Annotated in this window: 44 protein-coding genes; 43 read left to right on the plus strand and 1 reads right to left on the minus strand. The window is 67.3% G+C overall.

What is annotated here, in order from left to right; all coding sequences use genetic code 11:
- Positions 1-3: 3 nt before the first annotated feature.
- From Q7W02_03035 to Q7W02_03235, 41 genes are all read left to right on the plus strand, one after another.
- Positions 4-1,449, plus strand: coding sequence for a sigma-54 dependent transcriptional regulator (locus Q7W02_03035; protein MDO8475165.1), 1,446 nt, complete (start codon positions 4-6; stop codon positions 1,447-1,449).
- A 367-nt stretch (positions 1,450-1,816) separates the two neighbouring features.
- On the plus strand, positions 1,817-2,350 hold the full coding sequence (locus Q7W02_03040; GenBank protein ID MDO8475166.1) for a diguanylate cyclase: 534 nt from the start codon (positions 1,817-1,819) through the stop codon (positions 2,348-2,350).
- Complete coding sequence (locus Q7W02_03045) at positions 2,347-3,759, plus strand: sigma-54 dependent transcriptional regulator (protein MDO8475167.1); 1,413 nt, start codon at positions 2,347-2,349, stop codon at positions 3,757-3,759. The genes Q7W02_03040 and Q7W02_03045 overlap by 4 nt, the downstream gene beginning before the upstream one ends.
- The gene (locus Q7W02_03050; protein MDO8475168.1) at positions 3,756-4,583 is read left to right on the plus strand and encodes a polysaccharide biosynthesis/export family protein; all 828 of its coding nucleotides are present in this window, start codon (positions 3,756-3,758) and stop codon (positions 4,581-4,583) included. The genes Q7W02_03045 and Q7W02_03050 overlap by 4 nt, the downstream gene beginning before the upstream one ends.
- A gap of 628 nt (positions 4,584-5,211) precedes the next feature.
- Positions 5,212-6,111: a hypothetical protein gene (locus Q7W02_03055; protein ID MDO8475169.1), complete on the plus strand. Its 900-nt coding sequence runs from the start codon at positions 5,212-5,214 to the stop codon at positions 6,109-6,111.
- A 258-nt stretch (positions 6,112-6,369) separates the two neighbouring features.
- Positions 6,370-7,740 carry a TIGR03013 family PEP-CTERM/XrtA system glycosyltransferase gene (locus Q7W02_03060; protein MDO8475170.1) on the plus strand — a complete coding sequence of 457 codons (1,371 nt, stop codon included), beginning with the start codon at positions 6,370-6,372 and terminating at the stop codon, positions 7,738-7,740.
- Positions 7,741-7,784: 44 nt separating this feature from the next.
- Positions 7,785-9,992 carry a P-loop NTPase gene (locus Q7W02_03065; GenBank protein MDO8475171.1) on the plus strand — a complete coding sequence of 736 codons (2,208 nt, stop codon included), beginning with the start codon at positions 7,785-7,787 and terminating at the stop codon, positions 9,990-9,992.
- A gap of 36 nt (positions 9,993-10,028) precedes the next feature.
- Positions 10,029-11,345 carry a nucleotide sugar dehydrogenase gene (locus Q7W02_03070; GenBank protein MDO8475172.1) on the plus strand — a complete coding sequence of 439 codons (1,317 nt, stop codon included), beginning with the start codon at positions 10,029-10,031 and terminating at the stop codon, positions 11,343-11,345.
- 9 nt (positions 11,346-11,354) lie between these two features.
- Positions 11,355-12,368, plus strand: coding sequence for an NAD-dependent epimerase/dehydratase family protein (locus Q7W02_03075; protein ID MDO8475173.1), 1,014 nt, complete (start codon positions 11,355-11,357; stop codon positions 12,366-12,368).
- Positions 12,361-13,245 (plus strand): DUF3473 domain-containing protein, encoded by an 885-nt coding sequence (locus tag Q7W02_03080; protein ID MDO8475174.1) that lies wholly within the window; start codon positions 12,361-12,363, stop codon positions 13,243-13,245. The genes Q7W02_03075 and Q7W02_03080 overlap by 8 nt, the downstream gene beginning before the upstream one ends.
- The gene (gene wecB, locus Q7W02_03085) at positions 13,242-14,327 is read left to right on the plus strand and encodes a UDP-N-acetylglucosamine 2-epimerase (non-hydrolyzing) (protein MDO8475175.1); all 1,086 of its coding nucleotides are present in this window, start codon (positions 13,242-13,244) and stop codon (positions 14,325-14,327) included. Before Q7W02_03080 ends, wecB begins: the two co-directional genes overlap by 4 nt.
- A 9-nt stretch (positions 14,328-14,336) precedes the next feature.
- Complete coding sequence (locus Q7W02_03090) at positions 14,337-15,356, plus strand: FemAB family PEP-CTERM system-associated protein (GenBank protein ID MDO8475176.1); 1,020 nt, start codon at positions 14,337-14,339, stop codon at positions 15,354-15,356.
- 34 nt (positions 15,357-15,390) lie between these two features.
- Complete coding sequence (locus Q7W02_03095; GenBank protein ID MDO8475177.1) at positions 15,391-16,617, plus strand: glycosyltransferase; 1,227 nt, start codon at positions 15,391-15,393, stop codon at positions 16,615-16,617.
- Positions 16,614-17,717, plus strand: coding sequence for a GNAT family N-acetyltransferase (locus tag Q7W02_03100; GenBank protein MDO8475178.1), 1,104 nt, complete (start codon positions 16,614-16,616; stop codon positions 17,715-17,717). The genes Q7W02_03095 and Q7W02_03100 overlap by 4 nt, the downstream gene beginning before the upstream one ends.
- On the plus strand, positions 17,714-19,558 hold the full coding sequence (locus Q7W02_03105) for an asparagine synthase-related protein (protein MDO8475179.1): 1,845 nt from the start codon (positions 17,714-17,716) through the stop codon (positions 19,556-19,558). The genes Q7W02_03100 and Q7W02_03105 overlap by 4 nt, the downstream gene beginning before the upstream one ends.
- Entirely contained in the window at positions 19,555-20,559 is a 1,005-nt protein-coding gene (locus Q7W02_03110) for a polysaccharide deacetylase family protein (GenBank protein MDO8475180.1), read from the plus strand. Before Q7W02_03105 ends, Q7W02_03110 begins: the two co-directional genes overlap by 4 nt.
- A 15-nt stretch (positions 20,560-20,574) precedes the next feature.
- Positions 20,575-22,413, plus strand: coding sequence for a glutamine--fructose-6-phosphate transaminase (isomerizing) (gene glmS / locus Q7W02_03115; protein MDO8475181.1), 1,839 nt, complete (start codon positions 20,575-20,577; stop codon positions 22,411-22,413).
- A 43-nt stretch (positions 22,414-22,456) separates the two neighbouring features.
- Positions 22,457-23,854 (plus strand): putative O-glycosylation ligase, exosortase A system-associated, encoded by a 1,398-nt coding sequence (locus Q7W02_03120; protein MDO8475182.1) that lies wholly within the window; start codon positions 22,457-22,459, stop codon positions 23,852-23,854.
- Positions 23,847-24,629: an ABC transporter permease gene (locus tag Q7W02_03125; GenBank protein ID MDO8475183.1), complete on the plus strand. Its 783-nt coding sequence runs from the start codon at positions 23,847-23,849 to the stop codon at positions 24,627-24,629. The genes Q7W02_03120 and Q7W02_03125 overlap by 8 nt, the downstream gene beginning before the upstream one ends.
- Positions 24,630-24,645: 16 nt before the next feature.
- A complete protein-coding gene (locus tag Q7W02_03130; GenBank protein MDO8475184.1) occupies positions 24,646-25,878 on the plus strand; it encodes an ABC transporter ATP-binding protein in 1,233 nt (410 codons plus the stop codon).
- Positions 25,879-25,891: 13 nt separating this feature from the next.
- Positions 25,892-27,790, plus strand: coding sequence for an asparagine synthase (glutamine-hydrolyzing) (asnB, locus tag Q7W02_03135; GenBank protein MDO8475185.1), 1,899 nt, complete (start codon positions 25,892-25,894; stop codon positions 27,788-27,790).
- 2 nt (positions 27,791-27,792) lie between these two features.
- Positions 27,793-29,685: an asparagine synthase (glutamine-hydrolyzing) gene (gene asnB, locus Q7W02_03140; protein ID MDO8475186.1), complete on the plus strand. Its 1,893-nt coding sequence runs from the start codon at positions 27,793-27,795 to the stop codon at positions 29,683-29,685.
- The gene (locus Q7W02_03145) at positions 29,682-30,416 is read left to right on the plus strand and encodes a class I SAM-dependent methyltransferase (GenBank protein MDO8475187.1); all 735 of its coding nucleotides are present in this window, start codon (positions 29,682-29,684) and stop codon (positions 30,414-30,416) included. Before asnB (Q7W02_03140) ends, Q7W02_03145 begins: the two co-directional genes overlap by 4 nt.
- Complete coding sequence (gene prsK / locus Q7W02_03150) at positions 30,413-32,476, plus strand: PEP-CTERM system histidine kinase PrsK (protein ID MDO8475188.1); 2,064 nt, start codon at positions 30,413-30,415, stop codon at positions 32,474-32,476. The genes Q7W02_03145 and prsK overlap by 4 nt, the downstream gene beginning before the upstream one ends.
- Positions 32,473-33,390 carry an exosortase/archaeosortase family protein gene (locus Q7W02_03155; GenBank protein MDO8475189.1) on the plus strand — a complete coding sequence of 306 codons (918 nt, stop codon included), beginning with the start codon at positions 32,473-32,475 and terminating at the stop codon, positions 33,388-33,390. Before prsK ends, Q7W02_03155 begins: the two co-directional genes overlap by 4 nt.
- A complete protein-coding gene (locus tag Q7W02_03160; GenBank protein ID MDO8475190.1) occupies positions 33,387-34,031 on the plus strand; it encodes an EpsI family protein in 645 nt (214 codons plus the stop codon). The genes Q7W02_03155 and Q7W02_03160 overlap by 4 nt, the downstream gene beginning before the upstream one ends.
- Entirely contained in the window at positions 34,028-35,194 is a 1,167-nt protein-coding gene (locus Q7W02_03165; GenBank protein ID MDO8475191.1) for a glycosyltransferase, read from the plus strand. Before Q7W02_03160 ends, Q7W02_03165 begins: the two co-directional genes overlap by 4 nt.
- Complete coding sequence (locus Q7W02_03170) at positions 35,191-36,933, plus strand: polysaccharide deacetylase family protein (GenBank protein ID MDO8475192.1); 1,743 nt, start codon at positions 35,191-35,193, stop codon at positions 36,931-36,933. The genes Q7W02_03165 and Q7W02_03170 overlap by 4 nt, the downstream gene beginning before the upstream one ends.
- On the plus strand, positions 36,930-38,111 hold the full coding sequence (locus Q7W02_03175; GenBank protein MDO8475193.1) for a glycosyltransferase, exosortase A system-associated: 1,182 nt from the start codon (positions 36,930-36,932) through the stop codon (positions 38,109-38,111). The genes Q7W02_03170 and Q7W02_03175 overlap by 4 nt, the downstream gene beginning before the upstream one ends.
- Complete coding sequence (locus tag Q7W02_03180; protein MDO8475194.1) at positions 38,111-39,295, plus strand: glycosyltransferase family 4 protein; 1,185 nt, start codon at positions 38,111-38,113, stop codon at positions 39,293-39,295. The genes Q7W02_03175 and Q7W02_03180 overlap by 1 nt, the downstream gene beginning before the upstream one ends.
- Positions 39,292-40,680, plus strand: coding sequence for a phenylacetate--CoA ligase family protein (locus Q7W02_03185; protein MDO8475195.1), 1,389 nt, complete (start codon positions 39,292-39,294; stop codon positions 40,678-40,680). The genes Q7W02_03180 and Q7W02_03185 overlap by 4 nt, the downstream gene beginning before the upstream one ends.
- Positions 40,670-41,986 (plus strand): nucleotide sugar dehydrogenase, encoded by a 1,317-nt coding sequence (locus Q7W02_03190; protein MDO8475196.1) that lies wholly within the window; start codon positions 40,670-40,672, stop codon positions 41,984-41,986. Before Q7W02_03185 ends, Q7W02_03190 begins: the two co-directional genes overlap by 11 nt.
- On the plus strand, positions 41,983-43,203 hold the full coding sequence (locus Q7W02_03195) for a TIGR03087 family PEP-CTERM/XrtA system glycosyltransferase (protein MDO8475197.1): 1,221 nt from the start codon (positions 41,983-41,985) through the stop codon (positions 43,201-43,203). Before Q7W02_03190 ends, Q7W02_03195 begins: the two co-directional genes overlap by 4 nt.
- Positions 43,204-43,220: 17 nt before the next feature.
- On the plus strand, positions 43,221-44,585 hold the full coding sequence (prsR, locus tag Q7W02_03200) for a PEP-CTERM-box response regulator transcription factor (GenBank protein ID MDO8475198.1): 1,365 nt from the start codon (positions 43,221-43,223) through the stop codon (positions 44,583-44,585).
- Between the two features lie 10 nt (positions 44,586-44,595).
- Positions 44,596-45,603: a glycosyltransferase family 2 protein gene (locus Q7W02_03205; GenBank protein MDO8475199.1), complete on the plus strand. Its 1,008-nt coding sequence runs from the start codon at positions 44,596-44,598 to the stop codon at positions 45,601-45,603.
- Positions 45,600-46,802: a glycosyltransferase gene (locus tag Q7W02_03210; GenBank protein ID MDO8475200.1), complete on the plus strand. Its 1,203-nt coding sequence runs from the start codon at positions 45,600-45,602 to the stop codon at positions 46,800-46,802. Before Q7W02_03205 ends, Q7W02_03210 begins: the two co-directional genes overlap by 4 nt.
- The gene (locus Q7W02_03215) at positions 46,799-48,028 is read left to right on the plus strand and encodes a glycosyltransferase (GenBank protein ID MDO8475201.1); all 1,230 of its coding nucleotides are present in this window, start codon (positions 46,799-46,801) and stop codon (positions 48,026-48,028) included. The genes Q7W02_03210 and Q7W02_03215 overlap by 4 nt, the downstream gene beginning before the upstream one ends.
- Positions 48,025-48,525, plus strand: a complete 501-nt coding sequence (locus Q7W02_03220; protein ID MDO8475202.1) for a hypothetical protein — start codon at positions 48,025-48,027, stop codon at positions 48,523-48,525. The genes Q7W02_03215 and Q7W02_03220 overlap by 4 nt, the downstream gene beginning before the upstream one ends.
- A gap of 32 nt (positions 48,526-48,557) precedes the next feature.
- The gene (locus tag Q7W02_03225) at positions 48,558-49,745 is read left to right on the plus strand and encodes a hypothetical protein (GenBank protein MDO8475203.1); all 1,188 of its coding nucleotides are present in this window, start codon (positions 48,558-48,560) and stop codon (positions 49,743-49,745) included.
- Positions 49,742-50,980 carry a hypothetical protein gene (locus Q7W02_03230; protein MDO8475204.1) on the plus strand — a complete coding sequence of 413 codons (1,239 nt, stop codon included), beginning with the start codon at positions 49,742-49,744 and terminating at the stop codon, positions 50,978-50,980. The genes Q7W02_03225 and Q7W02_03230 overlap by 4 nt, the downstream gene beginning before the upstream one ends.
- 13 nt (positions 50,981-50,993) lie before the next feature.
- Positions 50,994-51,446 (plus strand): hypothetical protein, encoded by a 453-nt coding sequence (locus tag Q7W02_03235; GenBank protein ID MDO8475205.1) that lies wholly within the window; start codon positions 50,994-50,996, stop codon positions 51,444-51,446.
- Positions 51,447-51,498: 52 nt separating this feature from the next.
- Here Q7W02_03235 and Q7W02_03240 read toward each other — a convergent pair whose 3' ends face one another.
- Positions 51,499-52,383: a methyltransferase domain-containing protein gene (locus Q7W02_03240; GenBank protein ID MDO8475206.1), complete on the minus strand. Its 885-nt coding sequence runs from the start codon at positions 52,381-52,383 to the stop codon at positions 51,499-51,501.
- A gap of 792 nt (positions 52,384-53,175) precedes the next feature.
- Here Q7W02_03240 and Q7W02_03245 point away from each other — a divergent pair.
- Both Q7W02_03245 and Q7W02_03250 read left to right on the plus strand, forming a co-directional pair.
- Positions 53,176-53,475: a hypothetical protein gene (locus Q7W02_03245; GenBank protein MDO8475207.1), complete on the plus strand. Its 300-nt coding sequence runs from the start codon at positions 53,176-53,178 to the stop codon at positions 53,473-53,475.
- A gap of 167 nt (positions 53,476-53,642) precedes the next feature.
- The coding region (locus Q7W02_03250; protein ID MDO8475208.1) for a kelch repeat-containing protein at positions 53,643-55,714 on the plus strand (2,072 nt) is incomplete at its 3' end.

The raw sequence follows: 55,714 nt of genomic DNA on the forward strand, positions 1-55,714 counted from the left end.
GTCATGAAAGGCGCCTCCGTCCTCATCCTGGACGGCAATCCCGAGAGTCGGGAGACCCTGGAGCGGGCCATCGAGCATGCGGGCCATACGGCCTTGGTGGCCCGAACGGGGCCCGAGGCATTGGCGCTCCTATCCAATCTCCGCCCCCCGCTGGCCCTGGTGGACGTGGACGAGTTGGGCGATGAAGCGTTCAGCGTGCTCCGGGAGATAACCCTGGGCACCTCGGACACGGTCGCCCTCGCCGTGTCCAGGGCGAGCAACACGGGGCTGGTGGTCCGCGCCATCCGGGCGGGTGCCGCGGACTTTCTCGTGAAGCCCCTTTCAGCCCAGGCGCTCGTGGGCGCGCTCAAACGGGCACTGATCCAGAACGGGGCGGCCCCGGTCGAGCCGACCCACCGGAACGTCGAGGCAGTCGAGCCGTCGGCCCCGGACCTCGAGCTCCTTTTTGGGAAAAGCCGGCACATGCGCGCGGTCGAGGACATCGTGAGGCGGGCCGCGGACACCAACACCACGATCCTCCTCCAGGGCGAGAGCGGCACCGGCAAGGAGATGGTGGCCAACGCCATTCACCACATCTCCGACCGGCGCGACAAGCCCTTCCTCAAGATCAACTGCGCGTCCCTGCCGGGCGAGCTCCTCGAATCGGAGCTGTTCGGCCACGAGAAGGGAGCCTTCACGGGCGCCCATCGGAGGAAACCGGGCAAGTTCGAGCTGGCCTCCCGGGGCACCTTCCTCCTCGACGAGATCGGGGAGATGGTGCTGGGTCTGCAGGCGAAATTGCTCCACGTGCTCCAGGACGGCGCCTTCTTCCGGTTGGGCGGCAGCGAGCTGATCAAGACCGACGCACGAGTCATCGCCGCGACCAACCGCGACCTCGCCTCGGTCATGGCCAAGGGGGCGTTCCGGGAGGACCTCTACTACCGGCTCAACGTCGTGGCGATTTCGATCCCGCCGCTCCGGGAGCGGCGCGAGGAGATTCCGTTCCTCGTCGAGCACTTCGTGGAGAAGTCCTGCCAGCAGTACAACCGCGCCGCCCCGAACATTTCCCTCGAGACCATGCGTCTCCTCAAAGAATACAATTGGCCGGGCAACGTTCGGGAATTGGAGAACATGATTAAGCGGGCGGTGGTGCTGCAGAGCGAGGCTCTGATCCCCGAGGAGATCGCAGTCCGACGCCAGCAACCGTTGCCCTCGCGGCTGGTTCGGGGGCAGAGCGAGTCGGCCCCGCCGCTCGCGTCCTCTTCGGTGCCGGAGATGGGGCTCAAGGATGTGGCGAAGCAAGCCGCCCTCGCCGCTGAGAAAATCGTTATCAAGGAGGTTCTCGAACAGGTGCGCTGGAATCGGGCGGAGGCCGCACGGCTACTCAAGATCAGCTATAAGGCGATGCTCTATAAGATCCGGGCGGCCGGCCTTGACGAGTCCAAGCACCAGAAGCCTGATGGGAAATAGTTTCCCTGTTCCTGACCTGTTTTTCCCTAACTCCTCCTTCGGAGTTCTCTCTGGATATCTGAACAATCGGTCGAGATTTGCGGCTCGGCTCAGCTCTTCCTCCGGCTACTTCGCCACCTAAGTAGCTGGAAACAGGAGAACCTGTCTCCCGCAGGCCTGAGACCGCGACTCGGCCCCAGGGCGGATGGCGCAAACTTTGCATTGTGGAATGGCTTTTACGGCCATCGGGCCCGGCGCACCAAGATGTCTCGCGCCTGAGGCGCATGTCGTGGGATTGTGATTTGACCCGGAGCCGTTCGGGGTCGAGGCTCAGGGTGCGATGCAACCAGATGTTTCTACGGACCCCCTTAGGATGGGAGAGCTCTTCGTGACCGATTTTGTGGACGCCGCTACGGGCGTCTTTTCCGAGTACGCATTTCAGCACATGTTGACCCGTGAAACGGGACGGGCCGCGCGCTATCAGGACTTCTTCTCGCTCTGCCTCGTCAAGCCTGATGTTGATGAGGGTAGTGAGGAGAGCGAGGAGGAGATCGAAGCCGCGATCTTGAAGAAGATCCTCGAGTTCGTCCGCTCGACGGATATGGTGGGCCGTCTGGCACCCGGCATCGGCATCGTGTTGCTCTACACCTCGGGCGAGGACGCGATCGGCGTTGCCAACCGGATCCGGACCGGCATCGAGCAGGTGACGTTCACGGACCGCCCGGCCGGGCGGTCGCACCGGCTGACCTTGAGCATCGGCGAGGTCTCCTTCCCCCACCACGGACACGACCGCCTGACCCTGCTCGTCATGGCGGCCCAGTGCCTCGGCCACGCCGCCGAGCGCGGAGGCAACCGGGTGGTGTATGCGTCGGAACTCGAGCCTCGCGGGGGATCCGCTGCCGCCGAGGGTGCGGGCTCATGAGGCTCCTGGTTCTCGACGAGCCGCTGGAGGTGGTACCCCGGCTACAGGGCCTGCTCGCCGGGAGCGAATGGGAGACCCGCTTCGTCGGCTCCCTCGACGAGTTCCACCTTGCGCTCAAGAGCTGGGGTCAACCGGACATGGTCATCGTGAACCTCACGCTCCCGCTCACGGCATGGCAGCTGGCCCAGCACCTGAAGCGGTTGGGCGGCTCGCAGACGGGGCTGATCCTGGTCGACGAGCCGGCAGCGCCCGGGCTCGAGCATCTCAAGTCTCTGACGGGCATCGAGTGTCTGGCTCGGCCCGCCACCCCTGCGAGCCTGGATGGCGCATTAAGAGCTGCGCTCAAGCAGCGCTGCGCGCCGAGGCGGCCAGGCGGGTCGGCGGGCCCCAGGAGGGAGGCGGCCTACTGCGGGATCATCGGACACTCCAAGGAGCTCCGGCATGTGATCGCCAAGATCAAGAAGGTCGCCCCGGGCGACGCCAACGTCTGCATCATGGGGGAGAGCGGCACCGGCAAGGAGCTCGTCGCCCGCGCCGTCCACCAGAACGGCCCGCGCCGCAACCGTCCGCTGGTCACCCTGGACTGCACCGCGGTCCCCGAGGGGCTCATGGAAAGCCAGCTCTTCGGCCACGTGCGGGGCTCCTTCACCGGAGCGGTCGAGAACCGCGACGGAGTCTTCTCCCTGGCCCACACCGGCACGCTTTTCATCGACGAGATCAGCGAGCTGCCGCTCTCGCTTCAGGCTAAGCTCCTGCGCGTGATCCAGACGCGGGAGTTCGTCAAGGTGGGCGGGACCAAGCCCGTGCGCATCGACATCCGGCTGGTCACCGCAAGCAACAAGGACCTGCGCACCGCCGTCGAGGAGGGCACCTTCCGGGAGGATCTTTACTACCGGATCGCGGTAGTCATGCTCGAGGTCCCGCCGCTGCGGAACCGGCGGGAGGATATCCCCGCGCTGGCCGAGCACTTCCTGCAAAAGTTCAGCGCGGCGCACCGCAAGCCGATGCCCAAACTGACCGCACAGGCCGTCGAGCTGTTGACCTCCTACGACTGGCCCGGCAACGTGCGCCAACTGGAGAACTGCATCGAGCAGGCGGTGGTCCTGTGCGACGGCGACGCCGTGGACGTGGATGCGCTGCCGCTTGCGGAGACGACGCCCAAGCGGAGCGGCCCGCCGGGCGTGCGGGAGCCCGTGGGGTTCACGCTGCGCGAAGTGGAGCAGGAGTATATCCTGCGAACCCTCAAGGCCGTGGGAGGCAACCGCACCCGTGCCACGCGCCTGCTCGGCATCAGCCTGCGCTGTCTTCAGTACCGGCTGAAGGCCTACGGCCAGGCCGGCACCGAGCCTCAGGCGCGCATCTCCGAAGCGCCCGAAACCCAATACCCACTTAGGAGTGTGACGTCATGAGCCGTTTGCGCTGGCTGTTGCTGGTTCTCTCAGCTGCCGTGCTGATCCTGCCGCTGTCCGCGCCCCGCGCGCAGGTGTCCGACAAGGCTTATATCATCGGACCCGAGGACGTACTCGAGGTCCAGGTGTGGGAACGGAAGGATCTCAATCAGACGGTGTTCGTCCGTCCGGACGGCCGGACCTCGCTGCCGCTGGTGGGCGAGATCATGGTGGCCGGCAAGACCATACAGGAGCTCCAGGACCACCTGGCCAAGGTCTACGAGAAGACCGTCCAAAGCGCCGTCGTCACCGTCATCGTCAAGGAGATCAAGAGTCGCCCGGTGTACTTCGTCGGGGGCTTCGGCCGGCCCGGGCCGATGCAGCTCACCCGCGAGATGACGCTGATGCAGGCCATCTCCGTGGTCGGCGGAGTTGTGCCCGGCGGCGACGCGGAGAACGGCTACGTGCTGAGGGGCGACAAGCGCATCGCGGTGGACTTCTACAAGATGCTCCAGAGGGGCGACCTCAGCCAGAACACCCGGCTCGAGCCCGGAGACACTGTGGTCGTCCCGATCGCCGACTTGGTCTATGTCCAGGGCGAGGTGAGGACGCCCTCCCCCCTCAAGTACACCACTGACCTGACCCTGCTCAAGGCAATCACCCTGGCGGGTGGGCTCACGCCCCTGGCGGCCTCCGGCCGCGTCGATCTGCTCCGCGGAAGGACTGGTGAGAAAAAGGAACGAATCCGCGTGGACGTTGATAAGATCATGCGAGCGCCTGATGAGAACCCTGACGTGAGCCTCAAACCCGACGATATAATCTATGTCCCGCAGAGGCTTTTCTAGACGAGTTGATGTCAAGTGCGGGGAGGGGCGGCTGCTCCTCCCCGCACTGCTGTTCGCCGTTTTTCTCGGATTCGCTCCCGCCGGCCTAAGTCCCCTCGGACACCCTCTGGCCTGGGCCCAGACGCCGTCGGCCCCATCGCCAAGCGAGGCACCCCAGTCGCAGGACAGCACGCCGTCCTCACCCCAGCAGCCCAGCCCTCCCCCGGGTCCCCAGCAGCAGCCGGCGGCGACGCTCCCGTGGACCCCTCCCGTCGCGCCGCCGCCCTCTCAGAGCCATGTCCCCGGCCTCTTCGTGCCGCCCATACATATTGCCCCGGGGGCGACCTTTGAGTACCACCCGACGCTTACGCTGTCAGAGCAATACACAGACAACTTCAACCTGAGCACGAGCGCGCAGGGCAAGCAGAGCAACTTCCGCACGACCCTGTCCCCCGGCTCCACTATCCTTATAAACACCGCCAAGACTCAAGGAAGCGTGTCGGCAACCTCCGGACTCACCCACGACAGCTCGACGGGCGAAATCGACTTCAACGCCTTCCCGAGTCTGTCGGCCTCCATTCGGCACTCATTCAACCCCAGGCTCAGCCTCACGCTCACTGATTCGTTCAACCGCAACGATAACCCTAGCGTGGCAGACTCCTCCGGGCTCCGACGAGAGCGCCAGACGTTCACCTCCAATACCTTCGGGGCCTCCGTGGACTGGCTCATCGACCTGCTCCAGACCCAGTACTACTACCGGAACTCGTTCTTCAGCAACAGCGATACGAACAGCACCAGCCAGAACAATACGAACAGCACCAGCCAGATCTTCGGCTTGAGCGCTTCGACGCGGGTTGGGGCGCTCAATACCGTCCAGGTCGGCTACGAGTACTCGATCAGCGAGATGCAGCAGGACGTGACCTCCTTTGGCAACCTGTTTTCTGCCTCCGTCTCTCACCAGCTCGGCACGTACGCCTCGGCGGGAGTCCAGGGCTCCTACTCCATGCAGACGCTCAACGACCTGAAGATCTGGAACGGCTCGGTCTTCGGTACCTACGGGCTGCCCACCGGGTTCTCATTCTCCGGCAGCCTCGGCTACAGCCTCCTCAGCAGCGACGTTGCCTCCAATCAAGGCGGGTTCACCGGAAACATCAACGCGAGCTATGCCCATGCCCGTGGCGTGATCAGCCTTGGAATCTTCCAGGACTACCGCACGACCTACCAGGGTGGCCAAATCGGTCAGAGCGGCGTGGATCAGAGCGGCCAGAACTTCGGCGTGGTCCAAACGCTGGGCCTCACGGGGAACTTCACCTACCAGCTCACGCCGTTCATCGGCAGCTTTATCCAGGCAGCCTATACTCAGAACGAAAACACGGGCATCGGCAACACCAAGTCGAACACGAGTCAGGATTACTTCACAGCGAACGCGGGGGTCAACTGGTCTCTCCTCCGCTGGCTCAACCTGAGCCTCCAGTACACCCGCAACCAATACAATCAGCCCGATAGAAGCGAAAACCGCGGTCTGCTCTCGCTTACCGCGACCTTCTAGTCAGCACTCCGCTGCCCAGTAGCTGAACTACAGTCCTCTGCGCCACGCGCAAAGCTTGCATAGCTGCCACACCGGGTAACTGCTCGATTCTCCACACCTCGGATGAGGGCCACGCAATTCGCGCGCGAGCGGAAGCCGGTTGCCGGTTGTGGGCAAGAAACTTCCCTTCGCCCAGAACAATTAGGCAAATAAAATCAACGAGTTATCTTCGGCTCCTTCGGGGAGAAGTGGCACCGTCCTTGCGTCTCTTTGAGCACCGTGCTCAGAATATTCCGACACTACGTGCCCGGGTTGGCCCTCCTGATCTTTGCGGGAGATCAGGCGATCGTCGCCCTCTCCTTCCTTGCCGCCGATGCCGGCGGCATGTGGGTAGGACGCGGAGCGACGGGTCCCAAGCTCCTTTCGGTTGCGGCTCTTATCACGTTTGCTCTCTACCTCGGCGATCTCTACAACATGCGTCTCGGGCTCGGCCGGCGGGAGATGATTGCCCGGCTCCTGATCTGCCAGGGCGCCGCGGGCATCGGTATCGCGGCCGTGGGGTTCGCCGTGCCGTCGCTCCGACTCGGCCGTTTCGCCTTCTTCAGCATCGTCATGGCCGCGACCCTGGGTCTGGCCGCGTGGCGCGCGGCGTGGCTCAGCGCGTCGGCGCACGACCGGATGAAGCTCCGCGTGCTGGTCGTGGGCGTGGGCCCGGTGGCGCGCTCCATCGCGGAGCTGGTGCCGACCAGCTCTCGGCCGTTCACCATCATCGGATTCCTCGACGACGCCTTGGGGGCCGCTGACTCCCTTCCCGAGGGCTACGAGCTCCTGGCCAAAACCAAGGACCTCACCGCCATCGTGGAGGAGACGCACCCCGACCTCTTGGTTGTGGCCCAGATCGAGCGGAGGGGCCAGTTCCCGGCCAAGGCTCTCCTCGACTGCCGGCTGCGGGGTATCCAGGTCGAGGACTGGCCCACCTTCTACGAGAAGGCGACCGGGAAGATCCTCGTCACCTCCCTCCGCCCGAGCTGGCTCATCTTCTCCGACGGCTTCGTCAAGACGCGCCGGACGGAGGTCGTCAAGAGGTTCCTCGATATGACCCTGGCCTTCCTCGGCCTCGTCCTGGCCCTGCCGGTCATGACCGCCGTGGCCGTCGCCATCAAGCTCGACTCTCTCGGGCCCGTCTTGTTCCGCCAGCCGCGCCTCGGGCAGAACGGCAGCGTCTTCATCCTCGACAAGTTCCGCTCCATGCGCCAGGACGCTGAGAAGGACACGGGGCCGGTCTGGGCCCAGGACGGCGATCCCCGGATCACCCGGATCGGAGCCTTTCTCCGGCAGACACGGCTGGACGAGCTGCCCCAGCTCTTCAATGTGCTGGTCGGCCACATGAGCTTCATCGGCCCGCGACCCGAGCGCCCCGAGTTCGTCTACGAGCTTCAGAAGGTGATCCCGTTCTACATGGAGCGCCTCTCGGTCAAGCCGGGGATCACGGGCTGGGCGCAGGTGAAGTACCGGTACGGCGCCTCGGTGGACGATGCGCTGCAGAAGCTCCAGTACGACCTCTACTACATCAAGAACCTCTCCCTGTTCCTGGACCTCCTGATCCTGCTCAACACCGTCCAGGTGGTTCTGTTCGCGCGGGGCCGATGATGACGGCACTTCTCACATTCGTCACCTAAGGAGCAGGCTGACCGATGGACATTCTGACGAACCTCAAGCAGGTCGGTCTCTCGCTGTTCAGCCGGCGCAAGCGCTGGGTCATCCTGGCCGCGGCGCTTGGCCTGGTCCTGTTCCTGCCGGCCGCCTACACGCTGTCCAAGGAACCGCCTCGCTTCCGGACCAGCGCGGTGGTCTACCTCGAGAACAAGGCGGAGCGGGTGCCGATCTTCCAGGAGTTCTCCCCCAACCGGCCCCTGCCCGTGCAAATGGCCATCCTCCAAAGCCGGGCGCTCGCCGAGGCCGTCATCGAGGCGCTGCCGCGGGCCTCGGTCGAGGACCTGATGGAGAATCCCTACAGCCGGGACTACTGGCTGGAGCTCCAGAACTCGTGGCGCCGGCTCCAGGGCCAGGAGCCTCTGGTCGAGAGTCCCCAGCGGCGCGCCCTCATGGAGATGCAGGCTGCGCGCGTCCGCTTCTCCACCCATCGGGGCGGCGGCATCGTCGAGATCATTGCGGAGGCCTCCAAGCCCCGGGTGGCTCTCGACATCGCCAATACCTACATGGACGTCCTCGTGACCCGGACGCGCTCCTTCAACATCGATGACGCCAAGAGCACCCGCGAGTACCTGACCCAGCAGACCGGCCAGGTGGCCGAAGCGCTCAACGCCAGCGAAACCACCCTGAGCCAATTCACGCTCTCCAAGGGCGGCATAAGGGTCCCGGACCGCTTCTCCGAGACGGCCGGCCGCCTGTCCCAGCTCGAGAGCAGCATCGCCGAGGTCCAGACCAACAAGAACATGAGCCAGACCCGCCTGGCTGGGCTGCGCGCCAAGTTGGAAGCCATGCCGGGCGCGCCGCCCAAGGCCACCCCGGCGGCGGCGGCGCCCTCGTCGGTCAACACCGGCAGGCTCCGGGCCAAGCTGTCGAGCCTGGAGGCCCAGCTGGTCGAGGCCAAGGGCAATTATCCGGACGACCATCCGCGACTCCGCTCGCTTCGCCAGCAGATTGCCGACGTTCAGCGCGACCTGGGGGACGCGGTGAAGGAGTCGACCTCCGCCGACCTCACCGGCAGCAGCGTCCCCGCTCAGGATCGGGCGGCATTCGCGGAGATGGTGGGGGCGCTGGAGACCTCGGTCGTCTCGCTCACTGCTCAGGAGAGCGCGCTGCGCGAGCAGGCGTCGGCCCACCGCAAGAATCTCGCCGGTCTTTCCAAAGACGAGCTCGAGTACCGCCGGCTTGCCTCGGAAGCAGAGACGAACCGCAAGCTGGCGACATTGCTCCAGGACAAGCTGGGCGCCGCTCGCCTCCGCGAGCAGGGTGAAATGAACGCCGTGAAGGTGATCGATCCACCCGGGACGCCAAGTCCAGCCCCCAACGAGAGGCGCTTGAAGTTCCTTGGCATTGCCCTGGCTCTTTCTTTCGTCGTCGGCGTGGCGGGACCTGGAGTCGTCGAGTACTTCAACCGACCCATCCAGACTGAGCACGACGCTCGCCAGATCACCGGGCTGCCCGTGCTGTCCGCCGTGCCCTTGGTGCAGTCGCGCCGGGTGCTGTTCAGCCAGCGGGCCGCAAAGCCCGGTGACGTCGTTGGGGAAGACTACATCCTGTTCCTGGACGCGATCCGGCGCCTGCGCGTCGAGATCCAGCTTCTTGCCGAAGAGATGCCGCTCCACCGAATCCTCGTGGCCAGCGCCCTGCCGGGCGAGGGGAAGTCCACTGTCGTGTACAACCTCGGCTTGGCTCTCGGCGAGGTCGGCAAGCGCGTGATCATCGCCGACGCCGACTTCCATCGGCCCACCCTCCACCGCACCGCCAAGACCAACAACGAGCGTGGCTTCACCGATCTGCTGGCCGGCACGGGAGACCTAAGCCATTCGCTGACCGAGATCAGCGACGGCGTACGGCTGGCCCCGCGCGGCTCCGGGCTGACCGTGCCAGCCCGCGCCGGGCTTGGCACGCGTCGCCTCGTGGAGGTCCTGGCGGGCATGTCGGCCGAGGCCGACTACGTGCTGATAGATTCCTCCCCGGCCCTGCTCATTCCGGAGAACCTCTACGTGGCCGCCGCCGCCGACGGGATCATCCTGGTGGCGGATTCGGGCTCGACGCGGCCCCGCGACCTACTCCGGGCCAAAGAGGTGCTGGAGCACTCCGGCACGCCGGTGATCGGTGTGGTCGTCAACCGCATGCCGCTCAAGTCCGTGAACTACTACTACCGACGCTACTCCGCGTACTACCACAACTAGGCCGAACGCCGTCGGACCCCGAAAGGAAACGAACTCGTGAGCACCTCGATTGACACGCTGGAACGCAGAATCGATACGCGAGCGGCAACTGTGGCGGTGGTCGGCATGGGCTATGTCGGGCTGTCCCTGGCGGTAGAGCTATGCCGAGCGGGCTTCCGGGTGCACGGCATCGACCTGGACGTGGAGCGGGTGAGTCTCCTGAACCGGGGTGCGTCGTACCTCGTCGACGTGACGGGCGAGACCCTTGCGCCCCTGGTCCGGGAAGGCCGCCTTACCGCCACGACAACCTTCGAGGTCGCCGCTGCCAGCGACGTCCTGATCGTCTGCGTCCCGACGCCGCTGCGCAAGAGCAAGGAGCCCGACATCTCGTTCATCCTGGCGGCGCTCGAGAGTCTGCTGCCCCATCTGCGCCGGGGACAGCTGATGGTCCTCGAGAGCACAACCTTCCCCGGCACCACTGAGGAGGTCGTCCTCCCTCGCCTCGAATCCCGTGGCTGGGTCGTCGGCGGCGACTTCTTCCTGGCATTCTCCCCGGAGCGCGTGGACCCGGGCAACCGGCAGTTCACCACCGCCAACATCCCGAAGGTGGTGGGCGGGGTGACGCCGGCCTGCACGCGGTTGGCCGCGGCACTGTACCGCGTGATCACGGGCTCGGTGTTCGAGGCCTCGAGCCCGCGAGTCGCCGAGACCGCCAAGCTGCTCGAGAATACGTTTCGCAGCGTGAACATCGCGCTGGCCAACGAACTGGCGGTCGCCTGCCGAAAGATCGGCGTGGACCCGTGGGAGGTGATCGAGGCGGCGGCGACCAAGCCGTTCGGCTTCATGCCCTTCTACCCGGGTCCGGGCATCGGCGGCCACTGCATCCCGGTGGACCCGCTGTACCTGTCCTGGAAGATCCGGCTCGCCGGCCACGAGACGCAGTTCATCGCCCTCGCCGACCAGATCAACCGCGCCATGCCGGAGCACGTCGTCACCCTGGTAGCCGACGCGCTGAACGAGCGCGGCCGGGCGGTGCGCGGGGCCATGGTCCTCGTCCTGGGCGTCACCTACAAGCCCGACGTCAACGACATCCGTGAGTCACCTGCCCTCGAGATCATCCAGACGCTGGCCCGCAAAGGCGCCCAGGTTTCCTACGCCGACCCCTTCGTCCCGCAGTTGGCGCTCGGCGATCTGAAGCTCGCGGCGGTGGAGCCTTCGGCCGAAGCCGTCGCGGCCGCCGACTGCGTGCTGATCCTGACCAACCACTCGGCCTTCGACTACGCGATGGTCGCCGACCGCGCCACGCTGGTCGTCGACACACGCAATGCCATGAAGGACTACCGACGTTCCCGGCCCTGGATCGTGACGCTCTAAGAGGTCCCTATGTCCACCGTTCTCGTCACAGGCGGCGCCGGCTTCCTCGGCTCCCACCTCGTCGATCGGCTCCTGGCCGATGGAGCAAGCGTGAGGGTCCTCGACAACCTGTCCACGGGCTCGCTCGATAATCTTCGGGCGGCCGCCCGCTGGCGGTCCGATGAGGCCGCGGCCGCGCCCTCTGCCGGGACTCGGCTCGAGGTCATTCTCGGCGACATCCGTGACCGCGAGCTGGTGCGCCGGGCCATGCGCCGGGTCGCAGGTGTCTTCCATCTGGCCGCGCTGCCACCGAGCGGCGCCTCTTTTTCAGATCCGGCCGAGTTCCACACGGTCAACGTCCAGGGCACCCTCAATGTCCTTGAGGCGGCCCTGGCGGAGGGGGCGGGTCGCGTGGTGTTCGCCTCCTGCGCCTCCGTCTATGGCTCTCCGTCCCCCGGCCTGGTGATGGAGGACGGGCCGGTCCAGCCCGCCTCGCTCTTCGCGGCGTCCAAGCTGGCCGGCGAGATGTACTGCCGCGTGTTCTACACCAAGCACGGGCTCGAGACGGTCGCCCTCCGCTACTTCACGGTCTACGGCCCGAGGCAGACCAGGGTGGACGACAGCCTGACCGTCTCGGCATTCATCGACGCGCTGCGCCGGCGCCGACCTGTCATGGATGCCGATGCCGCGGCGGCTCTCGACTTCACCTACGTGGACGATGCCGTGGATGCCACGGTGGCCGCCGCGACGGCAGCAGCGGCGGCCGGCCAGACGATCAACGTCGGCTCAGGGCAGACCGCGTCGGTCCAGGAGGTCCTGTCCATCCTGAGTCGGCTCCTGGGCCTGCAGCCAGTTGCCGGTGCCTGGCCCGAGCCCGCCTCCCTCCCGAGAACGCAGCAGCCTCAGGCCAGCCGCGCCGCCGAGCTCTTGGGCTACGTGCCACGGGTCTCTCTCGTCTCCGGACTCTCGCGCGTTGTCCAGTCCCTGACTGAATATCAGCAGTCCAACGATCCGGCCCTGGCTGAGATCGGTGCAGATGAATAACGTATTGACGTTTGACGTCGAGGAGTACTTCCACGCGGAGGCCTTCGCGGGCGTGGTTCGACCGGAGGACTGGCCGACGTTCGGCAGCCGCGTGGTCGACCCTACCGAACGCCTCCTCGACATGCTCGACTACGCCGACGTCCGGGCGACGTTCTTCGTCCTGGGCTGGGTGGCGGAGCGCCAGCCGGGCCTGGTCCAGGAGATCCATGCCCGCGGGCACGAGCTGGCTTGCCACGGGTACAGCCACCAGATGATCTCGCGACTGACCCCGCAGGAATTCGCCGAGGATGTGAAGCGAGCGAAGAAGGTGATCGAGGACATTGCGGGAACCCGCGTGATCGGGTACCGGGCGCCGACGTTCTCCGTCACGCGCCAGACCTTGTGGAGCCTCGAGGTGCTGATGGAGGCCGGCTTCCGGTACGACTCGAGCATCTTCCCCATCGTCCACGACCGGTACGGCATCCCGGACGCCCCACGCTTCGCCCACCGGATCCCCATCTTCGCCAACCGGATCCCCATCGTCGGCAATGGCTGTGCCATCGCCGAGCTGCCCCTCTCGACGCTCTCCGTCTTCGGGCGGCGACTGCCGGTGGCGGGCGGCGGCTACTTCCGCCTTCTCCCCTACGGGCTCACGCGTCTCGCTATTCGACACCTCAACAAGGTCGAGCGCCAGCCGGCCGTGGTCTACCTCCACCCGTGGGAGCTCGATCGACACCAGCCCCGGCTGTCCGTCGGGCGGCTGACCCGGCTCCGCCACTCCATCAACATCGACGAGACCGAGGACAAGCTGTGCCGGCTCCTCGCAGACTTCCGTTTCGCCCCCGCCGCGCAGGTCCTCGCCGAGACCGGCGTCCTCGTTAGCGGAGAGGCGTCGTGAAGCTCGCGGCCGTCGTGGGGGCGCGCCCGAACTTCGTCAAGGTTGCTCCAATCCTGGCCGCGCTGCGCCAGCGCAGCGGCATCTCCACCACGCTGATCCACACGGGCCAGCACTACGACGCGGAGATGTCGGGGGGCTTCTTCGCCGACCTGGAGCTGCCCGAGCCCGACGTGAATCTGGGGGTACGGGCAGCCAGCGCCGTGGCGCAGATCGCCGAGATCATGGCCCGGCTCGAGCCGATACTGGTCGCCGAACGGCCCGACACGCTGATCGTAGTTGGAGATGTCAACTCCACGCTCGCCGGCGCGCTGACCGCGGTGAAGCTGGGACTCCGCGTCGCCCACGTGGAGGCCGGTCTCCGGAGCTTCGACCGGAGCATGCCCGAGGAGCTCAACCGGGTGCTCACCGACCAGATCTCCGATCTCCTGTTCACGACCGAGCCGGCGGCCAACGAGAACCTCGCTCGCGAGGGCATTCCCGCCGATCGCGTCCACTTCGCAGGCAACGTGATGATCGACACGCTGTTCCGTTGTCGCGAGCGCGCCCAACGGTCCGCCATCCTGGCCACGCTCGGGCTCTCAGCGGGCCAGTACGCGGTGCTTACGCTGCACCGGCCGAGTAACGTGGACGACAACCGGGCCCTGGGGCGCATGCTTGCCGCCATTGAGCGGATCCAGGCGGACCTGCCCGTGGTCTTCCCGGTCCACCCACGCACCCGCCAGCGCCTCGAGGCCCTCAACGGGCAGATGCCGGACATGCCCGGCCTCCGCCTGGTATCGCCCCTGGCCTATCTCGACTTCGTCCAGCTGATGGCCAACGCGCGCTGCGTACTCACCGACTCGGGAGGCATCCAGGAGGAGACGACGGCCCTGGGTATCCCGTGCCTCACCCTCCGGACCAATACTGAGCGGCCTGTCACCATCCAACGGGGCACCAACAGGCTGGTGGGAGTAGAACCCGAGGCAATCTACGCCGGCTGGCAGGACGTGGGCCGGGGCCACTGGCCCGCCGGCGAGCTGCCGGAGCTCTGGGATGGCAAGGCGGCGGGACGGATCGTCTCCGTCCTGCTGGGTGAGCGGTAGGAGCAGGCCGTGGAAATCAGACCGCTCACCACGGAGACCGTCGAGTGGGACGCGTTCGTCCGCTCCGCCGTCCACGGGAGCCCGTTCCACTTGCTGGCGTGGAAGCGCGTGGTCGAGGCCGCGTTCGGTCATCGGCCCCACTACCTCATGGCGGCAGGTTCGGACCGCGTGGAAGGCGTGCTGCCGCTGTTCGAGGTACCGGGCCTCTTCGGGGGGCGCGGGCTCGTCTCGGTACCCTACGGGGTCTACGGCGGCGTTTGCGCGACATCCCCCGAGGCGCGCGCGGCGCTGCTGGAAGCCGCCACCCGGCTGGCGCGGGAGCGCCGGGCCGACTACGTGGAACTGCGCCACAGGAGCGGCCAGCAGGTGGACTTGCCGACCAAGTCGCTGTACGTGACGTTCGCCCGTCCGATCTCAGCCGACTCCGAGGAGAACATGGCGGCCATCCCCCGCAAGCAGCGGCGGATGATCCGCCAGGGCGTCAAGTTTGGCCTCCGGTCGGAGTTCGGGCTCCAGCATCTGGACGCGTTCTACGAGGTCTACGCCGAGAGCGTCCGAAGGCTGGGCTCCCCGGTCTTCCCCCGCACCCTCTTCCGCGCCATCGCCCAGGAGTTCAAGCAGGACTGCGAGCTGCTGACCATCTGGCGCGAGGGACGACTTCTCGCCGGCGTGCTCACCCTTCTCTATGAGGACCGGGCGCTCCCTTACTACGGCGGCGCGCTCGGCGCGGGTTCCCAGTTCGCCGTCAATGACTTTATGTACTGGGAGCTCATGTGTCGCGTGGCCGCGGCGGGTTACCAGATCTTCGACTTCGGCAGGAGCCGCGAGGGCACCGGCCCGTATCACTTCAAGCGGCACTGGGGATTCGAGCCTGAGGCCCTGCCGTACCAGTACATCCTGCAGCGGGGCTCCATCCCGAACCTGAGCCCGTCCAACCCAAAGATGCGCCTGGCCATCGCGGCCTGGAAGCGCCTGCCGCTCGCCGTGACCAAGGCGCTCGGACCCCGTCTCACGAGGTACCTGCCGTGACCTCGCGAAACGCCGACGCCCGATGAGAATCCTGATGCTCGGTCCGTGGGTGCCCTCGGCACGGTACCCGGTGGAGGCGGAGCGGCTCCTCCGCTTCGCCCGACACCTCGTCCATGGTCACCGGCTCACGCTCGCCTTTGCCACAGACGTCCCCGACCACTCGGGGACGATCCTGGCGCTGCGTGCCGAGTTTCCGGACATGGAGTTCGCCGTCGTGCCGCGCCGCCTCCGGCGGCTGTGGAGCGCGCTCCGCCTGTTCGCCAAGGCGTCGGTCGAGCTCACGTACTTCGACTCCGCCGCGCTTCGCACCCGCCTCCGCGACCGTGAGCGGACCTCCCCCTTCGACGTGGTCTACGCCGCGTCGGCCGGCATGATCCAGCACGCGCTCGACCTGGAGCGCCCAGGGCCGCTGGTGATCGACTTCGGGGACCTCGACTCAGAGTGGTGGGAGCGCCGCGCTGCGGGAAGCCCCCGGCTCAAGGCGGGATTCTATCGCGCCGAGGCGGCCAGGGTGCGCGAGTTGGAGCAGGCCGCCGCCCGGCGGGCCACGGTCTCCATGGTGTCGAGCGTCCAGGCCGCCGAGCGGATTGCTTCCTTCGCTCCCGGGGTCCCCGTCGTCGTGGTCCAGAACGGCGTGGATCCGGAGCGCTATCCGGCGGGCCCCCATCGGGCGGCCGAGCCGGTCATCGCATTCACCGGCTCCCTCGAGGGCGCCGGCGGGTTCGACGCTGCCACAAAGTTCTGCCGCGGGGTGCTGCCCGCGGTCCGCGCTCAAGTGGCCGGCGCTCGTGTCGTGATTCCCGGCCGGTACCTGCCCCGGTCCGCGCGACGCTTGGCGCGGCTGCCCGGCGTCGAGATCGTCGGCAACGGCGTGGACCTTCGGGCCCTCTTCCGACACGCCGCCGTCGCCGTCTCGCCCTCAGGCGACTCCAACGGGGCGCGCCAGGGGGCGCTCGAGGCCATGGCCGCTGGCGTGCCGCTTGTGGCGAGCCGAAAGAGCCTGAACGGGCTATGGGCGAAGTTCGATCAAGAGGTGTACGTCAAGGACGACCCCGGGGCCATGGCCCGCCGCCTGGTCGAGCTGCTCAGCAGCGAGTCCATGCGCGCGGAGGTGGGCAGCCGCGGCCGGGCTTTCGTCCGCGCGCACCATTCATGGGAAGCCGCGGCTGTCCACGTCGCCCAAGTGGTCGACCGCGTCCTGAGCATCACGCCCCGCGCGTTCCGGCCGGCGGCAGCCCCTGAGGCGCCTGCGAAACCATGAAGATTCGTCGCATCACCGATCGCGCGGACTTCGACGCGCTGGCCCCCGTCTGGGACGCCGTCGTGGCGGAGAGCGGACAGACCTCGCCCTTCCACAGCCATGACTGGTTCGTCTGCTGCTGGAACGCCGCCCTTCCGGACCGCCAGCCGGAGGCGCTCGTGGTCGAGGACGCGGCCGGCCCGGTGGGGCTCGTGCCCCTTGTCAGGTGGAAGGGCGATCTCCACGGCGTCCCTGCCCGATTCGTGGGCCTCCTTCACGTACCCGACACTCCCTTCGTAGACTGGCTCTCCGTCGGGCCTCCAGAGCCCATCATCGAAGCCGTCATGAAGGACCTCGCCAGGCGTGAGGACTGGGACGTGCTCGCGCTCGCCGGGCTGCCGGCCACCTCGGTCACGGTCAAGGCGCTGGAGGCTTGGCTCCCCGGCCGCTTCCGCTGGCACCAGACGAGCGTTCTCCGCTCTCCATCCCTCGTGGTGTCGGGCACGTGGGAGGAATTCTGGGCCGGCAAGAGCCAGCGATTCAAGAAGACCATCCGCAACGTCGCCAACCGCCTGGCCAAGGCGGGGACTCTCGCCGTCGAGCAGCACCGCGAGGTCCAGCCCGACGGGCGGGTTTTCGCCGAGCTCCTCGACGTCTCGCGCCGGAGCTGGAAGGCGCCTCGCCAGGTCGCCATCGCCACCATGCCGCGCATGCCGGAGTTCTTCGGCGAGCTTACCGTGCGCGCCAGCGCGCGCGGGTGGCTCCGCCTCTGGGTCCTCCGCCTCGACGGCCGCGCGGTGGCGACCGAGTATCAGCTCGAGGACGGCGGGCGGGTCCATGCGCTGAGGGCGGAATTCGACGGGTCCCTCCCCGAGGAGCTCTCTCCCGGCACCCATCTCAACGCCGAGATCGCGCGCGCCCTGTTCGCGCGGTCCGGAGTGCACGAGTACGACATGGGCCCGGGGGAGAACGAGTACAAGTCACGCTGGACCTCGGACGCCCACGAAACCGTGGGGCTGCGCATCTACCGGCCCGGGACGTACGGCGCGGCGCTGTACGCTCTCGAGGCCCGCGCGGTGCCGGCGATCCGAAAGCTTCGACGCCAGGGAAACCCGGCATGAGCCTCATCGGCGGACTCGTCTATCGCGATCCGACGCGCCCGGTCGAACCGGGCCGCCTCTCCCTCGGGTCCCTCGCCGATCCCGGTGCCGGTCGAGGGACCCGGATCGGCCTCCCGGGCGCCCTCCTCGCGACCGAAGGGGAGCAGGCGGCATGCGCGCAGTGGGACGGCGCGGCGGCCGCGATGGATCACGACCTCACCAACCTGGACGAGATCCGCGGCTCCTCGAAGGTCGAGCCAACGATCCGCGTCCTCGAGGACGGCTATCGCCGCCACGGCGCCCGGTTTCTTGCGGCTCTCCGCGGGGGCTTCGCGCTGGCGCTCTGGTGGCCGCGCTCCCGTCGCCTCCTGCTGGCCGCCGACCGCTTCGGCATCCGGCGCCTCTACTACGCGGCGACACCAGAGGGCATCGCCTTCGGGACCCGCGTCAGCGTCCCGCTGGCGCTGCCGGGGACGACATCGGCGGTGGATCCCGAGGCGGTCTACGCCTACCTCAATTACAGCGCGATCCCCGCCCCGCAGACGGTCTACCGCGCCATCCGGCGGCTGCCCCCGGGCCATCTCCTCGAATGGGAGGACGGCCGGCTCCGTGTGGAGCCCTATTGGGACATGCGGTACACGGAGCGGGCGATCTCACGCACCGCTGCCTCGGCGTCGCTCCGCCGGCACACCGAAGAGGCGGTAGGTGATGCACTCCGTGGCGCCGACCCGAAGCACACGGGGGCCTTCCTGAGCGGCGGCACCGACAGCAGCACTGTGGTGGGGCTCATGACGCGCCTGACGGGCGAGCGCGTCAACGCCTTCTCGATCGGCTTCCTCGAGACTCGGTACGACGAGCTCCAGTACGCCGAGCTGGCCGCCCGGCACTTCGACGCCGCCCACTACACCCGCGTGGTCACAGCCGATGACGCCTTCAGCTGCCTGCCCGAGGTGGTCGAAGCCTACGACGAGCCCTTTGGCGACAATTCGGCGCTGCCCACCTTCCTCTGCGCGCGCCAGGCGCGCGAGACAGGAATGCGGCTGATCCTGGCCGGGGACGGCGGCGACGAGATCTTCGGCGGCAACGAGCGCTACCGCCGCGAACAGATTCTGGCCCGCTACCGGTTGATCCCTGGAGCGATCCGGAAGGGCCTGATCGAGCCCATTCTGGGCGCCGTAAAGCCGGGCCGCATGGACGTGTTGGGCAAGGCCCAGCGCTATGTCGGCCGGGCGTCGCAGCCGAATCCCGACCGGTTCTACTCCACAGAGTTCTTCATCGCCCGCGAGCGCCTACGGCTCCTCCACCCGGACTTTCTCTCGGCGGTCACCGCGGACGCTCCGTTCCGGATCGCCCGCCGCCACTTTGACGCCGTCACCGCCCGGAGCGAGCTCAACCGGCTGCTCTATGTCGATCTCAAGATCACCATCGGCGATAACGACCTATTCAAAGTGACGCGGATGGCTGAGCTGGCCGGCATCGCCGTGCGCTTCCCGATGCTGGACCCGCGGCTGGTGGAATTCACGGGCACCCTCCCCGCCTGGCACAAGGTCCGGGGAACGGAGAAGCGCCACCTCTTCAAACGCGCGTTCTCGACCCTGCTCCCGGCGGCCACCCTGGCCAAGGTCAAGCACGGCTTTGGACTGCCCATCAGCGACTGGCTCCGCACCCACGGGCCGTTTCGCGAACTGGCGCGGGACACGCTCCTGTCCCGCCGGAGCCGGGAGCGTGGGTACTTCGCGCCCGGAGTGATGGAGGAGCTCTTCCGGCTCCACGAGGATGACCGCACCCCGTTCTACGGCGATCTGCTGTGGTCGCTCCTCATGCTGGAGCTCTGGCACGGGCACCATGGAGACGTCGCATGAGCCTCAGGGATCAGGCCATCCGCGCGGTCTCGAGCGCCCTCTACCACAGCCGCCTCCTGGGTCCGATCGCGACGGCGGCCATCTACGCGAGCCCCAGACGTGGCTTCCCGATCCTGACGTTCCACCGGGTCAACGACGACCACGACCCGTTCTTGCCCGCTATGCCCACGGTCGTGTTCGCGGCGCGCATTGCCCACATCGCACGGCACTACCGGGTGCTGGCCGTGGAAGATCTCGTGGAGCGCGTGCGCCAGGGCACGGCGCCCCGCAACGCCCTGGCGCTGACCTTCGATGACGGCTATCGCGACAACCTGAGCCACGCGGCCCCGATCCTGGCCCAGCACAGGTTGCCGGCAACCATCTTCCTGGCGACGGGTTACATCGGGACGCCGGATGTGCCGTGGTTCGATCGCGTAGCCCTCGCCTTCAAGCTCTCCCGGCGCAGGGATGTCACGCTCCCCGGCTGCCAGCCGCTACACATCGAGACCGAAGGAGACCGGCTCGCCGGCCTCAAGCTCGCGATGGGCTGGCTCAAGACTCTTCCTGACGACGAGCGCCGCCGAGCGGTGGAGCGGCTGGTGGCCGATCTCCGACCCCGGGGGCCCGGGCGGCCAAAGCGAGTCATGCTCACCTGGGAGGAAGTGGACGCCCTGCGCGGGCTCGGCTTCTCCATCGGGGCCCACACCGTGACCCATCCCATCCTGTCGCGCGTGACGCCGGAGCGCGCCCGCGAGGAGATCCAGGGATCCAAGGACGCTATCGAGCGGACCCTGGGCGTGCCCGTCCGCGCCTTCGCCTATCCGAACGGTGGCCCCGAAGACTATAGTTCGACGACGGTCCGGCTCGTGCAGGAGTGCGGCTTTACCTGCGCGGTGAGCGCGCGCCGGGGTCTCAACGGACCTGCCATGCCTGCATTCGAGCTCCGGCGTGGAGGCCCCTGGGAGGCTCACCTGCCCACCTTTGCCCTCAAGCTGGCCTACTACCGGCTGACGGGCGCCTGAGGAGAACGATCGCGCATGTGCGGCATCGTCGGATATGTAGGGAAGCGTGATGCGGTCGGCGTCCTGCTCGACGGGCTCCGGCGGCTGGAGTACCGAGGCTATGACTCGGCCGGCCTCGCCGTTCAGGTCGAGGACCGGCTCGAGATCCGGCGGGCCACCGGGAAGATCGAGCAGCTCTGCCACCTCGTCGAGCGCGAGCCGGTGCGGGGCTCGACGGGGCTGGGCCACACCCGCTGGGCCACCCACGGGCGCCCGTCCGACGCCAATGCCCATCCCCACGCAGACTGCACCGGACGTCTGGTAGTCGTTCACAACGGCATTCTCGAGAACTACCTCGAGCTCCGCACCGAGCTCGAGGCTGACGGGCACCGCTTCCGCTCCGAGACCGACACCGAGGTTATGGCCCACCTGATCGAGCGCTACCACGTGGGCGGCGTCGACCTGGCGTCGGCGGTCAAGGCCGCGCTCCGCAGCGTCCGCGGCGCTTACGCCTTCTGCATGCTCGCGGCGCACGAACCCGGCCGCCTGGTCGCGGCCAAGCTGGGGGGCGGCAGCGTTGTCGTCGGCCAGGGCGACGGGGAGATGTTCATCGCTTCCGACATCCCGGCGGTCCTCCCCTACACTCGCTCGGTCACCATTCTCGAGGATGGCGAGGTGGCGGTGGTGACCTCCGACACGCTGATGCTCTCCACGCTCGACGGACGGCCGGTCGAGCGACGGCCCAACGTCATCACCTGGGACGCGGCGATGGCCGAGAAGGGCGGCTACCCGCACTTCATGCTGAAGGAGATCCACGAGCAGCCCGAGGCGGTGGCCAACACCTTCCGCGGGCGCGTGCTTCCGGAGCAGGGCGCGGTGGTCTTGCCCGAGGCCAACCTGGATCCGGACCTGGTGGCCAGGCTGAAGCGCGTGGTGTTCGTCTCCTGCGGTACCTCGTACCATGCCTCCTTGATCGGGCGCTTCATGGTCGAGCGCCTGGCCGGGCTCGGGGCCGAGGCAGACATGGCCTCCGAGTTCCGTTACCGCGAGGCCATTCTGGGGCCAGACACGCTGGTCGTGGCCATATCCCAGTCGGGAGAGACCGCCGACACGCTGGGTGCCGCCCGAGCCGCTCAGGAGCGCGGAGCGCCGCTGCTGGCCATCACGAATGTGGTGGGCTCGGCCCTTGCGCGCCGGGCCCAGGGCGTGATCTACACCCACGCCGGTCCCGAGATCGGCGTGGCCTCTACCAAAACGTTCACCGCCACCATCACCGCGTGTTACCTGCTCGGACTGGCGCTCGGGCTCGGGCGCGGCTTCCTCGCGCCGCGCGACGGCCAGAAGCGGCTCGCCGAGCTGCTGGAGATCCCGGGGCTGATGCGAGAGGCGCTGGCCGCCGACGGGCCCGTCCGCGCGCTCGCCGGCGATCTGGCGGCATGCCAGGGCTTCCTCTACCTCGGCCGCGGGGTCCAGTACCCGATCGCGCTCGAGGGCGCGCTCAAGCTCAAGGAGATCTCCTACATCCACGCCGAGGGCTATCCCGCCGGCGAGATGAAGCACGGCCCCATCGCGCTCATCGACGAACGCATGCCGATAGTCGCGCTCACCCCGAGGGACGGCTCCTACGACCGGATGGTGGGCAATGTGGAAGAGGCCAAGGCTCGGGGCGGCCGCGTCATCGCCATCTGCCATCGCGGTGATGACGAGATGACCCGCCGCGCGGACGATGCGCTCATCGTGCCCGCGGCAGCCGACCTCCTGGCGCCTCTGGTCACGGTCATCCCGCTCCAGCTCCTGGCCTACCACATTGCCGTGCTGCGGGGATGCGACGTCGACCGCCCGCGCAACCTGGCCAAGAGCGTCACGGTGGAATGATGATCTCAGCGCCCAGAATCGCCTTCGTCGCCGGGGAGCGCTCATGAGCGGGCTGAGAGACGTCGTCTTTCTCATTGTCCTCATCGGGCTCGTGCCGGTCAGCCTGATCCGCCCCTGGCTCGGTATCCTCGCCTGGTACTGGATCGCATTCATGGTGCCGCATGGGCTGACGTGGGGTTTCGGACGAACGCTCCCTGTCGCGATGCTGATCGGGGGCGCAGCCCTCGTGGGTTGGGTGTTCACGAAGGATCGGAAGCCGATTCCGCGGACGTGGACGGTCTTTGCGCTCCTGCTTCTGGCCGCGCACTTCACGCTGACCACCATGCTCGCCTACAACCCGCAGGAAGCATGGGGCAAGTGGGTGTGGGTGAGCAAGGTCCTCCTCATGACCTTCGTGACCATGACCTTGTTCCAGGAGCGGGCCCGGCTGCGCTGGCTCTACATGGTCACGGCGCTCGGCCTGGGATTCTACGGGCTCAAGGGTGGGGTCTGGGTCCTGCGGACCGGCGGAGGCGAGCGCGTCTTCGGCCCCGACATGAGCTTCTTTGCCGACAACAACACGCTCGGGCTGGCGCTCTGCATGATCCTCCCCATGCTGCTGTACCTCTCGCGTGAGGAACCCCGGCCCTGGCTGAAGAAGGTCCTGCGGGTTACCTTCTTCTTCACCATCATCGCCATCGTCTTTACTTACTCGCGGGGCGCCTTTCTGGGACTCGTGATCATCCTCGCCGTCCTGATCTGGCGCTCCCCCTGGCGCCTTCGGTTCGGGATAGTCCTCCTCATCGGAGCGCTCGTCGCCGCCCCGTTCCTGCCTGACCGTCTCTGGGAGCGGATCCAATCCATCGGCGAGCAGGAATCGGCCGCGACGCGTGACACCTCCGTCCAGGGGCGATTCGAGGCCTGGCGCACCGCCTGGAACATCGCGCTCGACCATCCCTTCGCGGGCGGCGGCTTCCGGGCCCTGTGGAACGAAGACATCTGGAACATCTACTACGGGTCGGACTTCCTGGCGGTCCGAGACACCCACAGCCTCTACTTCGAGGTGCTCTCAGAACACGGCTTCCTGGGCTTCGGCCTCTATCTCCTTGTCCTCGCCGGCACGCTGGTGACCCTGCGGCGGATCCGGAAGCGGTGGCGGGGACACGCGGAGTACGGCTACCTCGCCAACTATGCGGAGATGACCCAGCTCTGCCTCTACCCGTACATGATTGCCGGGGCCTTCATTACGGTCGCCTACTTCGACCTCTACTTCTACTTCGTCGCGTCCAGCGTCATGCTCCGCGCGCTCTCGAACGAGGCGGAGAAAGCCCTGGTGCCTGCGCCGGTCCCGGCCCGACGCGGGCGGACAACGGTTGCCTCGGCGTTGGCTCTACCGGCTCGAGCGCCGCGCCGTCCCCTGCCCTCGCCCCGTCCTCTGCCCTCGAGGAAGCGTCATGCGTGAGACCTTCGTCAACGTCTTCCGGCACTGGGACCTGATCTCGAGCTTCGCCCTGCGCGACATCAAGGCGCGCTACAAGCAGACCGCGCTCGGCGTCGCCTGGTCCCTGCTCCAGCCGCTGTCCATGATGGTCGTCTTCACCCTGGTCTTCTCGCTCTTTGCCAAGGTGCCGAGCGACGGGATCCCCTATCCAGTCTTCGCTTACAGCGCCCTGATCTTCTGGACCTTCTTCTCCAACGCCATCAGCGGCGGGACCGTCGCGATGGTGTCGAACGCCACGTTGATCCGGAAGATCTATTTCCCGCGCGAGACTCTCCTGATCGCGGTCCTCCTGGCGGGACTCCTCGACCTCGGCGTGGCCTCGCTGCTCTTCGTCGGGATGCTCTTCTACTACAAGGTGTCGCTCTCGCTGGCTGCCTTGTGGGTCGTCCCGCTGCTCCTCGTGCAGATCACGCTGACTTTCGGCGTGATCAGCCTGACCTCGGCCGCTCATGTGAACTTCCGTGACATGGGTCACGCCCTGCCGCTTGTCGCCCAGCTCTGGATGTTCGCCACGCCCGTCGCCTACCCGATCAGCGTGATTCCGGGGTGGCTCCATCCCTTCTACATGCTCAATCCCATGGCCGCCATCATCGACGGCTACCGTCGCGCGCTCATCCTCGGCACCGCCCCCGAGCTACCGGCTCTCGGCATGAGCGTCGCCATCACCGTCATCATTACCGCCATCGCGCTCTCGGTGTTCAAACGCGCCGCGCGCTCCTTCGCGGATGTGATCTGAAGGGATCCGCGCCCTCATGTCCGACACGACCATCGAGCTCTCCGGCGTCTCCAAGCGATACCGGCTCCGCCACGGCTGGTACGTCACCTCGCTCAAGGACGAGGTGGGGCGCCTCACGGCGCGCCTTCTCGGCCGCGACGTCCAGCCGCGCGAAGAGTTCTGGGCCCTTCGCGACGTCAGCTTCTCGCTCGAGCGCGGCGAAGTCTTGGGACTGATCGGGATGAACGGCGCCGGGAAGAGCACCCTGCTGAAGATCCTGTCTCGGGTCACGGTGCCTACCACTGGCTCCTTCGTGACCAACGGCCGGCTCGGCTCGCTCATCGAAATCGGGGCCGGCTTTCACCCGGACCTGAGCGGTCGGGAGAACATCTTCCTGAACGGCTCCATCATGGGCATGACCCGCCGCGAGGTTCAGCGCAAGTTCGACCAGATCGTGGCCTTCGCCGAGGTCGAGCGATTCATCGATACCCCCATCAAGTTTTATTCCTCCGGCATGCAGATGCGGCTGGGCTTCGCAGTGGCCGCTCACACGGACCCGGACATTCTGCTCATCGACGAGATCCTGGCGGTCGGCGACGCCTCCTTCCAGGCCAAGTGCCTGAACAAGCTGGCCGAGCTCAAGGAGCAGGACAAAACCATCATCCTCGTCTCCCACCACCTGCCGAATATCACCGAGCACGCCAAGACTGTGCTCTGGATTGACCACGGCACGATCCGCATGTTCGGGGATTCCGACGCCGTCGTGGATGCATACCTCGAGCATGTCACCGCGGACATGAGCGCCGAGGACAGCCACCACGAAGCCCGGGACAGCGGCGGCGATCGGCCGATTTCCATTCTCGACGTCGCCATGGCCGACGCGAGCGAGCGGTCCCAGAACCGCTTCGATCGCGAGGATACGGTGGTCATTGACGTCACCTACTCGGCGTCACGACCGATCCCCGGAGTCGTGTTCGGCGTCTCCGTCCACGATGTTCACGGCTACGATCTGGGAGGCGTCGTCACCGATCCAGACTCGATCAAGGTCACGGCGCCGGTGGATCACGGCGTCCTTCGTCTGACGCTCAGCCCCCTGCTGTTCAACAAGGGCGCGTACACGCTGGACGTCTATGTCCTTGATCCGGCGACGAGGCGCTATTACGACCTCCGCCGGCGCGCGCTTCGGCTCGTGGTGGACGGCCACCGCGCGGCCTCACGCGAGTCCACCGGATACGTCTTTTATCCCCATCAGTGGGAGCGGCTCAAGTGAGGCGCGGCTAGCCATGTGCGGGATCGCCGGGATCGTCAACCTGACGGGTCACCCCGTGGATGAGGCGCTCCTGCGCGCCATGACCACGGTCCAGGCCCATCGCGGCCCGGACGGTGAGGGCATCGTCTGCCGCGGCGGCGCCGGGCTCGGTCACCGGCGGCTGGCCATCATCGACCTGGCCACCGGGGATCAGCCCATGGCCAGCGAGGACGGCGCGATCCGGATCGTGTTCAATGGGGAGATTTACAACTTCCGCGAGCTGCGCCGCGAGCTGGAGTCGCGCGGGGCCCGCTTCGCCACGACGTCCGACACCGAGGTCATCCTGCGGGCCTACGAGGCCGACGGCCCGGCCTGCGTCACCCGGCTGCGCGGGATGTTCGCGTTCGCCATTCTGGACGAGCGGGCCCGCCGGCTCTTCCTGGCGCGCGACCGCGCGGGCATCAAGCCGCTGGTCTATGCCTGGGACGGACGGCGGCTTCTCTTCGCCTCCGAGATCAAGGGCATCCTCGAGGACCCCGGCGTGCCGCGCGAGCTCGACTGGGACGCGCTGGGCGATTACCTGACCTATCACTATGTGCCGGCGCCCCGCACCATCTTCAAGGCGATCCGGAAGCTGCCGCCGGCCTCCACCCTGGTGCTACCGCTGGAGGGTGGCGAGCCCGTGGTGTCGCGCTACTGGACGCTTCGCCTGGATCCCGACCAGGGCCCGACGGAACAGGAGTGGATCGAGCGGTTACGGGCGGAGCTGGCGGATGCCGTGCAGAGCCACATGGTCAGCGATGTGCCCATCGGCGCCTTCCTGAGCGGCGGCGTGGACTCGAGCACCGTCGTCGCCCTGATGGCTCAGGCCTCTTCCGCGCCTATCCGCACCTTCTCCATCGGCTTCGACGAGGCCGACTTCGACGAGCTCCGCTTCGCCCGCCAGGTCGCCGCCCGCTACGGCACCGACCATTACGAGCTGGTGGTCAAGCCCAATGCGCTCGACGTCCTGCCCAAGCTCGCCTGGCACTTCGACGAGCCATTTGCCGACTCCTCGGCCATTCCGACCTACTACGTGTCCAAGATCACCCGCGAGCATGTCACCGTGGCGCTCTCCGGGGATGGCGGCGACGAGAACTTCGCCGGCTACCGCCGCTACGCCCGGGCCCTGGCGCTCCACGAGCGCCTCGACAGCGGGCCGGCGCGCCTGGCCCATCCGCTCTGCCGGCTCGCCTCGGCCCTCCTGCCGACCGGTGCGCCCGGTCAGGCCTGGGCGGGGCTCCTCGGGGCCGAGCCGCTCGAGCGGTACTTCCGGCTGGTCACCTATCAGCGCCATGAGACGCTCCGCCGCCTCCTGTCCGACGAGCTGGCCGATCTGGCCCGTTCCGCCGCGGATCCCGCGGTCTTCTCGCGGCTGGCCGCCGAGGCCGGCGCGCCGGACTATGTATCGGCTCTCCAGCACATCGACATCGCCACCTATCTGCCCGATGACATCCTGACCAAGGTGGACCGGACCAGCATGGCGGTGTCGCTCGAGTCTCGCGTGCCGCTCCTGGACCACCGGCTCATGGAGCTCGTGGCGACCATCCCGTCCGGCCTCAAGCTGCGAGAGGGCACCGGGAAGTACCTGCTCAAGCGCGCCATGGCCAATGACCTCCCGCCGGAAATCCTCACGCGGAAGAAGATGGGCTTCGGCGTGCCGCTGGGCGCCTGGTTCCGCCGCGAGCTTCACGACATGACGCGTGATGTGCTGCTGGGGCCGCAGGCCCGGCAGCGCGGCATCTTCCGCACCTCGGAGGTGGAAGCGCTCATGGCCACCCACGACGCGGGCCGCCGCGACTGCTCGGCGCGTCTCTGGTCGCTCATCTGCTTCGAGCTGTGGATGCGGCAGTGGGTGGACCGCGCCCCGGCGGCCGCACGGGAGGCCCCGTAGCCATGTGCGGGATAGCCGGCTTCGCCTTCACCGACCCCCGGCACCCCGTGGACCGGGAGCTCCTCGGTCGTATGACGGGCGTCCTGCGCCACCGCGGGCCGGACGCCGACGGCTCTCACTTCGGGCCGGGCGTGGGACTGGGACACCGGCGGCTCAGCATCATAGACCTCGCCACCGGCGACCAGCCTATCTACAACGAGACCCGCTCCGTCGCCGTGGTCTTCAACGGCGAGATCTACAACTTCCCCGAGCTGGCGCGCGAGCTCGAGGCGCGCGGGCATACCTTCGCGACCCGGTCGGACACGGAGACCATCGTCCACGCCTACGAGGACTTCGGCCTCGAGTTCGTGAAGCGGCTGCGCGGCATGTTCGCCTTCGCGCTCTGGGACGAGTCCCACCGCCGCTTGGTCCTGGGGCGGGACCGCGCGGGAAAGAAGCCGCTCTACTACCACGCCGACGGGGAGCGCCTGGTCTTCGCCTCCGAGATCAAGGCCCTCCTGCAAGATTCGAGCATCAAGCGGCGCGTCTCTCCGGAGGGATTGAGCGACTATTTCACCTTTGGCGTCATCCCGGCGCCCGGCACCGTGTTCCAGGACATCCAGCAAATCCCGCCCGGGCACCTTCTGGTCTGGGAGCGCGGCCGCGTGCGCCTGCACGAGTACTGGGACGTGGTCTTCGACCGCACGGGGCCCGCGACGCCCGGTGCGGCGTCGGAGGCCTTCTCGGCCCTCTTCGACGAGGCCGTCGGCATGCGGATGGTCGCGGACGTGCCGCTGGGCGCCTTCCTCAGCGGCGGGGTGGACTCCTCCGCCGTCGTCGCCTCCATGGCCCGGCAATCCGCCCGGCCCGTGGTCACGACCTGCGTCGGCTTCGTCGAGCGCACCCACAGCGAGCTCGAGCACGCCCGGGTCGTGGCGAAGGCGCTGGGCACCGAGCACCACGAGGTCCTGGTCAAGCCCGACGCGATCAGCGATCTGCCGCGACTCGTCTGGCACCTGGACCAGCCCTTCGCCGATTCCTCGGCGCTGCCCACCTACTACGTCTCCCGTGCCGCCCGCGAGCGGGTCACCGTGGTGCTGTCCGGCGACGGCGGCGACGAGCTCTTCGCCGGCTATCAGCGCCGCTACGGCGTCCACCGGCTGGAGCAGCGGCTGCGGCGGCTCATCCCCGGCCCCGTGCGTCGCGGGGTCCTCGGCCCGCTGGCGCGGGTCTACCCACGCTCGGACCTCATCCCGCGGCCGCTGCGCCTCAAGCTCGTGCTCTCGAACCTCGGCCAGTCATTCGAGCGCGCCTATTTCAACGATATGTCGCTGTTCCTTGACGAGGAGAAGCAGGCGCTCTGCACCCCCGAGTTCCTCGCCCAGGCCCGGCACCACGATCCCATCGCCGGCTTCGCCCGGCACTTCGAGCGGGTCCGCGACGCCGATCCGCTCTCGCGCATCCTCTACGTGGACTTCAAGACCTGGCTTGCCAACGACATCCTGGTCAAGGTGGACCGCATGAGCATGGCCTGCTCACTCGAGGTGCGCTCGCCGCTCCTCGATCACAAGATCATCGAGTTCGCCGCGAGCCTGCCGCCGCAACTTAAGTTCCGCGGCTCCGTCTCGAAATACCTGCTCAAGCGTCACGTGGCGGAGCGACTGCCCGCCGCGGCCGTCCACCGCCCCAAGCAGGGGTTCGAGCTGCCGCTCGCGGCATGGCTGCGAGGGGATCTGCGGGACATGGCGCGTGACCTGTTGTTCTCCACCCAGGCGGCGGGCCGCGGGTATGTGCGGCCCGAGGCAGTCAAGCGGATCTGGGATGCTCACCAGAGCGGCTACCGCAACCAGTCCTCACAACTCTGGGCGCTGATGGTGCTCGAGCTCTGGCACCGGCAATACGTAGATACGCCATGACAGGCTTCGAGCGACAGTGGCAGAGCCGGTTCGAGAAGTTCGCCACTCGGCACCAGCCCGAGCATCTTGTCTCAGGCTGGTCCGCGGCGGGCCTCCGGCGCCGTGTGGCCGTCTTCGAGGCGCTCCTCGACCGGGGCCTCCTCGGCGCCGGGGCCCGCGCGCTCGAGCTGGGCTGCGGGGCGGGGACCTATGTCCGTGTGCTCGCCAAGCGCGGACACCCGGTGGTCGGCCTCGACTACTCGCTGCCGAGCCTTCGCCGCGCGGTGGCGGCGGACGTACCGCGGGTGGGACGGTATGTCTCCGGCGATGCCTCCTGCCTCCCGTTCCAGGACCGGAGCTTCCAGGTCGTCGCCTGCATCGGCGTACTCCAGGCCCTGGAGGGACCCGAAACCGCGCTCGCTGAAATCGCCCGCGTCCTCGGACCTTCCGGGGTGGCGGTGGTCGAAACTCTCAACCCGTGGGGTCTCTTGGCCGCGTTCCGCAGACTCTCGGCCTTCATCCGGCGTCAGCCGACCCGGCTTCGCTATGGCTCGCCGGGGGCGGTCGAGCGGACAATGGCTTCCTTGGGCCTCCGGCCCGTCCGCCGACTCAGTATTCTGCTTCCCCCACGCTCCTTGCCCGGCCTCGAGCGCACGCTCGGACAGCCCTGGGTTGTTCGAGCGCTCGAGACCATGCCGGGCGTTCGGGCGTTGGCTCCGCAGGCCTACTGGATCGTTGGAGTGAAAGCATGATGGCCGGCGCTCCCCTGGTTGCCGCTGCCCTGAGCCTGGTCTTTGCAGGGATCTCCCTGCTTCGGCCACCCCGCCGGCTGCGGCAGGTCACGTTCGCCGGTGGAATGGTCACCTTCGCGCTCCAGTCGCTCCTGGTCTACGGGCTCCTGTTCTACTCGCTGACGCCCGAGAGCCACCAAAGGTGGATGATTGCGCTCCAGTCCGTGGCCCTCCTCGTGCCGATTCCCTGGTGCCTGTTCGCCTTCCTGGCAGGCCGCCACGCCGATGCCCGCATCCCGCGCGGCTGGCGGTTCTCCCTGTCGCTGGGGAGCGCCGGCCTGGCGGTCACGGCCGCGGTCAACGTGCTCTGGCCCTTCTTCCTCGTGCCGAACGCCACGGGCCCCTTCCGCTACGCCCAGCTCTCCTTGCTCGGTCAGGGCGGGATCGCCATCGAGCTGCTCGCCACGATCGCGGTGCTGTACGGTCTCGAGCCTTCTCTTCGCAACTCACAGGGCTCCGTCCGGTGGCAGTTCAAGTACCTGGCCCTGGGCTTGGGGGGCATCTTCGCCGTCAGGTTCTACCTGCTCGGCCAGGCCCTGCTCTTTCACGTGCTCGATCGGCAGAGCCTCCTCATCGAAACGAGTGCCCTGATCATCGGCGAGCTTTTCGTCGCTATCGGGCTCCTCCGTTCGGGCGCCCTTCGCACCGATCTGACGGTCTCCCGGCACTTCGTGTACCGGTCCACCGTGGTGGGCCTGTGCGGCCTCTATCTTTTCCTTGCCGGCGCAGCCGGATGGCTCCTGAACGCGCTGGGGATTCCCGAGGCGGCGCTCGTGGGCACCCTGGTCGTCTTCGTCGCCGTGATGGGCCTGGCGGCCCTTGCGCTGTCGGAGAGCCTGCGCTGGCGATTCAAGCGCTACATCAGCACCCATTTCTACGCGGACAAGTACGACTACCGCCAGCAGTGGCGGACGTTCACGGCCAACTTGACGGCGCGGGTCACACTCGACGGCCTCGCGACCCAGCTGCTGCGGAGCGTCACCCAGACCATCGGCGCGCGGAAGGCCGCGCTGTACTTGGCAGACGAGACCGACGGCGCCCTTCGGTTCCATTCCGTCCTCAGTGCCGGACCGCTCCCGAAGACGCTCGAGGCGACACCCGATGACTTCCTGACGGGCCAGAAGGCGCCTGAGGCGCGGCACCTCACGACTCTCGGGAACGGTCGGGCGGAGGCCCTGCTCGCCGCGGGGCTCGTCCTGGCCGTCCCCCTGCGCACCCAGGGACGCCTGGTGGGGGTGTTGCTGGTCGGAGCCGAGCAGACCGGCGCGCCCTATACCCAGGAGGACCTGGATCTGCTCACCACGCTCGGAGAGCAGGCGGCCAGCGCCACCGCGACCGTTCAGCTCTCCGAGCGCCTGGCCCAGTCCCGCGCCTTCGAGGCCTTCAACCGGCTCTCGTCCTTCATCATCCACGACCTCAAGAACTCGGTCTCGGCGCTCTCGATGCTGACCCAGAACGCGCCGAAGCACTTCGACGATCCTAAATTCCGGGTCGGCGCGCTCGGGACCCTCACGCGCACGGTCGCGCGCATGCAGAAGCTCGTCGGCAGGCTGTCAACTCGCCAGCCAGCGACCGAGCTCGAGTTCGAGAGCCTGCCGCTGGACGAGCTGGCGCGCGACACAGTCGCGTCCATGTCGATGGGGCCCGTGCTTCACCTGACGCTGGCCCTCGACTCCGTGTCCTGCGTCCGAGGCGATAGCGACGCCATCCAGCGTGTCATACAGAACTTGATCACGAACGCCGTTGAGGCGATGGACGGCGAGGGTACGATCACGCTCCGCGTCTGCCGTCAGGACGGCATGGTCGCCTGCGCCGTGACGGACACAGGCTGCGGCATGACCGAAGAGTTCGTCCGGACCTCGCTCTTCGTGCCGTTTCAGACCACGAAGAAGGGCGGCTGGGGCATCGGCCTCTACCAGGCGCGCGAGATCATGACGGCGCATGCCGGCCGCATCGAGGTCTCGAGCCAGGAGGGGCGCGGCACCACCGTGACACTGCTGTTCCCGGAGGAGAAACCGTGAACGGCGCGGTGGCCGAGGAGAAGGTTGTGGATGGCGATGTTGCCCGACAGACCGTCGCGGACGGCGTCGCCCTTCGTGCCGAGAGTCCTCTGTCCTGGCTGGCCCTTGGGATCGCCGCCGCCGCCGCGCTGGGACTCTATGCGCCCGTCGTGATCAGTATGGCCGCAGACTGGAGCGAGTTCCCGAGCCTCTCCCATGGCTTCGCAATACCACTCATCTCCGCCTACCTGCTGTGGCACCGGCGCCGCCTGCTCGCGGAGGCGCCCGTCGAGGGGTCGATCGTCGGCCTGCCCCTCATCATCCTCGCGCTGGGGATGCTCGTCATCGGGTCGCTGGGCGGCGAGCCGTTCGTCGCGAGGCTGTCGCTGCCGCTTGCGCTGCTCGGAACCGTCCTCTTTCTCGACGGCACCCGCGTCGCCCGTCACGCCTGGGTCCCCATCGCCTACCTGGCGTTCATGATTCCGCTCCCGTACCTGACGCTCAGTGCCCTCACCTACCGGTCGCAGCTCTTCGACGCCGGGGTCACCGCCGCCGCCCTCGGATGGCTCGGCGTGCCCGTGCTGCGAGACGGCGTGATGCTTCACCTGGCGAACATGACGCTCGAGGTGGCCGCCGACTGCAGCAGCGTCCCCGCCATCGCCGCCCTGCTGGCGCTCGGCGGGGCCTATGCCCAGATGCAGCCGCGGCCCACCTGGATCCGCGTGGCGCTCACGCTCTCCGCGGCACCGCTCGGGCTTCTCTCGAATATCGTCCGCCTCATCGTCACGTCGCTCAGCGCCTACTACCTGGGCCCCGTCGCTCTCAACAACGTGATCCACAAGTTCAGCGGGACCTCGGTCTTCCTCGCGACGGTTGTCCTCCTGGTGGTCCTCGACGCGCTCCTGACGCGCATCTGGAGGAGGGCGTCCTCGTGAGGACCGGCTGGCGGCTCGGCGTGATCTTGATTCTCTTCGCCGCAAGCGCCGTTGTCCTCCGCATGGCCCCGCCGGTGAAGGGCGCCGTGAATCCCGTCTCGCTGTACGCGGTCCCGATGACGCTCGGCACGTGGGTCGGTGCCGAGGGCGTCCCCGAGGAGATCTTGCCGCCGGACCCCAATGAAAAGATTTCGGTCAGACGGACCTACCGCAATGGCAATCACCTCGCCTGGGTATCCGTGGCCCTGTTCGTCGGCCAGGATGATGACGCGCGCCGGGCCTCCATCAACAAGATCTACCCGCAGCGCGGCGCGAGCCTCATCGAGCCGGTCTCCTTCGCCGTGCCCCTGGACGGGTCCGCCGCGGGCCCCATCACGCTTCCGGCCGTGATCGTCCACCAGGACTCCCGGCGGCTCCTCGTCGCGTACTGGCACCAGATCGGGAACCGCGTCTACGGAAACGAGTATCGCTTCCGGCTCGCGCTGATGAGCGACGTGATCTTCGCCCGGCGCGCCGACGCGCTCCTCGTCCGCATCGCCCTGCCCGTAGGGCCCGACGGCCGGGCCCGCGAGAGCCTTGACACGGTCGGTCCCCTGGCGGCCTCCCTGTATGCGGCGCTCGCCCCGGAGGGCCGGCAATGAGCGCGCCGGTGTCGCTGTCGCGGGGGCTCGTGGCGCCCGCGGCCCCCGCCCCGCGGGTCGTCCACGTCATCCCTACCTTGAGGGTCGGCGGACTGGAAAAGGTCGTGGTTCGTCTGGTCGAGTATTTCGGCCCGGATGTGCCACAGGCCGTCGTGACACCTGCCCGCACGGGCCCGGTGAGCCAACTGATCCCCCCGGGGGTCCCTGTCGTGTCTATGGGCGACCAGCATAGGCCGGACCGCTGGAACGCCATTCGCATGGCACGCCTCTTCCGGAAGCTCCGTCCCGACATCGTGCACACCCGCAACTGGTCCTGCATCGACGCCGTCGTCGCCGCGCGGCTGGCCGGGGTGCCCGTTGTCATCCATGGAGAGCACGGTCGCGAGGCGGCGGACCCGGACGGTAAGAACAGGCGCAGACAGCGTATCCGGCGACTGCTGGCGCCGCTGGTCACCGAATTCGTCGTCGTCACTCATGACCTCGAGCGATGGCTGGTCGAAGAGGTGCGGATTCCGGCCCGAAAGGTCCGCACCATCTACAACGGCGTTGATACACGCGCCTTCTCCCCGGATGGCCGCGACGCGGCCCGGCGCGCGCTGGGCATCCCCGACGGATCCATCGCGATCGGCACCGTCGGGCGCCTCGATCCCGTCAAGGACCATCTGGGACTGATCCGGGCCTTTTCCCGAATCACCTCGGATCCTCGCGTCCTGCTCTACATCACCGGGGGCGGGCCCTGCCATGCAGAGCTCGAGGGAGCGATCCAGTCCCTTGCGCTCACCCGCCGCGTGCATCTCCTCGGGGAGCGGGACGACGTGCCCAGGATCCTTCGCGGCCTCGACGTATTCGTCCTTCCGTCGCTCGGCGAAGGCATGTCCAATACCATTCTGGAGGCCATGGCAACGGGGCTGCCTGTCGTGGCCACCCGTGTGGGCGGGAACCCCGAGCTCGTGCTGCATGAGGTGACCGGTCTCCTTGTCGAGCCCCGATCCGCCGACTCACTCGTTGCCGCTCTCTTGCGCTACGTCGAAGATCCTGGTCTCAGGGCGGCTCATGGACAGGCTGCTCGACACCGCGCGGACTCGGAGTTCGGACTCCCCCGCATGCTCGCCGCCTACGACGATCTCTACTGTCGCCACCTCGCCACCCGGAGCCGCCGATGACCCGCCTCGCGCCTCCCTTCCGAATCGTCGTCCTCACGGGCTGGGATTCGCCGTCAACTCTACAGGCGATCACCAGGCTGCTGGCGGTACCGGGCGTCGAGATTGCAGGTCTTGTGTATGATCGTGGCGCCTACACGCTCAAGACCCGCCTGCGGCGATTCTGGAAACGCGGCCGCCGCGACGGAGTTGCCTATCTGCTCGGCCGGCTCATCGCTCGGGCCTGCGGGCTGTGGATTCCAGCCGGTCCGCGCCGCTTCGACCCCCGTCCGATTCGCCGGGCCATCTTCCCGTCCGAGGTCCGCGCCCTCACAGACCTCGCGACCCGCCACCACATTCCGTACCGCGCGGTCGGTTCGCTGAATTCGTCCGAGGCCCAGCGCCATATCTCGAGTCTCCATGCGGATCTTGGCGTGGTCATCGGCACCCGCATCCTCACACGCGATACGTTCGCGCTTCCACGCCTCGGATCCATCAACATCCATAAGGGACAGGTTCCGCAGTATCGCGGCCAGCCGCCGGCGTTCTGGGAGCTCTACAACGGCGAGACAGAGGCAGGCGCGACAGTCCATCTCGTCGCCGAAAAACTCGACGCCGGCGACATCATGACGGAGGCCTCCGTCCCGATCGAGGCGACCGAAACCGAGCACAGCCTGAAGCTGAAGCTGGATCACCTTGCCGCCGACCTGCTCGCGGAGGCGGTCCAGGCACTCGCCGGCGGCCAGGCGAGGCCGCGTCCACAGCGCCCGTCGACCCTACCCGCCTACACCGTTCCCACGCGCGCGCAGCGCACCGTCCTCGCCCGCCGCCTCGGAACGGTCCCCGAATCGCCCCGGAAGCGGGCATTCAAGGCCATCTTCTACCGGATCTGCCTGACCGGAGGCCCGGTGTGGCTGCGAAACGCCTGGCTCCGCTTCTGCCGCAGGACCCGATGCACGGTCCTGCTGTATCACCGTGTGAACGACGTCTCCGTGGACAATGTGACCACCAGTATTGACCGATTCATCGAGCACATGGCGATGCTGAAGAGGCGCTACCCGGTTCTCAGCCTCTCGGAGGCTGTCAGCCGGCTCAACACCGGGCGCTATCTCGGCCCACACGTCGTCGTCGTGACGTTCGATGACGGCTACGCCGACAATTGCGAGGCAGCGGCCCCTATCCTGGAGCACTTCGGTATTCCGGCGACCTTCTTCGTCACAGCCGGGCTCGTCGGCACGTCCGGCAGCTTCGCGCACGACCGGCGCTCGCCACACCGATTCACCAATCTCTCGTTGGATCAGGTGAGAAGCCTGGCTGCCCGCGGCTTCGAGATCGGCTCACACGGCATGACCCACGCGAATCTCGGACGCGCCCCGTTGAGCGAGGCGAGAGACGAGGTCCGCGACAGCCGGGAGACACTCCAGCGAATGCTGACCACCCCCGTTCGCAGCTTCGCGTATCCGTTCGGCGGGCGGGAGGACATCACGCCTGCCGTCCTCCAGGAAATCCGAGCGGCAGGCTTCACGCTGATCGCGTCGGCTTATGGCGGCTCCAATGTCGGGCAAATCGACCCGAACAATGTCCGGAGGGTCGGCGTGAGCAACGCGTTCGACGTGCTGGCTCTTCGTGCTCAGATCGAGGGCGTAGGCGTGCTGGGCACCAGGCAACGCATCCGAGCCTTCTGGGGACTGTCCGACCCTTCCAGGCCACGGCCTGGGCGCGAACCCCTCTCCGTCGCAGGGAAGAAGCAGGAGTCCGCATGAAGATCCTCCACGTCCTCGACCACTCCTTGCCCATCGGGAGCGGCTACAGCTATCGGAGCCGCAGCATCGTGACCGCCCAGAAGCGCCTGGGGCTCGAGCCGGTCGTGCTGACCTCGCCCAAGCAGGGCACCGAGCACGACGGTCGCGAGCTCGTGGACGGCATTCCGCACTACAGGACCGGGCGGACCGGCGGGCGGCTGCCCTTCGCGCGCGAGCTCCTGCTCATGCTGCGCCTGGCCTCTCGCATCATCCGGGTCGCCCGCGCCGAGGGTACCGAGCTGATTCACGCTCATTCGCCCTCTCTCAATGGGCTGCCGGCGCTGTGGGCGGGACGGCGGCTCGGGCTGCCGGTCATCTACGAGGTGCGCACCTTCTGGGAGGACGCGGCCGTCAACAATGGCAGCTTCGCCGAGGGCTCCGTGCGCTATCGCGTGAGCCGGGCGCTCGAGGCGGTCGTGCTGCGGCGAGCGCATCGAGTGGTGGCCATCTGCGAGGGCATCCGGTCGGAGGTCGTCTCCCGCGGCATTCCGCCGGGCCGCGTCGCGGTGGTGCCGAATGGAGTAGGAGCCGAATGGCTCGATCCTCGGGCCCGGGCGACCGATCTGGCGGTCCAGCTGGGGCTCGGCGCCGGCCCGGTATTCGGCTATATCGGCTCCTTCAGCCGGTACGAAGGCCTCCCATTCCTCATCGAGGCCATGCCGGAGCTTCTCGGTCGCATTCCGGGCGCCCGCCTGCTCCTCGTGGGAGGCGGACGCGACGAGCAAGCCGTCCGCGCCGCCGCTCAGCGAGCCGGCGCCGCCGTGCTCATGCCCGGCCGGGTCCCGCAGGAGCGGGTGCGCGACTTCTACACCCTCGTTGACGTTTTCGTGCTCCCCCGACGGCGCAACCGGCTGACCGAGCTGGTGACGCCGCTCAAGCCGCTCGAGGCCATGGCTATGGGCATTCCGGTGCTGGCCAGCGACATCGGCGGCCATGCGGAGCTCGTCAGCGACGGCGAGACCGGCCTGCTCTTCAAGGCGGAGAGCCCGGAGTCGCTCGTCGAGCAAGCCAGCCGCCTGGGACGGGATCCCGAGCTGCGGGCGCAGCTGGGCGCCGGGGGCCGCCGATGGGTCGAGAGCGAGCGCACCTGGGAGCGAATCGTAACCCGCTATCTGCCCATCTACGGCGGGGGGGCGTGATGCGCGTCCTCGTGCTGAGCTCCACCTTCCCGAGCGTGAATCAGCCAACGCGAGGGGTCTTTGTCCGCGAGCGGATCCGGAGGCTCGCCAAGCGTTGCGACGTTGTGGTGGCAGCCCCGGTACCTTGGTTCCCCATGAACCGGTGGATCAGGAAGGAGCGCGCTACGGTGCCCTTCCTCGAGCACCAGGATGGGCTCGCCGTCTACCATCCGCGGTTTTTCTCGCTGCCGCGCTACGGGAAGTCCTTCGACGGGGTGCTGTACTTCCTCTCCCTCATACGGTTTGTCGCGCGCCTCCGACGGAGCTTCCCATTCGAGGTCATCGACGCGCACTTCGCCTTCCCCGACGGGCTCGCCGCCACGCTTCTGGCCGGGCTCTTCGGCTGCCCGGTCGTCGTCACCCTCCGGGGCAGCATCGTTCGCCTGTCGGGCTACCGGCTCCACCGGCCCCAGCTTCGCTGGGCGCTGCGTCACGCGGACCGGGTGACGTCGGTGAGCGAGTCCCTCAAGGGTGTCGCGGTGGGGCTGGGCATTCCGGCCGACCGCGTGCGGGTCATCCCGAACGGCGTTGACCCGACGGTCTTCAGCCCCATGGTTCGACGGGAAGCCCGGCGACTCTGCGGACTCCCGGAGAGCGCGACGGTTCTGCTCACTGTAGCGGGCATCTATGAAGGCAAGGGCCAGCATGCGGTCGTCGATGTGCTGCCGTCCCTGGTCGCGCGGTACCCCGACGCGCTGTACGTCGTGGTGGGCAGCCCCCGCCGGGGCGAAGCCTATGAGCGCCGTCTGCAAGACGCCATCCGAAAGCTCGGGCTCGACCGGCACGTCCTGTTCGCCGGGCCCCGGCCGCAAACCGAGCTCCGCTCGTGGTTCAGCGCGGCCGATGTGTCGATCCTCGCGACGCAGTCCGAGGGCTGGCCGAACGTTCTGCTCGAGTCCCTGGCCTGCGGCACGCCCGTGGTCGCGACCCGCGTTGGGGGCTCGCCAGAGATCGTACGCCACGGGGAGGACGGCTTCCTCGTGCCGTACGGTGACGCCGCCGCCCTGCGCGATGCGCTGCTCCGGGCCGTGGAGCAGCCGTGGGACCGAGACGCCATCGTCCGTCATGCGCAGCGCTTCGACTGGACCGAGAGCGTGGAACAGGCCCTCGACGAGCTGAACGCGGCGTTGAAGAGATCGACATGAACAAGTCGCTGGTCCGTCACGTGCTGTTCCCGCTGCACGAGCGCCTCAAGCGGAAGCCCACCTTCCGGTGGCTCGCGGAGCTCGAGCACACTCAGTGGTTGAGCCCTGAGCGGCTGGCGGAGTATCAGTTCGTCCGACTGCGGCGTCTGGTGGAGTTCGCGTACGCTCATGTTCCTTACTACCGCGCGATCCTGGACGAGCCAGGGGTGCCGCCCCAGCGGCTGCAGTCCCCATATGATCTCCTGGACTTCCCGTTTCTTACCCGGGAGCTGATCCAGACCCGATTCGATGACCTCCGCGCGCGGGCCAGCCTGCCCCACGTCCACCGGCGGTCGTCCGGAGGCTCCACCGGATCACCCGTGACTGTCCTTGTGGATATGAACCGCATGGGCTTCACGGAAGCCGGGCGACTCCGCGCGCACGGCTGGTTCGGTATCACGCCGGGGGCGCGAGAAATCGTCCTCTGGGGCTCGCCCATCGAGATCACGCGGCAAGACCGGATCCGGCAAATCCGTGACTGGTGCCTGAACTCGCGGCTGCTATCGGCGTTCGACATGGGGGAGCAAGCTCTGGAGCAGCATATGGCAGCGATCTACGACTACCAACCAGCCAAGATGTACGGCTACGCGAGCGCGCTCTACCTCCTCTCCGGCTACCTCGAACACCACAGGCTGCCGCCGCCGCCTGGGCTCCGGGCCGTTTTCGCGACCGCTGAACCCCTGTTTGACTTCCAGCGAAAGACCATCGAGGCGGCGCTCGGCTGCCCGGTCGGGGTTGAGTACGGATGCCGTGACGGCGGGCTCGTTGCGCTCGAATGCCCTGAGGGCGGCCTGCACATCCTGGCCGAGGGCATGTACGTGGAGATTCTCGATCCCGACGCGGACGGGCGTGGAGAGATCGTCCTCACCAATCTCGAGTCCCACGCGTTCCCCATCATTCGGTATCGCACGGGCGACATCGGGAGCCTCGATACCTCGCCCTGCCACTGCGGCCGCGGCCTGCCGAAGCTGCGCGGAGTCGAGGGCCGGCGGACCGACTTCCTGGTCACCCCAGGCGGCCGCGTGCTCCACGCGCTCTCCGCCATCTACATCCTCAGGGAAATGCCGGCGATCCAGGAGTTCCGGATTGTGCAGGAGGCCATCGATCATCTCGTGCTCCATGTGGTGCTGCGGCAGTCGATAGGCCCCGCCGAGGAAACCTCGCTGCGCGCCCAGTTCGCCGCGGTCTTCAGCTCGGATATGCGGATCACGATCGAGCGGACCACGTCACTTCCGCGCACGGCGTCCGGCAAGTTCCGCTATGTCGAATCCAGGGTGGCCCAGGCCGTCCTCGAGCGGTTCATGGCCCCCACCCACACCAAGGAGCATCCTCGAGATGATCGATAAGGGAAAGGTTTGCGTCGTCGGAACCGGCCACATCGGCCTGCCTCTCGCCGCCGTGCTGGCCGAGGCAGGCTTCGAGGTCACGGGGTACGACACCAACGACAACTTTGTCAGCCGCGTGAACACTTCCGGCGCCGCGGACTTCCGCGAAGATGGGTTGGACGAGCTTCTGGAGAGGCACCTGCACAAGACCCTGACCCTGACGTCGAGCCCACCTGCGGGCCACGACGTCTACATCATCACGGTCGGCACCCCTCTCGAGCCCGGGACCCAGCGCCCGAGCTTGGACCGCATCCGGATGGCCGTCCAGCGGATCGCCGCCGGATTCGGGCCGGACCCGCTCATCATCCTGCGAAGCACCGTCAGCATCGGCACCACGCGGAGCGTCGTCCTGCCGGAGATCCGGCGCCACGCCAAGCGGTTCGGCCTGGCCTTCTGCCCCGAGCGGACCATCGAGGGCAAGGCGATCCCGGAGATGCGGTCCCTGCCACAGGTCGTCGGCGGCCTCGACGACGAGAGCGCCGACCGCGCCGAGGCCCTCTTCCGGCTGATCACGCCGAAGATCGTCCGCGTCTCGTCCCTCGAAGCGGCGGAGATGATCAAGCTGATCAACAACACCTACCGCGACCTCACCTTCGCCTTCGCCAACGAGGTCGCGCTCATCGCCGAGCGCATGGGGCTGTCGGCGGCCGAGATGATCCATGCCGCCAATGTCGACTATCCCCGCTCCAACGTGGCCCAGCCGGGTTTTGTCGGTGGGCCGTGTCTGGAGAAGGACGCGCTCATCCTGATCGACAGTCTGAAGAAGATCGATTTCAAGCCGCGCGTCATCGAAGAGGCCCGGAAGATCAACCAGGCGATGCCGGATCACGTGGCGGCGCGCATCGTCGAAGAGCTCCGCCGCCTCCGCCGCGCCCCGGCCCGCGCCAGGATCCTCATCACCGGCTTCGCTTTCAAGGGCCGCCCGGCGACGGAAGACATCCGCGGCTCGGCAGCCATCCCGGTCATGCGCCGGCTCCAGTCGTCCCGCATCGAGGTCTGGGGGCACGACTTCGTGACGCCGGAGAAGGTCATCGCCGACCTCGGGGCCCGCGCCTGCACGCTCGAGGAGGGGTTCGAGGAGGCCGACGGCGTCATCATCATGAACAACCATCCCGGTTATCGGACCGCCAATATCCCGGCGCTTGCCCGCCGCCTCCGCGCGCCGGCCTTCCTCTTCGACAGCTGGGGTCTCTTCGACATCCGGGAGTTTCGCGAGGTGGCCGGCCTTCGCTACGCGCCGCTGGGCGCTCCATTCGCCTCCGCATGAAAATCCTCTTCCTCTGCCACCGGATTCCCTATCCGCCCCAGCGGGGAGGCAAGATCCGCCCGTTCAACATGATCCGCCATCTGGCGGTCAGCCACGAGGTCACCGTGGCCACCCTGGCGCGGACCGCTGACGAGCTGGCCGCCGGCCAGGAGCTTCACCGCTACTGCCACGACCTGCACGTGGGCCGGATTTCCAAGCCCGCCGGCTGGGCCCGCTTTGCCCTGTACGGGATGAGCGCGGCTCCGGCAACCTTCGGGTACTTTTACTCCCCCGAGCTCGCCCGGACCGTCCGGCGGCTCCTGGCCACGCGGGGCTTCGATGCCATTGTCGTGCACTGTTCGTCCATGGGGCCCTATGTGGCCGGGCATCGCGGCTGTCGCAAGGTGATGGACTTCGGCGACGCGGATTCGGAGAAATGGCTCGAGTACGCCCGGACCGCCCCGTTTCCTCTCTCCCAGGCCTTCCGGCTCGAGGGGCGGAAGGTGCGCCGGTACGAAGCCTGGCTGGGCAAGCAGTTCGATGCCTGCTCGGTCAATGCTCCCCGGGAGGGTGATGTGCTGGCCGCCTACGTCGACTCTCCCATCCGCGTGATTCCCAATGGCGTGGACCTGGAGTACTTCGAGCCGACCCGGCCGTCAGGCCGGGGCTATGTCCCCAACCGGATCGTCTTCACGGGCAACATGTCCTACCGGCCCAACGTGGACGCTGTCCAGCACCTCGTCACCGCGGTGCTGCCGCGGATCCGTCGGGAGATTCCCGATGTCCAACTCTGCATCGTGGGCATGGACCCCACTCCTGCCGTCCTGCGGCTGGCGGATGAAGACCGCGTCGTGGTGACCGGCAGGGTGGACGACGTCCGGCCCTACTTCGACTCCGCCGCGGTCGCCGTCGCCCCCCTGCGCGTCGCCCGCGGCCTGCAGAACAAGGTGCTGGAGGCCATGGCAATGCGTGTCCCCGTGGTGGCCAGCCAGGCGGCCTTCGAGGGTATCAGCGCCGTGCCCGGGCGCGACCTGCTGGTCGCGGCTGGTCCCAAGGCGTTCAGCCGCGCCGTTGTCACCCTGCTCCGCGATCCCGCCGCCCGCGAGCGCTATGCCGCGGCCGGCCGAACCTGCGTCGAAACGAACCACAATTGGAGCCGGCTCCTGCAGCGGCTCGAAGATCTGGTGGTCGGCGGCGACCAGCTCGCCGCCACTGTCACCCGGCCATCATCACATTGACCAGGAGGCGCTGACCGATGGAACGGGAACGCTTGCTCATCATCGAGGACGACGAGGACATCCAGACGCAGCTGACGTACGCGCTGCAGGACGAGTACACCGTCTCCGTGGCGGGAGACCGTACCCGCGCCATGGCCGCCATCCAGCAGGCTCCGCCGGAGATTGTGACGCTCGACCTGGGCCTCCCGCCGAGCCCGGACACGGCGGAGGAAGGTCTCCGCGCGCTCGAGGACGTCCTCGCCGCAGCCCCGGGCGCCAAGGTCATCATCATCACGGGCAATGGCGACCGGGCCAATGCGGTCGCGGCCGTGGAGCGCGGGGCCTTCGACTACCACCTGAAACCGGTCAACCTCGACGACCTCAGGGTGGTGCTGCGGCGGGCGGCGTACCTCCGGCAGCTCGAGCGCGAGAGCGAGGAGCAGGCCCGGCAGCACGAGAAGTCAATTCGCTTCACGGACATCCTCGGCTCCACGGCCAAGATGCGCGAGATCTTCTCGCTGATCCAGCGTGTCGCCAAGACGGAGGCCACCGTGCTTTGCGACGGAGAGAGCGGCACCGGCAAGGAGCTCGTCGCCCGGGCCATCCACTCGCACAGTCCGCGGCGCAACGGACCCTTTGTCGCCATCAACTGCGGCGCCATACCGGAGACTCTGCTCGAGAGCGAGCTCTTCGGTCACGAGAAGGGCTCCTTCACCGGCGCCCACGCGCAGCGGAAGGGCAAGATCGAGACGGCCACCGGCGGGACGCTCTTCCTGGACGAGATCACCGAGATGAGCCTGCCGCTCCAGGTCAAGCTCCTGCGCTTCCTGCAGGAGCGGGAGATCGAGCGGGTCGGCGGCCGCGAGCTCATCCCCATCGACGTCCGGGTGGTCGCGGCCAGCAACCAGAGCCTCGAGGAGGCCCTGCAGAGCGGACGGTTCCGCGAGGACCTGTACTATCGCCTCTCGGTCGTCACCGTCCACCTGCCGCCGCTCCGCGAGCGCGGCGAGGACGTGGTCCTGCTCGCGAACGCCTTCCTCCGCCGCAATGCGCAGGCGCTCAAGCGCAAGGTGCGCTTCAGCCCCGAAGCGCTCGAGGCCATCGTCAAATACCTGTGGCCGGGCAACATCCGCGAGCTCGAGAACAAGGTCCACCGGGCCGTCATCATGGCCGCCAGCCGGGTCATCGGGCCCGGAGACCTCGACCTCAACCCCTCCGCCGTCATCGATACGCTGCCCACGCTCAAAGAGGCAAGGGATCAGAGCGAGCGCCGCCTCATCGTCAATGCCCTCGTGCGCAGTCGAGGCAATATCAGCAGCGCGTCCCGGGCGCTCGACATCAGCCGGCCGACCTTCCACGACATGCTGGCCAAGCACAGCATCGACGCGAAGGAGTTCCGGTGAGCGGCCAACCATGGACGTAAGTGTCCTCATCGCCACCTACAACCGCGCCATTTCCCTGGGGCGGACTCTCACCGCCCTCCAGGGCCAACGCACCGCCCCCGGTCTGACCTGGGAGCTGGTGGTCGTCGACAACAACTCATCCGACGATACGCGCGCGGTGGTCAGCGCTGCCGGCGCCGGCTTCCCGGTTCCCATGCGGTATATCTTCGAGTCGCGCCAAGGCGTGAGCCACGCACGCAATACCGGAATCGACAATGCCAAGGGCGGAATCATTGCCATCACCGATGACGACTGCCGCCCGGAACCCGCGTGGCTACAGAATGTCGTGGATTGCATGCAGCGGTGGGACGCTGACATCCTGGGGGGGCGGATCCTGCCCGAGTGGTCGAGCCCACCTCCCCCATGGCTTGCCACGGATCGGCACCTGTGGACCACGCTCGCAATGCTAGACGACAGCGTGGTGCGGCGAGTTGAGCTGGGGCCATGGCAGCGCGAGCATGGCTTCAGGGTCTGGACGGCGAACATGGCCATTCGCCGGTCGGTCTGCGAGATGGGGAGATGCTTCGATCCGGCGATTGGCCCGCGTGGCAAGAAGAAGTACAGCCACGAGGACATCCTGTTCGTGAGAAAGATGGTCGAGGCCGGAAAGATCGTCGTGTACGACCCCACTCCGACCGTCCATCACTGGGTGGGTCCCGAGCGGATGCGGAAGGGCTTTTTCCGCCGGCATTCCTTCTATTACGGCGAGGGATCGGCCTTTCGGACCGGTCCGCCGAAGGGCCGGCACATCGTCGGGATTCCACCGTTCCTGGTGGGTGCCATTGCGAGGAACGTCGTCGCATGGATCGGTGCTGCGCTCCGGCGCGACCCGGAGAGCTTCTGTCAGGAGCGCGAGATTCACGAAAGCATCGGGTATCTCTCCGGCTACGTGAAGTGCGCCCTCAGAGCCGGTCAGTACGCGCGTCTCCGCAGGGCGCCGGTGCCTGATCCTGACTTCAAGGAGCGGGCGGGCCTGTGAGAATCGCGTTTGTGGTCGGCGGCTTTCCGAGGATCTCCGAAACGTGGATCCTCGCCCAGGTTACCGCGCTGCTCGACCGAGGCCATGAGGTCGATATCTACGCCCGGCGGGCATCCGGAGAGTCCGTGGTACACGCGGATGTCACCGACTATGACCTGATGCGCCGCACCCACTGCTTCAATATCCCGGCGACCCGCAGCGGGCGGCTCATGCGGGCAGCCGGAGTCCTGGCGCGCAACCTGCCGCGCCGTCCGGGCACGCTGCTCCGATGCCTCAATCTGCCGCGGTACGGCAGCGCCTACGCCGTGCTGAACAATCTGATGTTCGTGGAGCCCTTCCTCGACCGGCGGTACGACGCCATCCTCTGCCACTTCGGCGGCAACGGGATGGACTTCGTCTGCCTCAAGGACGTCTTTCCGAACACGCGCTTTGTCACGATGTTCCACGGGGACGATTACTTCATCGGCGACGAGAAGGGCCCGGAGGCGTTCACGCTGCTCAAGCAATTGGGGGACGCCTTCCTGGTCACGACCGACTGCTTCGGTCGCGCCACGCTCCGGCGATACGGCTTCGATGACCGGCGCATCGTCACCCTGCGGCTCAGCATCGCCGCCAAGAAGATCCCCTTCCGCGAACGGCGGCGGGCCAGCGACACCGTCCGGCTGCTGAGCGTCGGCCGACTGGTGGAGAAGAAGGGACTCGAGGTCGGCGTTCGCGCCGCGGCGGCCTTCCAGGCGGCCAATCCCGGGCTCCGGCTCGAGTACCGCATCATCGGCGACGGACCCCTCTGGGGTGACCTGACCAGGCTCGCGGAGCAGCTCGGCGCCGCTGCCACGGTCCAGCTCCTCGGGGCATTGCCGGGCGCCGAGGTGATGCGATGGATGCACGATTCGGATATCTATCTCTTGCCCAGCCTCATGGAGCAGGCCGGCTACGTCCTTTTGGAGGCCCAGGCCACGGGCCTCCCCGTCGTGGCGACGCGAGTGGGAGGAGTGCCAGAGATGGTCCGGGAAGGCCGGTCCGCCCTGCTCGTGGAGGCGAGGGACGTCCGAGCCACAACCGATGCCCTTCAAGAGCTTCTTGCCCGCTCGGACCAGTGGCCTGCCATGGGGCAGGAGGGGCGACGGCACGTCGAGGAGCACTTCGACGTGGACCGGCTCACCACCCAGCTCGAAGACGTGCTCAGGGCGAGGCCATGATCAACATCCTCTTCATCGAGAACAGCGTGGGGCTCGCGGGGTCCACCGTGAGCCTCTGCACGCTACTCAACTACCTCGACCCGGACGTTTTCAAGGCGCACATCGTCCTGTCGCGACCCGGGCAGGCGACCTACCTCCTGGAGCACCTTCGGCGCCCCGGCGATCTCACCGTGATCCAGCCGCGTCGCAGCCTCAAGCAGTCAGATGTCGTCCAGCGGCTCGTCGATCGGCTCGGTGGCCAGAGGCCGCGGCTCCACCGTTTGGCGCTCCAGACCGCCTCGATGTTGGATCTCTTCGTGGTGACCATCCCCTACACCTGGCGCCTCTACCAATGGACCAAGCGCCGCAAGATACAGCTCGTTCACCAGAATAACGGCTTCGACCTCGGCAGCCTTCTCCTTGCTCGGATCCTTAGGGTGCCGCTCGTCGCCTACCAGCGAGGAGATGAGTGGAACTCGCCTGCCGTGCGCCGGCTCGCCCGCGGGGTTCGGCGATTCATCGCCAATTCGACGACAACTCTGAAGAGTCTCACCGCACTGGGAATTCCCTCGGGGCGAGTATCGGTTATCTATCCTCCGCTGGATCTCGAGACTCTGCGGACCGGGCGCTCTTCGGCCGTCACGCGTGAAACTTTCGGCGTGGACGCCTCGAGTCCGTGCTTCGGCATACTCGGGATGCTCCTGCCGTGGAAGGGACACGCGGTCTTCCTCAATGCCGCCAAACGGGTCTTCGAGCGCATCCCCAAGGCCCGCGCCTTCGTCATCGGCGCGGCACCCCAGGCGACCAAGGAATACGAAGCAGAGGTTCGAGTGCTCGCGCGAGAGCTCGGCATCGCGGACCGAGTGATCTTCACCGGCTTCCGTCCAGACGTGCCGGACATGCTGGAGCTTCTCGACGTGGTGGTGCACGCGTCCATCGCTCCAGAGCCGTTCGGCCGGGTGATCACAGAGGCGATGGCCATGAGGCGGCCCGTCATTGCGGCGGGTGCTGGGGGCCCCACCGAGATCATCGAGGACGGCCGCACGGGTTTGCTGTTTCCCCCTGGTGACGCGGAAGCCTTGGCCGACCGGATCATCATGCTGCTCGAAGACCCTTCCTTGGCGGAGCAGATCGCGAGCGCAGGCTACTCGGACGTGAGGAGGCGATTCTCCGGGGAGACTCACTCCACGCTTGTCCAGCACGTCTACGAGACAGTGCTGAGGCCCAGGTCGAGGCGATCCGCATGACAAGACCTGGCGTCTCGGGACTCCTGCCGCTGGTCACCGCCATCGTCGGGGTATGTTTCATCTGGGCGTCGCCCGCCCTCGCCCAGAGAACGACCTTACCCCCGAGCCTGACCACCTCGAATCCCCAGAGCGCTTTCATCAAGAACCAACTGACACTCTCAACAGAGCTTGCACGAAAGACGCTGGCAGGTCTCGCGGCAATGCCCGCCGATGACTCGATCCCCATCGACGAAGCCACCCTCCAGAACGCGCGGGACACCTACGTGCTCATTCGGGCTGCCCGGCACGGGATGGAGCTCGCCAGGGAGACCAGCCGGTTCCCCGATCCGACGCGCGAGCTCGCCTTCAAGCGCGTCGACGCCGCGTGGAATCTCGCGAGGACTCCCGTCGACCGGGCCAGCACGGGCATTGCCCGCGCGCAGTATCTGCAGGAATCCATCCGGAGCCTGAGGCAGGCCGTGCAGCTGCTCGATCAGGCCATGATCATCATGCCGTGATGTGCGCACAGCGGCGTCTTGATAGCCCCGTGATGCGGCTGGCATTCGCGATCATCGCCTTTCTGCTGCTCGACGCCACGGCGTCTGCCCAGCCTGCGGCTCCTCCCCCCGGCACCTGGGCGCAGCTGGCGAACACGGCCCTCTACCCTGCCATCCCGGCTGAGGCCAAGTCGGCGGGGGCGCCCGGCGGCACGCCGGAGCTCTGGAGCCCGAAGTCGCTCTTCGCGTACTCGGGCGGGGACATCGGCCAGCGTCCGGGGTCAAGCGCGTGGGGCTTCCTGTTCTGGGGTGGCGGCCACGCGGCGACCGCCGACAACTCGCTCTACTGGCAGCCCCTCGACGGCTCGGGCCCGCGGCGGCTCACGGGCCCGTACCTGGCGCCGGACCGCGAATACAAGTACGACAATCCGTGGGAGACGTACCGGTCAATCAGTCGCAATCAGCCTTCCTCGGTTACCACTCCCGGCGCGCCGAAGTCCCGCCACACGTACTCCAGCCTGCTCGTGATCACAGTCACGGGCCGGCCCGCCGTCTTCGGCTACGGCGGCTCCCTCAACGTGGGGTCCGGCGGGGGCACCAACAACGTCCGCATCTTCGACCTCGCGCAGACCTACGAGGAGGCAATGGCGCGTTCGGATATGGGCTGGGCACTCAGGGCACCGGCCCCGAGCTCGTCCGTGACCTCGTCGAGCGGCTGGGACCCGGTCAAGCGGCGCGTGATTACGCGCGGGAGCAAGTTCATCGGCGCGTACTATCCCGACGAAGACCGGTGGGAAGACTGGCAGATTCGAGGCGCGTCGTTCTGTTGCGATTACCAGGCCTCTGTGGCCATGGACATTGCCGGGCGGAAGATGTACGTGCTCGGCGAGCGATTGGCCGAGGTCATTGACCTCGATACCAAGGCGTACACCAGTCTCGCCGGCAAGCCGTGGGCGGCCAAATTCGTCAAGCCGTCGTGGGAAGGGGGATATGCCACGGGGCCGGGCGTGTCGTGGCATGCGCGAACCAAACAGATCGTCGTGTGGGTGGGGGGCAACAACCTCATCCTGATCAACCCGGCCACGGATGCGATGAAGCTCGTGGCCATGGGCGGGGCAACCGTCACTGCGGCCGAAGGCAGCGGGACGTACGGGCGCTTCCGCTGCATTCCCGGCACCGACCAGGTCGTCCTCGTCAACGCGGTCGATCAAAACGCCTTCATCGGGACGGTGCCGTTTTGAAACGCCCCGCGCTCGTGGTGCTCTCGCTCGTGCTGCTCGCGAGCCCAGCGGCCCCGCAATCCGCCACGCCGGCGGCATCTCCAACCGACACCGCCTCAGAAATGCCGCTGCGCACCTGGATCGAGCGGCCCTTGCGCGGCTGGAGCGGCGTCGGAAAGAGCTACATGCCAACCGGGGGCAAGCACGGCCGGGTCTTCTACCATCCGGGCCTCAAGCAGATGATCTTCGCGGGCGGCGACTGGAAGACGTTGCAGCCGAATGACGGAAATTTTGTCGGCTCCGAGATCTGGGCCCTCGACGTCGCCAGGGACGTATGGACGCAGCTGCGGCCGTTCTGCGTGCCCGGCGCCGCCCAACCCGGCCGGCCCGACAACGTGGTCTGGGCCTATGACAGCAAGCGCGACCGCGGGCTCATGGCCCCGGGCTTCTATGGCATTTCGCAGAAAGCCGATTCCGGATGCGGCGCCATCGAGGGCTGGGGTGGATACGCGTTCGACTTTGCCACGCGCCAGTTCACGGGGCCGGATGCGGGCGCCGGTCTCCCTGCACCGCCTGCCGCGGCCGGCGGCAAGGGCTGGGGCGGCGACGAGAGCGGGGCGTGGGGCGTCTATGACCCGATCAACGACGAGCTGGTCCGCGTGCGAAACGGCATGAGGCTCGAGCGACTGAACCTGGCGACCAAGTCGTGGCGGACGCAAGATGTTTCGGACCCGGGCGGGACGACGCCGCATCGCAGCCAGCAGGTCATCGACGTCAAGGGACGGGCCGTCTTGTTCCTGGCGCCCCGGCGGAAGCCGCCGGCGCTCATCCGCGTCAGCCTCACGGATGGAGCCGTCACGACCCTCCCGCTGCCGTCGCAATACCGGCTGCCAGAGGCCGGCGGTACGGAGGACTATCTGGTCTTCGACACCATGCACCGGGTCCTCCTGATCCCCAACAACTTCGGGATGGGCCAGACGCCGCTGCAGGGCCTCGGCGTCTACCACGTCGACACGGGCCGGTGGGAGTGGGAGGCCGTGCCGCGGGTGGTGGTCGGCAGCGTCTGGGGCTTTGACGAGGCCAGCGGGGCAATGGTTGGTATCGGCAAGCGGTACGAACCGTTCGCCTACTTCTTCTACAAGTACGATCCGCACGCAACTGCCCAGACGCCGCCGACCATCAGGCGATGGATGCCGGCGGCCAGAGCGTCGACACATGCCCGCGGTCACACGTTCGCAGCGTTCCGGCTCGAGTAGCGGAGGTGTTGCAATGATCGTGCAGATCCGTTTTCCGGCGGCGTGTCTTGCCCTGGCCGCCGCGCTGGCCGCCGTGCCGTCCGCGGTCGCTCAGGTTTCCAAACCGCCGCGGGATCCGGTTTTGATCCAGAGAAAGCTTCAGCAGAGCGCGGCGCTCCAGCGAGAGGCGCTCCAGACTCTGAAGGATCCCGGCCAGGCCGAGCGGCTCGTCAAGAACGCCTGGACCGAGCTCAAGTCCGCCAAGGACGACATGGTCATCAACGCGTCGAACATGCAGTTTCCGGATCCGCTCTTCAATACGAACAACGGGCGGGCCGAGCAGGCGCTCGCGCTTCTGCTCGGCTGCTGGGACACGCTCAAGCTCCGAGACAAATGGACCGACCCGAGCAAAGAGATCGCCGGGGTGCGCGGCAGGCTGCAGCAGTCCCTCGGCCTCACGAATACCGTGGCCGCCACGACGTTCTGATAGCGGGCGAAAGATAGTGTGAGCTAGCGGCGATACCCGGGCAAGGGACCCGTCAGTCGAGTTCGCTCTTCTGGCAAACACAGAAAACGGCGCTCGAGAAGAACTCATCAAGACCGGGCACCTGCGCCAGCGGGCGCAGGAATTTGGCCAAGGGTGCTCCCTTCCCTCCGAACCCGATCCGCCGCTCGTGCAGCACGCGGAACGGTAGGCGCCGGAGGAGGCCCCGGAAACCCCGGATCGTCATGTCCGGGTTGAGGTAGTAGCTCCAATCCCCGCGGTAGGGATTCTCACGGCGCTGCCCTGTGGTGAGATCGATCCGATAAAAGGGTGGGGCATAGTCGGGCGACTCGTAGCGCCGAGCCGCAGCTTCGAGCAAGGTTGGCATCGAGAAGACCACATGCGGCCAAGGAAAGGGGATGATTTCGCTCAAGTGGGCACCGTACGGGCCGAACCACGGGTGAAAATGGACGAGGAACAGGCCCCCCGGCCGCAGCACACGATGCACCTCGCGGAAGATCGCCTCGGGCTTCGAGAGATGCTCCACCGTATCCACCGTGTAGGCTAAGTCGAAACTGGCATCCGGCAGGGGCATCGAGACGTCATCCGAGCGGACGAACTCGATACGATCCCCGTACCGGGTGGCGCCGTCCGCCAGGGCCGCGGCATCCCGATCCACGCCGATGGCGCGGAACGATTCGATGTCGAGGAGCGAGGCCAGGAGGTACCCACGCGAGCAGCCGAGCTCAAGGACCGTTTTGCCCTGCAAGCGGCAGAACTCCGAGAAGAGCGCGTGATACCCGGGTACTGTGGACACGCGATCCGCCACGCAGGTGGTCAAACTACCACTCTGGTGGACATTGTGCGTGCTGTATTTCGCCAATGGCCCGGAGCTAAATAGACGACTCAGGAGAAGGGTGGCGCGGACACCGGCACGCATAAGTATCCTTTCTTAGTGGTGCCGGGATCGCCGGCATCCCCGCTTCGTGGCCCAAGACTCGGGCTGGATGATCGCCTGCTCGAGTTTCACAACCGGCTTACGCCTCCTCGGCCCCAGTGACGCTGCGAACCTTTCTCGATTCTGTCGCGGCGACACCGCTGTCCCACGGCGAACAACTGTCCCAGCTCGATACCAATCGCAAACCCGAGCGCCAAAGCGCCGATGGCATAAATCCCCCGCCGCCAGCTCTGACAGACAACCCGAAAACAGCTCCCGGCCAGCAGGAAACCGAACGGGATGAAAGACCCGTAGACGATGAAGCAGCACCAGACGACCAGCAGGACTCGCCGAAGATGCGGCCCGTCTCTCTCTTCGTCCGCCTCTATTTGGCCGCTCATACGTTCCCCCGGTGACGCTGTCCTCCGACACATCCTGACACAAGTGACATCCTCTCGGCTTTTCTACCGGCCTTTCTGTCGATATATCTTACAGATCAGAACCGGCTAGCGTCCCTTAGGACCTCAACGAGGCGAAATTACGACTTATCGTACAATGGCCCGAGGATTGCTTAAGTCCTGTGGCTACGTTTGAGAATCGGGGCATTTCCTCAGAGGGGACGAAACAGTGAAGGATCCTAGGGGTGGCGCTCTTCGTCTCCTGCTCATCACCACCATCGTCCTTCCGTGTGTGCTTCCCGCCGCCAGCCTCCCTGCAGGCGCTCAATCGCCACTCGAGGAGCAGCGGAAGCAGCCGGCAGTCGGAAAACGTGACGCCGCCCTGGCAGGTCGCGTTGTGGCCGTGCAAAACGGTGTGATCCATACCAGCATCACCGCCGATTGGCGCTCTGGTGGAATCACCGACGGCACCGTACTGCGAGTGCAACTGGCGAGCCGCACCTTGAACGCCCGCTTCCTCTCGCCCAGCCACTACTCGCAGGTCGTGACTGACCCTGCCGCCCGGAAGGGTCTCGACGTGGACGTTGCCTGCACGCTCAATCGGGACGGGTCTCTCGCCGTCGTCGGACTCTCTGGCAGCCTGCCGGAGTGGCTCGGCGTCAAGACCGGGTCAGCCGTCACCGTCGTGAAGCCATGATCTCCTCCTTGCAGAGCGTCCTGCGACACGGTGGGATCTCGCTCCTCGCTTTGGCCGTCCTGGCCGGCTCGCTCCTTGGGACGGCCCCTCCATCGCACGCGCAGACCTGGACGGCCACGTGGACCCAGAAGGGTCCCCCTGGCCCATACGGCAGGGGCTGGGTCGATATGACGTACGACTCCATCAACCGCCGCGTTGTCCAGATGGCCGGCAGTGGCGGGAGCTACATGAATGATGTCTGGTGGTACGACGCGGCCGGCGATCTCTGGACTCAAATCGAGCCAAACTTCAGCAACGCCCAGATCGTTGACTTCGTGCCGCCCTGCCCCCGGGACGAGATGGCCATCGAGTACGACCCAGTCAATCAACTCTACTGGATGTTCGGCGGCAGCGGCTTTGCATGTGTCGGCCCGATCCGAACAGCCGGAAGTGGTACCACCACGACGACCCTCGTGGACAGCACTCTGACCGCCACCGCGGCGGACGCGTACAAGGACTGGAGCGTCCAAGGGGTCGACGCGTACAATACCTTCGCTTACGTCTCGGCCTACGATCCGGTGTCGAAGACGCTGACCCTCGCTACACCGTTCGCCGGCCTCGCTCCCGGCGGTCGGTACAATCTCTTCCCCCAGCGCGGCGGTGGCGGCACCTGGTATTACTCGCCCGTCACGCATACGTGGGGGAGTCTCACTGGTCCCCACTGGGGCTACTCCGGCCAGTCACCGGGAAGCCGCTTGAGCCCTTCTATGGCGTATTCGTCGCTTGATCAGGCCCTCGTCATGTTCGGGGGACAGGGCGCCAACGACACCTGGGCCCTGGACGTTCTCACCAAGACTTGGGTCCAGCAAATCCCCGGAGGCAGCCCGGGCTCGCCGGCGGGTCGCGCCCAGATCACGAATGCCATGGTCTACGACAGCACCAACGATGTGTTCATCCTCTTCGGCGGATGCCTCTGCAGCGGGAATGGGGGCTCTTCAGCCGGAGACACGTGGGCGTATCGCTTGTCTACCAACACATGGACCAACATGAATCCCCCCGTGAGCCCGCCCGCCCGCCAGGCGCACAACATGGTCTACGACAGCACCAACGGGGTCGTGGTGCTTTTCGGAGGCTTCGACGCGCCCAGCGGAACGTACTTCAATGATCTCTGGGTCTACAGCTACGCGAGCAACACGTGGACGCAAGTCTTCCCGGCTCTCTCACCCCCGGTCAGAGCAATCGCCGCCATGGCCTACGATCCGGTCAATCAGGTCGCAGTCCTCTACGGAGGCGCCATCGCGACAGGATCTCGGTACGACGTCTGGTCGTTGCAGCTCGCGGGCTCGAGCACCCCGAATCCGGTTCCATCTATCACCTCGATCTCGCCCAACACCATCGCCGGCGGCGGCCCAAGCTTCACCCTGACCGTGACCGGCGCAAACTTCGTCCCAGATTCCGTTGTGCGGTGGAACGGCGTCGCCCGGCCTACGACCTATGTTCGCAACACTCAGCTCCAGGCCAGCATCCCCGCCGGCGACATTGCCTCGCCTGGATCGCGGACGATCACCGTCTTCACCCCGAGTCCCGGCGGCGGCACCTCATCGGGCCTCACGCTGACCGTCACGGGTCCAGCGCCCACAGTGGCCTCGATCACGCCCAATCAGGGGCCGCCGGGCACTACCGTGCCGGTGACAATCACCGGGACCGGCTTCGTCGCCGGCGCCGCGGTGAGCCTCAGCGGGACGGGCATCACCGTGAGCGGTGTCTCGGTATCCTCAGCGACGCAGCTGGCTGCTACGCTGACCATCGCCAGCGGGGCCGCGCTCGGGGCCCGCGACGTGACCGTGAGCAAACCGGGCGGCGGGGCTGGGACTCTGGCCGGCGGCTTCACCGTGGTGGCACCCGTGACCCTGGCTCTGGCCTACAACGGCAAGCTCCGGGACCGCGTGGGGCAAGGCAACACGGCGCTGGGCCCCGACGGCGCCTTCGACGGCACCCTGACCGCGACCCTCAGCGCCAGCGGCGGACGCACCGTGACCGCCCTCCGCCTGGACAGTAACGCGCCGGGGACCTGGGACACGACCAGCGGCGGGAGCGGGTTTTGGGTGCTGGCGGTGGCCCCCGCGCTGGACGGCGCCCTGCTCAATGCCCCCGGCACCATGGCCGTCAACTTCCCCGTGGCCAACGGCGGCACGTTCGTCCTCTTCGCCTCCGACTATCTGAACTCCGAGTTCCTGCCGGGCCGGACCCTCACCCTCAC

The sequence above is a fragment of the Candidatus Rokuibacteriota bacterium genome (assembly GCA_030647435.1).
Lineage (GTDB): Bacteria > Methylomirabilota > Methylomirabilia > Rokubacteriales > CSP1-6 > AR37.

Bases quoted from the DNA above. Each gene is read 5' to 3' on its own strand.
- Q7W02_03035 (MDO8475165.1), top strand. From the start codon at position 4: ATGAAAGGCGCCTCCGTCCTCATCCTGGACGGCAATCCCGAGAGTCGG.
- Q7W02_03045 (MDO8475167.1), top strand. From the start codon at position 2,347: ATGAGGCTCCTGGTTCTCGACGAGCCGCTGGAGGTGGTACCCCGGCTA.
- Q7W02_03050 (MDO8475168.1), top strand. From the start codon at position 3,756: ATGAGCCGTTTGCGCTGGCTGTTGCTGGTTCTCTCAGCTGCCGTGCTG.
- Q7W02_03065 (MDO8475171.1), top strand. From the start codon at position 7,785: ATGGACATTCTGACGAACCTCAAGCAGGTCGGTCTCTCGCTGTTCAGC.
- Q7W02_03075 (MDO8475173.1), top strand. From the start codon at position 11,355: ATGTCCACCGTTCTCGTCACAGGCGGCGCCGGCTTCCTCGGCTCCCAC.
- Q7W02_03080 (MDO8475174.1), top strand. From the start codon at position 12,361: ATGAATAACGTATTGACGTTTGACGTCGAGGAGTACTTCCACGCGGAG.
- Q7W02_03095 (MDO8475177.1), top strand. From the start codon at position 15,391: ATGCTCGGTCCGTGGGTGCCCTCGGCACGGTACCCGGTGGAGGCGGAG.
- Q7W02_03100 (MDO8475178.1), top strand. From the start codon at position 16,614: ATGAAGATTCGTCGCATCACCGATCGCGCGGACTTCGACGCGCTGGCC.
- Q7W02_03105 (MDO8475179.1), top strand. From the start codon at position 17,714: ATGAGCCTCATCGGCGGACTCGTCTATCGCGATCCGACGCGCCCGGTC.
- Q7W02_03110 (MDO8475180.1), top strand. From the start codon at position 19,555: ATGAGCCTCAGGGATCAGGCCATCCGCGCGGTCTCGAGCGCCCTCTAC.
- glmS (MDO8475181.1), top strand. From the start codon at position 20,575: ATGTGCGGCATCGTCGGATATGTAGGGAAGCGTGATGCGGTCGGCGTC.
- Q7W02_03120 (MDO8475182.1), top strand. From the start codon at position 22,457: ATGAGCGGGCTGAGAGACGTCGTCTTTCTCATTGTCCTCATCGGGCTC.
- Q7W02_03125 (MDO8475183.1), top strand. From the start codon at position 23,847: ATGCGTGAGACCTTCGTCAACGTCTTCCGGCACTGGGACCTGATCTCG.
- Q7W02_03130 (MDO8475184.1), top strand. From the start codon at position 24,646: ATGTCCGACACGACCATCGAGCTCTCCGGCGTCTCCAAGCGATACCGG.
- asnB (MDO8475185.1), top strand. From the start codon at position 25,892: ATGTGCGGGATCGCCGGGATCGTCAACCTGACGGGTCACCCCGTGGAT.
- asnB (MDO8475186.1), top strand. From the start codon at position 27,793: ATGTGCGGGATAGCCGGCTTCGCCTTCACCGACCCCCGGCACCCCGTG.
- Q7W02_03145 (MDO8475187.1), top strand. From the start codon at position 29,682: ATGACAGGCTTCGAGCGACAGTGGCAGAGCCGGTTCGAGAAGTTCGCC.
- prsK (MDO8475188.1), top strand. From the start codon at position 30,413: ATGATGGCCGGCGCTCCCCTGGTTGCCGCTGCCCTGAGCCTGGTCTTT.
- Q7W02_03165 (MDO8475191.1), top strand. From the start codon at position 34,028: ATGAGCGCGCCGGTGTCGCTGTCGCGGGGGCTCGTGGCGCCCGCGGCC.
- Q7W02_03170 (MDO8475192.1), top strand. From the start codon at position 35,191: ATGACCCGCCTCGCGCCTCCCTTCCGAATCGTCGTCCTCACGGGCTGG.
- Q7W02_03175 (MDO8475193.1), top strand. From the start codon at position 36,930: ATGAAGATCCTCCACGTCCTCGACCACTCCTTGCCCATCGGGAGCGGC.
- Q7W02_03180 (MDO8475194.1), top strand. From the start codon at position 38,111: ATGCGCGTCCTCGTGCTGAGCTCCACCTTCCCGAGCGTGAATCAGCCA.
- Q7W02_03185 (MDO8475195.1), top strand. From the start codon at position 39,292: ATGAACAAGTCGCTGGTCCGTCACGTGCTGTTCCCGCTGCACGAGCGC.
- Q7W02_03190 (MDO8475196.1), top strand. From the start codon at position 40,670: ATGATCGATAAGGGAAAGGTTTGCGTCGTCGGAACCGGCCACATCGGC.
- Q7W02_03195 (MDO8475197.1), top strand. From the start codon at position 41,983: ATGAAAATCCTCTTCCTCTGCCACCGGATTCCCTATCCGCCCCAGCGG.
- prsR (MDO8475198.1), top strand. From the start codon at position 43,221: ATGGAACGGGAACGCTTGCTCATCATCGAGGACGACGAGGACATCCAG.
- Q7W02_03205 (MDO8475199.1), top strand. From the start codon at position 44,596: ATGGACGTAAGTGTCCTCATCGCCACCTACAACCGCGCCATTTCCCTG.
- Q7W02_03215 (MDO8475201.1), top strand. From the start codon at position 46,799: ATGATCAACATCCTCTTCATCGAGAACAGCGTGGGGCTCGCGGGGTCC.
- Q7W02_03220 (MDO8475202.1), top strand. From the start codon at position 48,025: ATGACAAGACCTGGCGTCTCGGGACTCCTGCCGCTGGTCACCGCCATC.
- Q7W02_03225 (MDO8475203.1), top strand. From the start codon at position 48,558: ATGCGGCTGGCATTCGCGATCATCGCCTTTCTGCTGCTCGACGCCACG.
- Q7W02_03235 (MDO8475205.1), top strand. From the start codon at position 50,994: ATGATCGTGCAGATCCGTTTTCCGGCGGCGTGTCTTGCCCTGGCCGCC.
- Q7W02_03240 (MDO8475206.1), bottom strand. From the start codon at position 52,383: ATGCGTGCCGGTGTCCGCGCCACCCTTCTCCTGAGTCGTCTATTTAGC.